53 protein-coding genes (1 of these 53 running past the window's edge) are annotated in these 56,805 nt (G+C 70.7%); 29 read left to right on the plus strand and 24 right to left on the minus strand.

Annotation, left to right across the window (positions count from 1 at the left end):
* Positions 1-119 precede the first annotated feature (119 nt).
* Positions 120-1,895, minus strand: a complete 1,776-nt coding sequence (locus AQI70_RS04160) for a SulP family inorganic anion transporter (protein WP_062144219.1) — start codon at positions 1,893-1,895, stop codon at positions 120-122.
* On the minus strand, positions 1,892-2,497 hold the full coding sequence (locus AQI70_RS04165; RefSeq protein ID WP_062144222.1) for a carbonic anhydrase: 606 nt from the start codon (positions 2,495-2,497) through the stop codon (positions 1,892-1,894). The genes AQI70_RS04160 and AQI70_RS04165 overlap by 4 nt, the downstream gene beginning before the upstream one ends.
* A gap of 191 nt (positions 2,498-2,688) precedes the next feature.
* On the opposite strand from AQI70_RS04165, the gene AQI70_RS04170 reads away from it, so the two are divergent.
* The 4 genes from AQI70_RS04170 to AQI70_RS04185 all read left to right on the plus strand — a co-directional run bounded on the left by AQI70_RS04170 (position 2,689) and on the right by AQI70_RS04185 (position 6,789).
* Positions 2,689-3,435 (plus strand): response regulator transcription factor, encoded by a 747-nt coding sequence (locus tag AQI70_RS04170; RefSeq protein ID WP_062144226.1) that lies wholly within the window; start codon positions 2,689-2,691, stop codon positions 3,433-3,435.
* The gene (locus AQI70_RS04175) at positions 3,432-4,916 is read left to right on the plus strand and encodes a sensor histidine kinase (protein ID WP_062144229.1); all 1,485 of its coding nucleotides are present in this window, start codon (positions 3,432-3,434) and stop codon (positions 4,914-4,916) included. Before AQI70_RS04170 ends, AQI70_RS04175 begins: the two co-directional genes overlap by 4 nt.
* A gap of 162 nt (positions 4,917-5,078) precedes the next feature.
* Positions 5,079-6,239: an alkaline phosphatase PhoX gene (locus AQI70_RS04180; RefSeq protein ID WP_062144232.1), complete on the plus strand. Its 1,161-nt coding sequence runs from the start codon at positions 5,079-5,081 to the stop codon at positions 6,237-6,239.
* A gap of 85 nt (positions 6,240-6,324) precedes the next feature.
* Positions 6,325-6,789 (plus strand): excalibur calcium-binding domain-containing protein, encoded by a 465-nt coding sequence (locus AQI70_RS04185; protein ID WP_062144235.1) that lies wholly within the window; start codon positions 6,325-6,327, stop codon positions 6,787-6,789.
* 142 nt (positions 6,790-6,931) lie between these two features.
* On the opposite strand, the gene ppdK is transcribed toward AQI70_RS04185, so the two are convergent.
* A complete protein-coding gene (ppdK, locus tag AQI70_RS04190; RefSeq protein ID WP_062144238.1) occupies positions 6,932-9,652 on the minus strand; it encodes a pyruvate, phosphate dikinase in 2,721 nt (906 codons plus the stop codon).
* A 406-nt stretch (positions 9,653-10,058) separates the two neighbouring features.
* The gene (locus AQI70_RS04195) at positions 10,059-11,288 is read right to left on the minus strand and encodes an ROK family transcriptional regulator (protein ID WP_208607275.1); all 1,230 of its coding nucleotides are present in this window, start codon (positions 11,286-11,288) and stop codon (positions 10,059-10,061) included.
* A 121-nt stretch (positions 11,289-11,409) separates the two neighbouring features.
* Here AQI70_RS04195 and AQI70_RS04200 point away from each other — a divergent pair, with 121 nt between their 5' ends.
* The 3 genes from AQI70_RS04200 (at position 11,410) to AQI70_RS04210 (ending at position 16,703) form a co-directional block, all read left to right on the plus strand.
* Positions 11,410-12,849: an MGH1-like glycoside hydrolase domain-containing protein gene (locus tag AQI70_RS04200; RefSeq protein WP_062144244.1), complete on the plus strand. Its 1,440-nt coding sequence runs from the start codon at positions 11,410-11,412 to the stop codon at positions 12,847-12,849.
* On the plus strand, positions 12,846-14,786 hold the full coding sequence (locus AQI70_RS04205; RefSeq protein ID WP_062144247.1) for an amylo-alpha-1,6-glucosidase: 1,941 nt from the start codon (positions 12,846-12,848) through the stop codon (positions 14,784-14,786). Before AQI70_RS04200 ends, AQI70_RS04205 begins: the two co-directional genes overlap by 4 nt.
* A 201-nt stretch (positions 14,787-14,987) precedes the next feature.
* On the plus strand, positions 14,988-16,703 hold the full coding sequence (locus AQI70_RS04210) for an alkaline phosphatase family protein (RefSeq protein WP_208607276.1): 1,716 nt from the start codon (positions 14,988-14,990) through the stop codon (positions 16,701-16,703).
* A 15-nt stretch (positions 16,704-16,718) separates the two neighbouring features.
* On the opposite strand, the gene dusB is transcribed toward AQI70_RS04210, so the two are convergent.
* Entirely contained in the window at positions 16,719-17,861 is a 1,143-nt protein-coding gene (dusB, locus tag AQI70_RS04215; protein WP_062144251.1) for a tRNA dihydrouridine synthase DusB, read from the minus strand.
* Positions 17,862-17,940: 79 nt separating this feature from the next.
* Between dusB and AQI70_RS04220 the strand changes: the two genes are divergently transcribed.
* Positions 17,941-19,386 (plus strand): MFS transporter, encoded by a 1,446-nt coding sequence (locus tag AQI70_RS04220; RefSeq protein WP_062144254.1) that lies wholly within the window; start codon positions 17,941-17,943, stop codon positions 19,384-19,386.
* A gap of 53 nt (positions 19,387-19,439) precedes the next feature.
* On the opposite strand, the gene AQI70_RS04225 is transcribed toward AQI70_RS04220, so the two are convergent.
* A complete protein-coding gene (locus AQI70_RS04225) occupies positions 19,440-20,321 on the minus strand; it encodes a helix-turn-helix transcriptional regulator (protein ID WP_062144257.1) in 882 nt (293 codons plus the stop codon).
* A gap of 101 nt (positions 20,322-20,422) precedes the next feature.
* Here AQI70_RS04225 and AQI70_RS04230 point away from each other — a divergent pair, with 101 nt between their 5' ends.
* The 5 genes from AQI70_RS04230 (at position 20,423) to AQI70_RS04245 (ending at position 24,490) form a co-directional block, all read left to right on the plus strand.
* Complete coding sequence (locus tag AQI70_RS04230; protein WP_062144260.1) at positions 20,423-21,853, plus strand: MFS transporter; 1,431 nt, start codon at positions 20,423-20,425, stop codon at positions 21,851-21,853.
* A 125-nt stretch (positions 21,854-21,978) separates the two neighbouring features.
* The gene (locus AQI70_RS04235; protein WP_062144263.1) at positions 21,979-22,185 is read left to right on the plus strand and encodes a hypothetical protein; all 207 of its coding nucleotides are present in this window, start codon (positions 21,979-21,981) and stop codon (positions 22,183-22,185) included.
* 57 nt (positions 22,186-22,242) lie between these two features.
* On the plus strand, positions 22,243-22,380 hold the full coding sequence (locus tag AQI70_RS38950; RefSeq protein ID WP_159042606.1) for a hypothetical protein: 138 nt from the start codon (positions 22,243-22,245) through the stop codon (positions 22,378-22,380).
* Positions 22,381-22,766: 386 nt separating this feature from the next.
* Positions 22,767-23,606 carry a hypothetical protein gene (locus AQI70_RS04240; protein WP_159042607.1) on the plus strand — a complete coding sequence of 280 codons (840 nt, stop codon included), beginning with the start codon at positions 22,767-22,769 and terminating at the stop codon, positions 23,604-23,606.
* Positions 23,606-24,490, plus strand: coding sequence for a hypothetical protein (locus tag AQI70_RS04245; protein WP_244181440.1), 885 nt, complete (start codon positions 23,606-23,608; stop codon positions 24,488-24,490). Before AQI70_RS04240 ends, AQI70_RS04245 begins: the two co-directional genes overlap by 1 nt.
* 3 nt (positions 24,491-24,493) lie before the next feature.
* Here the strand turns inward: AQI70_RS04245 and AQI70_RS04250 are convergent, their stop codons facing one another.
* Positions 24,494-25,084 carry a TetR/AcrR family transcriptional regulator gene (locus AQI70_RS04250; protein WP_062144272.1) on the minus strand — a complete coding sequence of 197 codons (591 nt, stop codon included), beginning with the start codon at positions 25,082-25,084 and terminating at the stop codon, positions 24,494-24,496.
* 25 nt (positions 25,085-25,109) lie between these two features.
* The gene (locus tag AQI70_RS04255) at positions 25,110-26,120 is read right to left on the minus strand and encodes an aldo/keto reductase (protein ID WP_062145068.1); all 1,011 of its coding nucleotides are present in this window, start codon (positions 26,118-26,120) and stop codon (positions 25,110-25,112) included.
* Between the two features lie 184 nt (positions 26,121-26,304).
* Between AQI70_RS04255 and AQI70_RS04260 the strand changes: the two genes are divergently transcribed.
* Entirely contained in the window at positions 26,305-27,357 is a 1,053-nt protein-coding gene (locus tag AQI70_RS04260; protein ID WP_062144275.1) for a chitinase, read from the plus strand.
* 13 nt (positions 27,358-27,370) lie between these two features.
* Here AQI70_RS04260 and AQI70_RS04265 read toward each other — a convergent pair whose 3' ends face one another.
* A complete protein-coding gene (locus AQI70_RS04265) occupies positions 27,371-27,982 on the minus strand; it encodes a LysE family translocator (RefSeq protein ID WP_062144278.1) in 612 nt (203 codons plus the stop codon).
* Positions 27,983-28,166: 184 nt separating this feature from the next.
* Here AQI70_RS04265 and AQI70_RS04270 point away from each other — a divergent pair, with 184 nt between their 5' ends.
* Positions 28,167-29,288 carry an endonuclease/exonuclease/phosphatase family protein gene (locus AQI70_RS04270; RefSeq protein WP_062144281.1) on the plus strand — a complete coding sequence of 374 codons (1,122 nt, stop codon included), beginning with the start codon at positions 28,167-28,169 and terminating at the stop codon, positions 29,286-29,288.
* A gap of 114 nt (positions 29,289-29,402) precedes the next feature.
* On the opposite strand, the gene AQI70_RS04275 is transcribed toward AQI70_RS04270, so the two are convergent.
* Complete coding sequence (locus tag AQI70_RS04275) at positions 29,403-30,785, minus strand: glycine--tRNA ligase (RefSeq protein ID WP_004001437.1); 1,383 nt, start codon at positions 30,783-30,785, stop codon at positions 29,403-29,405.
* Positions 30,786-30,934: 149 nt separating this feature from the next.
* Here AQI70_RS04275 and AQI70_RS04280 point away from each other — a divergent pair, with 149 nt between their 5' ends.
* The 4 genes from AQI70_RS04280 to AQI70_RS04295 are packed head-to-tail and all read left to right on the plus strand — an operon-like array spanning position 30,935 to position 34,091.
* Positions 30,935-31,930: a zinc ABC transporter substrate-binding protein gene (locus AQI70_RS04280; RefSeq protein WP_062144285.1), complete on the plus strand. Its 996-nt coding sequence runs from the start codon at positions 30,935-30,937 to the stop codon at positions 31,928-31,930.
* A 20-nt stretch (positions 31,931-31,950) separates the two neighbouring features.
* Entirely contained in the window at positions 31,951-32,718 is a 768-nt protein-coding gene (locus AQI70_RS04285) for a metal ABC transporter ATP-binding protein (RefSeq protein WP_062145069.1), read from the plus strand.
* Complete coding sequence (locus AQI70_RS04290; protein WP_062144289.1) at positions 32,718-33,620, plus strand: metal ABC transporter permease; 903 nt, start codon at positions 32,718-32,720, stop codon at positions 33,618-33,620. Before AQI70_RS04285 ends, AQI70_RS04290 begins: the two co-directional genes overlap by 1 nt.
* A 60-nt stretch (positions 33,621-33,680) precedes the next feature.
* A complete protein-coding gene (locus tag AQI70_RS04295) occupies positions 33,681-34,091 on the plus strand; it encodes a Fur family transcriptional regulator (protein ID WP_062144292.1) in 411 nt (136 codons plus the stop codon).
* Between the two features lie 158 nt (positions 34,092-34,249).
* On the opposite strand, the gene AQI70_RS04300 is transcribed toward AQI70_RS04295, so the two are convergent.
* From AQI70_RS04300 to AQI70_RS37010, 5 genes are all read right to left on the minus strand, one after another.
* Positions 34,250-34,786, minus strand: a complete 537-nt coding sequence (locus AQI70_RS04300) for a hypothetical protein (RefSeq protein WP_062144294.1) — start codon at positions 34,784-34,786, stop codon at positions 34,250-34,252.
* 59 nt (positions 34,787-34,845) lie between these two features.
* Positions 34,846-35,679, minus strand: a complete 834-nt coding sequence (locus tag AQI70_RS04305; RefSeq protein WP_062144297.1) for an isoprenyl transferase — start codon at positions 35,677-35,679, stop codon at positions 34,846-34,848.
* Positions 35,680-35,695: 16 nt separating this feature from the next.
* Entirely contained in the window at positions 35,696-36,442 is a 747-nt protein-coding gene (gene recO / locus AQI70_RS04310) for a DNA repair protein RecO (RefSeq protein ID WP_004001430.1), read from the minus strand.
* A 126-nt stretch (positions 36,443-36,568) separates the two neighbouring features.
* Positions 36,569-36,784 (minus strand): hypothetical protein, encoded by a 216-nt coding sequence (locus AQI70_RS37005; protein WP_004001422.1) that lies wholly within the window; start codon positions 36,782-36,784, stop codon positions 36,569-36,571.
* Entirely contained in the window at positions 36,781-36,987 is a 207-nt protein-coding gene (locus tag AQI70_RS37010) for a hypothetical protein (protein ID WP_078504263.1), read from the minus strand. The genes AQI70_RS37005 and AQI70_RS37010 overlap by 4 nt, the downstream gene beginning before the upstream one ends.
* A gap of 125 nt (positions 36,988-37,112) precedes the next feature.
* On the opposite strand from AQI70_RS37010, the gene AQI70_RS04315 reads away from it, so the two are divergent.
* Positions 37,113-37,946 (plus strand): helix-turn-helix domain-containing protein, encoded by an 834-nt coding sequence (locus AQI70_RS04315; RefSeq protein WP_062145072.1) that lies wholly within the window; start codon positions 37,113-37,115, stop codon positions 37,944-37,946.
* The gene (locus AQI70_RS04320) at positions 37,928-38,200 is read left to right on the plus strand and encodes a DUF397 domain-containing protein (protein ID WP_062144300.1); all 273 of its coding nucleotides are present in this window, start codon (positions 37,928-37,930) and stop codon (positions 38,198-38,200) included. Before AQI70_RS04315 ends, AQI70_RS04320 begins: the two co-directional genes overlap by 19 nt.
* On the opposite strand, the gene AQI70_RS04325 is transcribed toward AQI70_RS04320, so the two are convergent.
* From AQI70_RS04325 to AQI70_RS04350, 6 genes are all read right to left on the minus strand, one after another.
* Entirely contained in the window at positions 38,184-39,059 is an 876-nt protein-coding gene (locus tag AQI70_RS04325) for a DUF6879 family protein (RefSeq protein ID WP_244181441.1), read from the minus strand. The genes AQI70_RS04320 and AQI70_RS04325 overlap by 17 nt on opposite strands.
* Before the next feature lie 103 nt (positions 39,060-39,162).
* Positions 39,163-40,134: an SCO2521 family protein gene (locus AQI70_RS04330; protein ID WP_062144308.1), complete on the minus strand. Its 972-nt coding sequence runs from the start codon at positions 40,132-40,134 to the stop codon at positions 39,163-39,165.
* A 1-nt stretch (position 40,135) separates the two neighbouring features.
* Positions 40,136-41,119 (minus strand): SCO2522 family protein, encoded by a 984-nt coding sequence (locus AQI70_RS04335; RefSeq protein WP_062144311.1) that lies wholly within the window; start codon positions 41,117-41,119, stop codon positions 40,136-40,138.
* Positions 41,116-42,033, minus strand: a complete 918-nt coding sequence (locus tag AQI70_RS04340) for an SCO2523 family variant P-loop protein (protein ID WP_004001416.1) — start codon at positions 42,031-42,033, stop codon at positions 41,116-41,118. The genes AQI70_RS04335 and AQI70_RS04340 overlap by 4 nt, the downstream gene beginning before the upstream one ends.
* 4 nt (positions 42,034-42,037) lie before the next feature.
* Positions 42,038-43,885: an SCO2524 family protein gene (locus AQI70_RS04345; protein ID WP_062144314.1), complete on the minus strand. Its 1,848-nt coding sequence runs from the start codon at positions 43,883-43,885 to the stop codon at positions 42,038-42,040.
* A gap of 71 nt (positions 43,886-43,956) precedes the next feature.
* The gene (locus tag AQI70_RS04350) at positions 43,957-44,757 is read right to left on the minus strand and encodes an SCO2525 family SAM-dependent methyltransferase (RefSeq protein WP_062144317.1); all 801 of its coding nucleotides are present in this window, start codon (positions 44,755-44,757) and stop codon (positions 43,957-43,959) included.
* A gap of 277 nt (positions 44,758-45,034) precedes the next feature.
* Here AQI70_RS04350 and AQI70_RS04355 point away from each other — a divergent pair, with 277 nt between their 5' ends.
* A complete protein-coding gene (locus tag AQI70_RS04355; protein WP_244181443.1) occupies positions 45,035-45,514 on the plus strand; it encodes a GNAT family N-acetyltransferase in 480 nt (159 codons plus the stop codon).
* A 66-nt stretch (positions 45,515-45,580) separates the two neighbouring features.
* Positions 45,581-47,062, plus strand: a complete 1,482-nt coding sequence (locus AQI70_RS04360) for an alpha/beta hydrolase (RefSeq protein WP_062144323.1) — start codon at positions 45,581-45,583, stop codon at positions 47,060-47,062.
* Positions 47,063-47,103: 41 nt separating this feature from the next.
* Here AQI70_RS04360 and AQI70_RS04365 read toward each other — a convergent pair whose 3' ends face one another.
* Positions 47,104-48,222 carry a hypothetical protein gene (locus tag AQI70_RS04365; RefSeq protein WP_062144326.1) on the minus strand — a complete coding sequence of 373 codons (1,119 nt, stop codon included), beginning with the start codon at positions 48,220-48,222 and terminating at the stop codon, positions 47,104-47,106.
* Between the two features lie 131 nt (positions 48,223-48,353).
* Positions 48,354-48,839, minus strand: a complete 486-nt coding sequence (locus AQI70_RS04370) for a hypothetical protein (RefSeq protein ID WP_062144329.1) — start codon at positions 48,837-48,839, stop codon at positions 48,354-48,356.
* Positions 48,840-48,912: 73 nt separating this feature from the next.
* On the opposite strand from AQI70_RS04370, the gene AQI70_RS04375 reads away from it, so the two are divergent.
* Positions 48,913-49,434, plus strand: a complete 522-nt coding sequence (locus tag AQI70_RS04375) for a SigE family RNA polymerase sigma factor (RefSeq protein WP_004001407.1) — start codon at positions 48,913-48,915, stop codon at positions 49,432-49,434.
* Positions 49,431-50,387 carry a hypothetical protein gene (locus AQI70_RS04380; RefSeq protein ID WP_062144331.1) on the plus strand — a complete coding sequence of 319 codons (957 nt, stop codon included), beginning with the start codon at positions 49,431-49,433 and terminating at the stop codon, positions 50,385-50,387. Before AQI70_RS04375 ends, AQI70_RS04380 begins: the two co-directional genes overlap by 4 nt.
* Before the next feature lie 75 nt (positions 50,388-50,462).
* On the opposite strand, the gene AQI70_RS04385 is transcribed toward AQI70_RS04380, so the two are convergent.
* Positions 50,463-51,176 carry a FadR/GntR family transcriptional regulator gene (locus AQI70_RS04385; protein WP_062144333.1) on the minus strand — a complete coding sequence of 238 codons (714 nt, stop codon included), beginning with the start codon at positions 51,174-51,176 and terminating at the stop codon, positions 50,463-50,465.
* A gap of 214 nt (positions 51,177-51,390) precedes the next feature.
* Here AQI70_RS04385 and AQI70_RS04390 point away from each other — a divergent pair, with 214 nt between their 5' ends.
* The 4 genes in view from AQI70_RS04390 to AQI70_RS04405 are tightly spaced (at most 29 nt apart) and all read left to right on the plus strand, a layout consistent with a single transcriptional unit that may run on beyond the window.
* The gene (locus AQI70_RS04390) at positions 51,391-53,019 is read left to right on the plus strand and encodes an ABC transporter substrate-binding protein (RefSeq protein ID WP_062144336.1); all 1,629 of its coding nucleotides are present in this window, start codon (positions 51,391-51,393) and stop codon (positions 53,017-53,019) included.
* Between the two features lie 18 nt (positions 53,020-53,037).
* Positions 53,038-53,997, plus strand: a complete 960-nt coding sequence (locus tag AQI70_RS04395; protein WP_062144339.1) for an ABC transporter permease — start codon at positions 53,038-53,040, stop codon at positions 53,995-53,997.
* Positions 53,994-55,985 (plus strand): dipeptide/oligopeptide/nickel ABC transporter permease/ATP-binding protein, encoded by a 1,992-nt coding sequence (locus tag AQI70_RS04400; protein WP_062144341.1) that lies wholly within the window; start codon positions 53,994-53,996, stop codon positions 55,983-55,985. Before AQI70_RS04395 ends, AQI70_RS04400 begins: the two co-directional genes overlap by 4 nt.
* A gap of 29 nt (positions 55,986-56,014) precedes the next feature.
* A protein-coding gene (locus AQI70_RS04405; protein ID WP_208607277.1) for an oligopeptide/dipeptide ABC transporter ATP-binding protein crosses the window boundary here: on the plus strand, positions 56,015-56,805 show its 5' portion. It continues 220 nt past the right edge of the window; only the first 791 of its 1,011 coding nucleotides appear in the window; it begins with the start codon at positions 56,015-56,017; the stop codon falls past the right edge of the window.

A 56,805-nucleotide genomic window follows, 5' to 3' on the forward strand; every position in this document is an offset into this window, starting at 1 on the left:
CGGTATCCGGCTTTCCCGGATCGGCGGGCGGGCCTGCGACCCGCCAGCCGGGCCGACGGGCTCGCAGACCGCGGCGATCGCACCAACGGGCGGGGCTCAGCACACCGGCGGCCGAGCGCTCAGCGCACCAGCGGCGGGCCCTGCGCGTAGTCGCCGTGGCCTCGGCCGAAGTCCCCGGGCAGGGGCCGAGTGTCCAGATAGAACCACTCGGCGCCAGGGCCGGGCTCCGGCCGCTCGGGCGCGGCAGCGGCAGGCGCGTCCGTCGGCCCGGGCGCGGCAGCGGCAGGCACAGTCGGTCGGGCGGGCGCGGTGACGGCAGGGACCTCCGTCCTCGCCGGTCCCGGCATCAGCAACTCCACCCGCAGCCCCAGCCCCCGCTGCTGCGCCGTGAACTCCTCCACCTGGCTGCGGCAGGCGTGGTCCAGGTGCGTCACGCCGGTCAGGTCCAGGCGGATGCGCGGCTTGCCCGACGCCGCCGCGCTCTCCAGCGCCTCGATGAGCTGCGGCAGTCGCAGGAACGTCGCGTTGCCGGCCATGACGACCTTGGCGGTGTCCTCCTCGATGTGCTGCCGGATCACCGTCTGGGACATGCGCAGGGCGGCCAGCACGATCCCGGCCGCGAGGCCGATCAGGACGCCTTCCAGCAGTGCCGTCGCCACGATGACCAGGGTCGTCACCGTCATCACCACGAACTCGCCCCGGTCCTGCCGCCACATCTTCGGGAACTCCGTGGGCGCGAACAGCTTCCAGCCGCTGTGCACGAGGACGCCCGCCAGCACCGAGATCGGGATCAGGGCCAGCACCTGTGGCAGCAGCAGGGCGAAGGCCAGCAGCCACAGGCCGTGCAGGGTGCGGGAGATACGGGTCTTCGCACCGGCCTGGACGTTCGCCGAGCTGCGGGCCACGACCGCCGTGATCGGGAGGGCGCCGAGGATGCCCGCGACCGTGTTGCCGGCGCCCTGCGCGATGAGTTCGGTGTTGTAGCGGGTGCGGGGGCCGCTGTGCATACGGTCCACGGCGGCCGCGGTGAACAGGCTCTCCGCGGAGGCGATGACCGTGAAGGTGAGGATGGAGGTGAGGACCGCGGCATCGGCGAGCCCCGCGAACTGCTCGGCCCCCGGCACCTGCACCGACGCCAGCAGATTGCCGACCTGGAGGGTCTTCACCTCCACGCCGGGCAGCGCGGCGACCGCGATGCCGATGCCGACCGCGACCAGCGCGGCCGGGATCTTCCGCGCCGGGCCCGGCACCTTCTTCCACACGAAGCTGAGCACGATCGTGGCGGCGCCGAGCAGGGTGGCGATCATCGCCTGCGGGTCGGTGAGGATGTCGGCGAACAGGCCCGGTATTCCGGCCATGTTCTCGATCGGCGTGCCGGGGGCCTTGGCGTCGGCCATCGGGTAGGCCTGGCTGAACATCAGCGGCAGCCCGATGCCGGCCAGCATCCCCTGGACGACCGCGAGGGAGATCGCCTGGAACATCCGGCCGAGGCGTACGACGCCCAGGACGACCTGCAGGATGCCCGAGAACAGGACGATCACGCCGAGCATCGCCACGCCGTGCTCCAGCACCGTCTCCGCGACCAGCGCGGCGAGTCCGGCGGCGGGCCCGCTGACCTGGAGCGTGCTGCCCCGGACTGCGCCCACCACCAGGCCGCCGATCACACCGGAGATGATGCCGAGCTCGGCGGGGACGCCGGAGGCGACGGCGACGCCGATGCACAGGGGCAGGGCGACCAGGAAGACGACCAGGGACGCGGTGATTTCATTGGCGAGGTCGGGCTTCGCGCCCCTCTCCTTCGGCGCCCCCGCCTTCCCCGCCCTCTCCTTCAGTGCTCCCGCCTTCCCCGCCCTCTCCTTGGTGCGCGTACGCCCGCGCGCATGCGCCCCGCTCATCCGGCATGCACCCGGAACCGGCCGTCGTCCTCCAGCTCGTACACCTGCCCGGTGTCGACCTCGTAGTACCAGCCGTGCAGCCGCAGCCGCCCCGCGTCCAGCCGCTGCCGCACGACGGGGTAGGTCCGCAGCACCGCGATCTGGTTGACGACATTGCGCTGTACGACGTCGGACAGGGACAGCTCGCCGGAGCCCGGGGTGAGAACCGGCGCCAGTTCGGGGCGGGCCAGTTGCAGCCAGGCGTCCACGCCGGGCAGCGCGGACAGGTCGTCGCCGGACTTCAGCGCACCCATCGCTCCGCAGTGTGAGTGACCGCACACGACGATGTCCTGAACCCCGAGCACCTCCAGTGCGTACTCGATGGTGGCGGCCTCCCCGGACGCTCCGGGGCTGCCGTACGGCGGCACGATATTGCCCGCGTTGCGCAGCTCGAATATTTCTCCGGGCCGCGCGCCGGTAATCAGGGCGGGTATGACCCGCGAGTCCGAGCAGGTAATGAAGAGTGCCTCGGGATATTGCCCCTCGGCCAGTTTCCGGTATTCGCCGCTCTCGAAATCAACCCGCCGCTTGAACGACCGGGCACGGTCCAGCAACGCCTTCAACGATGCCTCCTCGACTGGAAGTTCGGCCAGTTCACAGCACCGTAGAGGAGCGCACACCAGACGAAGGCCAAGCCAGGGCCAGAGCGCGTCCAGTAATTGGACATTCTTTGTCGCAAGACCCCGCAGGCGCTTGTTTCTTGTAGCGTGTCGACACCAGGGCAGAGAATGTTCAATTCGGAGAGACAGGGGCAATGGGCATACAAGTGCTGTTGATCGAGGACGACGAGACGATCGCCGAACCGCTCACCGAGGGACTGGGCCACTTCGGGCTGACGGTCGATCACGTGACCACCGGTGCGGAGGGGTTGCGGAGTCCGTACGGCGATGTCGTCCTGCTCGACCTCGGCCTGCCGGACATGGACGGCATCGACGTCTGCCGAGGTATCCGGCAGGTCTCGGACGTGCCGGTCATCATCCTGAGTGCGCGGGGTGAGGAGGCCGACCGGGTGCTGGGGCTGGAGCTCGGCGCCGACGACTATCTGGCGAAACCGTTCAGCGTGCGGGAGCTGGTGGCCCGGGTGCGGGCGGTGACCCGGCGGACCCAGCGCACGGAGGCGGTGGCCGACCCGGTGGTCACAGCCCCGCCCCCGGCGTACGAGGAAGCCGCACCCCAGCCCTCGTACGGGCCCGGCCCCCTCGTCGTCGACCGCCGCACCCGCCAGGTCTGGGTCGGCGAGGCCCCCCTGACCCTCACCCCCAAGGAGTTCGAGCTGCTGGCGCTGCTCACCGAGGATCCGGGCGCGGTCTACTCCCGGCAGCAGATCCTGGACCGGGTGTGGGATCCGCACTACGAGGGCCCGACCAAGACCCTGGACGTCCATGTCGCCTCGCTGCGGCGGAAGCTGGGCGACCCGGCGTGGATCCAGACCCTGCGCGGGGTCGGCTTCCGGCTGGCGGTGCAGACCGAGCCGGGCGGGCAGCGGGTGTCCTCGCCGTGACCCGTCGGCTGCTGCTCAGCTACCTCAGCCTCGCCGCGCTCGTCCTGCTGTGCCTGGAGATCCCGCTGGGCTTCGTCTACTCCCGCAGCGAGCGGGAGCGGGTGGTGAACGCGGCGAAGGACGAGGCCGAGTCGGTCGCCGCGTACGCCTCGCTGTCCCTCAGCGCGGGGCGTGCCGAGCGGGACCTGCCCCGCCGGGTGGTCCACTGTGCCGAGCGCATCGGCGGGAAGGTGGTGGTCGTGGACGCCTCGGGCGCGCTGCTCGCCACCTCGCATCCGCTGGCCGCCGTGATGTCGTCCGACCTCGCCTCCCGCCCCGGCATCGCGGCCGCCCTCCACGGCACCTCCACGGTGGACGTCCGTACGTCGACCATCGGCGGGGTCGAGTACCTTTCGGTGGCCGCGCCGGTCATGTCCGGTGCGCGGCTGCAGGGTGCCGCGTGGCTGACGCTGCCGACCCGGACGGTGCACGAACGCGTCCACCACGTCTGGCTGCTGCTCGGCCTCGGCGGGCTCGCGGTCCTCACGGCGGTCGCCGTGGTCGGGTTCGCCATCGCCTGCTGGACCGGCCGGCCCATCCGTGAACTGGAGCGGGCCACCGACGAGCTGGCCGACGGCGGCCTGGCCACGCCGGTCACCATCACGAAGGGGCCGCCCGAGGTGCGCCGGCTGGCCGCCGCGTTCAACCGTACGGCGGCCCGGCTCGCCCATCTGCTCGCCGCCCAGCGGGCCTTCGCGGGTGAGGCCTCCCACCAGCTCAGGACGCCGCTCGCGGCGCTGCGGCTGCGCCTGGAGAACCTGGAGCCGAACGTGTCCGTCCGCGGCCGGGGCAGCCTCGCCGCCGCGGTGACCGAGACGGACCGGCTCGCCCGGATGGTCGAGGGGCTGCTGGCGATGGCCCGCCTGGAGGAGACGGCGGCGACACCCGTGCCGGTCGACGTGGGCGCCGTCTGCGCGGAGCGCCACCGCACCTGGGCGCCGCTCTTCGCACAGGAGCGGGTCTCCCTGGTGCTGTTCGCCGGCAGCGTGGGGCCGGTGCTGGCGGTGCCCGGCGGGGTCGAGCAGATCGTGGACAACCTGCTCTCCAACGCCCTGCGGGCCTCGCCGCGCGGCAGCACGGTGACCATGGAACTGCGGCTGCACGTCCCGGCCCGCCGCGCCCTGCGCGACGCCCGCCCCGCCTGGGTCGACCTGCACATCACCGACGAGGGCCCCGGCATGACCCCGGACCAGCGCGCCCGTGCCTTCGACCGCTTCTGGCGGGCGCCGGGCGCCCCCAAGGGCGGTACGGGACTGGGCCTGTCGCTGGTCCAACGGCTCGCTCACGCGAGCGGCGGCGAGGCGAGCCTGCATGCGGCGGCCGCGGGCGGGCTGGACGCGGTGATCCGCCTGCCGTCGGCGGAGGCACCGCGCGAGGGGCACGGGCCGGGGCCCGACAGGCCCGGGCAGCGCAAGCGGGTGGTGCCGGCGTTGCGCGGGTGAGCGCGCACAGGCAGCTCTCGGCCACGCCGTCCGGCGGCCATGCACTGGCCACGGCCCGTCAACCATGCTCCCTTAGGTTCCATGCCATCCCGTCCCCAACCCCCCACGCACAACCCCGCCGTCGACCGGCGGCGGGGCGGTACGGCATCTCTTGGAGTGAGAGTGGAACGTCGTAGCCTCCTGCGTGCGGCCGTCCTCGGCGGGTCTGCCGCCGTGTTCGGCGGAACCCTGTGGCGCGGCGCCGCCCACGCGGCCCCGGCCCAGCCCGGCACCGGCCCCTACGGGCCGCTCGGCTCGCCCGACGCCAACGGCATCAGACTCCCCGCCGGCTTCACCAGCCGCGTCATCGCCCGCTCCGGGCAGACGGTCCCCGGCACGTCGTACACCTGGCACAACGCCCCGGACGGCGGCGCCTGCTACGCCGACGGCACGGGCTGGATCTACGTCTCCAACTCGGAGATCAACCCCGGCGGCGGGGTGAGCGCGGTCAGGTTCTCGTCGACCGGTGCGATCACGTCGGCGTACCGCATCCTGTCGAACACCCGCACCAACTGCGCGGGTGGCAAGACCCCGTGGAACACCTGGCTGTCCTGCGAGGAGGTCTCGCTCGGCTACGTCTACGAGACCGACCCCTGGGGCACGAGGGCGGCGGTCCGCCGGGACGCGATGGGCCGCTTCAAGCACGAGGCGGCGGCGGCCGACCCGGTGCGCAGGGTGGTCTACCTGACCGAGGACGAGACGAACGGCCGCTTCTACCGCTTCGTCCCGACGACCTGGGGCGACCTGTCCTCCGGCACCCTCCAGGTCATGGTCGCGGGCAGCGCCACCTCCGGCTCCTTCACCTGGGCGAACGTCCCCGACCCGGACGGCTCCCCCACGGCCACCCGCGGTCAGGTCTCGGGCTCCAAGTCCTTCAACGGCGGCGAGGGCTGCCACTACGCCGACGACAAGGTGTGGTTCACGACCAAGGGCGACAACCGCGTCTGGCAGCTCGACCTCACGTCGAACACCTACGGGCTGGCGTACGACGACTCCCTCGTCACCTCCGGCACGGCCCCCCTCACCGGCGTCGACAACATCACCGGCTCCTCCTCCGGCGACCTCTTCGTCGCCGAGGACGGCGGCACCATGGACATCTGCGTGATCACCCCGGACGACGTCGTCGCCCCGTTCCTGAGGATCGACGGCCAGTCGGGCTCGGAGATCACGGGCCCGGCCTTCTCCCCGGACGGGAGGCGGCTGTACTTCTCCAGCCAGCGGGGGACCACGGGGAGCTCGTCGGGCGGGATCACCTATGAGGTGACGGGACCCTTCCGCGCGTAACGGTCACGAAACAGACACACTTCCTCCACATCTGATCACTGGGCATTACGGTCATCCCCTCACGCACCAACAGTGGGGGGATGACATGACCAATCCGTACAGCTCGGCAACCGTGCCGCCGCCCTTGCGACCCGCCCCCAAGTGGGCGCGCAAGCGCTACGTACTCCCGGCGCTCGCCCTCGCCTTCTTCCTCGGCATCGGCGCGGGCGGCGCGTCCGGCGAAGGCTCGAAGAACACCGCGGCGAAGCCCGCGGCGGCCTCGCCGCGGCCCACGGTCACCGTCACCATGACGGCCCGGGCGCGCGAGCCCGAGCCCGCCCCCACGGTGACGGCCACCAAGACGGTCAAGGTCACCGCGACCGTCACCGCCCCACCCGCAGCGGACAGCGGCACGTCCCCCGACGACAGGGGCGACTCGTCCGGCGACGACGTCTACTACGCCAACTGCGCCGCGGCCCGGGCAGCCGGCGCGGCCCCCGTCCACCGCGGCGAGCCCGGCTACGCCTCCCACCTGGACCGCGACAACGACGGGGTGGGCTGCGACAGCTGACGCGGCGGCACGAGTCCCGGAAGCGGGAGAGGGCGGCACCCTCCGCACAGGGTGCCGCCCTCTTTCGTGCACCGGAGCCGCCGCCCATCGGTCTTGAGGGTCGGGGACGGGCGACGGCTCCGGAGTCCGGTGGCCGTATGGCCTATCGGTGGTCGCTGCCCTCCGACTGGGTCGCCGCCCGGCCGGCCTCAAGACGCGCCACCGGAATCCGGAACGGCGAGCAGGAGACGTAGTCCAGACCGACCTCGTGGAAGAAGTGCACCGACTCGGGGTCGCCGCCGTGCTCGCCGCACACGCCGAGCTTCAGGTCGGGGCGGGTCTCGCGGCCCGCCTTCGCCGCGGCGGCGACCAGGGAACCCACGCCGTCCTTGTCGATCGTCTCGAACGGGGAGACGCCGAAGATGCCCTTCTCCAGGTACGCCGTGAAGAACGAGGCCTCCACGTCGTCCCGGCTGAAGCCCCACACCGTCTGGGTGAGGTCGTTCGTGCCGAAGGAGAAGAACTCGGCCGCCTCCGCGATCTGACCGGCCGTGAGGGCCGCGCGCGGGAGCTCGATCATCGTGCCGATCGACAGCTTGAGCTGCGTGCCCGTCGCCGCCTCGACCTCCGCGATGACCTGGTCGGCCTCCTCGCGGACGATCTCCAGCTCCTGGACGGTGCCGACGAGCGGGATCATGATCTCGGCGCGCGGGTCGCCCTTGGCGTTCTTGCGCTCGGCCGCGGCCTCGGCGATGGCCCGGACCTGCATGGTGAACAGGCCGGGGATGACCAGGCCGAGGCGGACGCCGCGCAGGCCCAGCATCGGGTTCTGCTCGTGCAGGCGGTGGACCGCCTGGAGCAGCCGCAGGTCGTTCTCGTGGGACTCCTGGCGGGACTCGGCGAGGGCGACGCGGACCGACAGCTCGGTGATGTCCGGCAGGAACTCGTGCAGCGGCGGGTCGAGGAGACGGATCGTCACCGGGAGGCCGTCCATCGCGGAGAACAGCTCCACGAAGTCCTTCTTCTGGAGCGGCAGCAGTGCCTTCAGGCTCTCCTCGCGCTCCTCCTCCGTGTCGGCCAGGATGAGGCGCTCGACCAGCTCACGGCGGTCACCGAGGAACATGTGCTCGGTGCGGCACAGGCCGATGCCCTGGGCGCCGAAGCGACGGGCGCGCAGCGCGTCCTCGGCGTTGTCCGCGTTGGCGCGCACCCGCAGCCGGCGCTTGCGGTCGGCGAACGCCATGATCCGGTGCACGGCCTCGACCAGCTCGTCGGCGTCGTTTGCGCCCGCGTGCATCCGGCCCTCGAAGTACTCCACGACCGGGGACGGGACGACCGGCACCTCGCCGAGGTACACCTTGCCGGACGAACCGTCGATGGAGATCACGTCGCCCTCCTCGACGACATGACCGCCCGGCACCGTCATCCGGCGCCGCTTGGTGTCGACCTCCAGCTCCTCGGCGCCGCAGACACAGGTCTTGCCCATGCCGCGCGCGACCACGGCCGCGTGCGAGGTCTTGCCGCCGCGCGAGGTCAGGATGCCCTCGGCCGCGATCATGCCGTCCAGGTCGTCGGGGTTGGTCTCCCGGCGGACCAGGATGACCTTCTCGCCGGAGCGCGACCACTTCACGGCGGTGTACGAGTCGAAGACCGCCTTGCCGACCGCCGCACCCGGCGACGCGGCGATGCCCCGGCCGACCTGCTCGACCTTCGCGCTCTCGTCGAAGCGCGGGAACATCAGCTGGGCGAGCTGGGCGCCGTTGACGCGCTGGAGCGCCTCGGCCTCGTCGATGAGGCCCTGGTCCACGAGCTGGGTCGCGATCCGGAAGGCGGCGCCCGCCGTGCGCTTGCCGACGCGGGTCTGGAGCATCCACAGCTGGCCGCGCTCGATGGTGAACTCGATGTCGCAGAGATCCTTGTAGTGGTTCTCCAGGGTCTCCATGATCTGCATCAGCTGGTCGTACGACTTCTTGTCGATCGACTCCAGCTCCGCCAGCGGGACGGTGTTGCGGATGCCCGCCACGACGTCCTCGCCCTGGGCGTTCTGCAGGTAGTCGCCGTACACGCCCTGGTGGCCGGAGGCGGGGTCACGGGTGAAGGCGACGCCGGTGCCGGAGTCGGGGCCCAGGTTGCCGAAGACCATGGAGCAGACGTTGACGGCCGTGCCGAGGTCGTGCGGGATGCGCTCCTGACGGCGGTAGAGCTTCGCGCGGTCGCCGTTCCAGGAGTCGAAGACCGCCTTGATGGCGAGGTCCATCTGCTCGCGCGGGTCCTGCGGGAAGTCCCGGCCGGCCTCCTTCTTGACGATCTTCTTGAAGGCGGTGACCAGCTTCTTGAGGTCGGCGGCCTCCAGGTCGGTGTCGACCGTGACCTTCTTGGCCTCCTTGGCCTTGTCGAGGGCCTCCTCGAAGAGGTCGCCGTCGACGCCGAGGACGGTCTTGCCGAACATCTGGATGAGGCGCCGGTAGGAGTCCCAGGCGAACCGCTCGTCGCCGGCCTGCTCGGCGAGGCCCTTCACCGACTTGTCGGAGAGGCCGATGTTGAGGACGGTGTCCATCATTCCGGGCATCGAGAACTTCGCGCCGGAGCGGACGGAGACGAGCAGAGGGTTGTCGGCCTGCCCGAGCTTCTTGCCCATCTTCGCTTCGAGGGCCTCAAGGTGCGCACTCACCTCGTCACGCAGTGCCGCCGGCTCCTCGCCGCTGTCGAGGTAGACCTTGCAGGCTTCCGTCGTGATCGTGAAGCCGGGGGGAACGGGGAGCCCCAGGTTGGTCATCTCGGCGAGGTTCGCGCCCTTGCCACCCAGGAGGTCCTTGAGGTCCTTGTTTCCCTCGGTGAAGTCGTAAACGAACTTCGCTACGTGGGGTTCTTTGTTTTCCGACACGGTCTCGACTCCCTCGAGGACGTGGTGGCTGCCCTGACGGCGAGGAACATACCCAGATCGAAGGCGCCTGGGTATGTCTACTCACGCGTCATACGCCTGTAACCACCCGTCCGCCAGTGGATCGAAAGTCAAGGCTTGGCAAGCGGTGACGCGTGGATGTTTTCACTTCTTGAACGCAAGACGGCACACGAGTGCGGTTTCCCGCTCAGATGAGCATCTCTCCCGCACGTCTGTTTTCGATCGATGAACGATCAAGGGGTGGCACCGAGTGCCACCCTTTGGAGAAGTGCAGCCGCTCAAGATCCGCTCATCTGAGCGCAACCCTTATCAAGGGTGGCGAGAATCACGCTGCCACAGGGAGCCGGATTTCACCATGCGGACGCGCCTCAAGACAGAAATCCGGACGTCACACACCCATGGCCAGCAGCCGTTCCTCCACCCGCTCCGGCGCGTACAGGTACTCCACGACGAGCGCCCCGGCCCCCACCAGCCCGGCCCGCTCCCCCAGCCGCGAGGTCACGACGTCCAGATGAGCGGTGGAGCGCGGCAGCGCCCGCTGGTACAGCAGCTCCCGCACCCCGGTGAGGAAGGGCGTCCCGGCCAGATCCCCGGCGATCATCAGCACCCCGGGGTTGAGCAGCGTCACGACGGTCGCCAGCACGTCCCCGACCTGCCGCCCGGCCTCCCGGGCCAGCGCCGCCGCCCCCGGATGCCCGGACGCCAGCAGATCCCGCACATCCGAGCCCGAGGCCGCCGGCACCCCGGTCTCGGCCAGCCGCCGGGCCACGGCGCCGCCACTGGCGACGGCGGCCAGACAGCCGTACGAACCGCACCGGCACAGCGCGTCGGCGCCCACCCGGATATGCCCGATGTCGCCCGCGCCCCCGTCGACGCCCCGGTAGACCGAGCCGTCCACCACGACCCCGGCGCCGATCCCGGTCGACACCTTGACCAGCACGAACGCCGAGCAGTCCGGGTAGCCGGTGCGCTGTTCGCCGTACGCCATGAGGTTGGCGTCGTTGTCGACGAGGACCGGCACCCGCCCGGCCCCCGTGTGCTCGCTGAAGGCTCTGGCCAGCCGGCCTCTTATGTCGCGGCCGTCCCAGCCCGGCATGATCGGCGGCTGGACGACCCGGCCGGTCTCGCTGTCCACCGGCCCCGGCACCGCGAGCCCGATGCCGCAGACCTCCTCGGCCCGGTGCCCGGCCTTCTCCAGCAGTTCGGCGAACCAGCGCCCCAGCTCGCCCAGCACCGCGTCCGGCCCGTCCTCGACGACCAGCGTGCCGCTGTGCTCGGCGAGCATCTCGCCGGTCAGGGAGAGCACGGCGGCGCGCGCGTGCCGGGTGTCGAGGTCGGCGGCGAGGACGACCGCGTGCGCGTCGTCGAACTCCAGGGTGATGGAGGGGCGCCCGCCCAGCGGGGACTCCACCGGACCCCCCGCACCCTCGCGCAGCCATCCCGCCCGGAACAGGCGGTCGAGGCGCTGGCCGACGGTGGCCCGGGAGAGGCCGGTGGCCTGCTGAAGGGCGCCGCGTGTGGTGGCGCGCCCGCTGCGCACGAGTTCGAGCAGATCCCCGGCGCCGGCCTGACCGCCGCTCCTGGTCGTCCTGCCCGTACGTCCCGGTCGACCGGTCATGCGCACCCCCTTGTGTTTCTCAAGCCTGCATTACATATTGGGTTTTGCGTGTTAAATAGACGTAACCCTACGGTGGCCATGGCCGAACCGGTCGGGCCGGACGTCTTTCGGGGAGCCCCGAGTGGATCGCAGTGCCCAACTCACAGCCCGTCCGACGGAGCGTGACATCGCATACGATCCGCCTCCCGCGGCGGACGCACTGCACTTCAGGGCCGCGAACGTGCTGGAGGGCAACTGGACCGGCGCCTCCACCGTCCCCTCGCGCGGCCTGTATCCGCACCAGTGGTCCTGGGACTCGGCGTTCATCGCGATCGGCCTGCGGCACCTGTCGCCGCTGCGGGCGCAGACGGAGCTGGAGACGCTGCTCGACGCCCAGTGGGGTGACGGGCGGATCCCGCACATCGTCTTCAACCCCTCCGTACCGCTCGACGCCTATTTCCCGAGCCCCGACTTCTGGCGCTCCTCGACCGCGGGGCGCGCTGCGGGCGCCCCGCGCACCGTACAGACCTCAGGGATCGTGCAGCCACCGGTGCACGCGCTGGCGGCCTGGCTGGTGCACCGCGCCGACCCGGGACTGTCCCGGGCGCGCGGCTTCCTCACCCGGGTGTATCCGCGCCTGGCCGCCTGGCACCGCTATCTGCTGCACCGGCGCGACCTCGGCGGGGGCGGCCTCGCGTCCGTCGTGCACCCCTGGGAACAGGGTATGGACAACAGCCCCTGCTGGGACGCCCCGCTCTCCCGCATCACCCCGGCCCCGGCCCGCTCCTTCCGCCGCGCCGACCTCGACCACGGGGCGGCCGAGGACCGGCCGACGGATCTGGACTACGGGCGGTATGTGCGGCTGGCGACGGAGTACCGGGATCGGGGCTACGCCGACGGAGGCGGCGACTTCGCGGTCGAGGACCCGGCGTTCAACGCCCTCCTCATCGCCTCCGAGCACGCGCTGGCCCGGATCGCGCGGGAGCTGGGGGCGCCGGGCACGGCCCGGCACGCGCGCGCCGAGCGGCTGACGGCGGCGCTGATCGAGCGGCTGTGGGACCCGGCGGAGGGGATGTTCTTCTGCCGCGACACAAGGGGCGGCGGCCCGGACGGGGAGCTGATCCCCGAGCGCAGTGTCTCCGGCCTGCTCCCCCTGCTGCTCCCCGCGCTCCCCCGCGACATCACCGCCGCCCTGGTGCGGACGGCCCACGGCCCGCACTTCGGCCTCGGTGACACGACCCGCCTCGCCCCCTCGTACGACCTCCTCGGCGAGGCCTTCGACCCGCACCGCTACTGGCGGGGCCCGGCCTGGTTCAACACGAGCTGGCTGCTGGAGCGCGGGCTGCGGACACACGGCGAGCGGGCGCGGGCCGACGCCCTGCGCGCGGCGGTGCTGCACCTCGCCGGCACGTCCGACTTCGCCGAGTACGTCGACCCGTACAGCGGCGAGGCCTGCGGAGCCACCGGCTTCAGCTGGACCGCCGCGCTCGCACTCGACCTGCTGCACGACGAGCACGCCCGGGACACCGACGGCGTCACCGAACTCGCTGTCAAGGAACTCAAGGGAGGGGACCGGGGATGACGGACCGGCATCATCTGCTCGTGTACGGGGGGACGTTCGCCGCCGTGGGCGACGGCGGGGACATCAGCGGCGTGCGGGGCGTCGGCTCCCCGGACGGGTTATTCGTACGGGACGCCCGGCACCTGAGCCGCTGGCAGCTCACCGTGGACGGGGCCGTGCCCGAGGCGCTCTCCCCCGTCGCCGACGGGGACACCGCCCGCTGTGTCCTCGTCCCGCGCGGCGGCCGCAACGAGCCACCGGCCTACACCCTCTTCCGCGAACAGGCCGTCGGGGACGGCTCGTTCATCGAGTCGCTGCGCGTCACCAGCAACCGCCCGGTGCCGACGACCGTCCGCCTCGCGATCACCGCGGACGCCGACTTCACCGACCAGTTCGAACTGCGCTCCGACCACCGCACCTACGCCAAGACCGGCGCCACCCGCTCCCGGCAGGTCCTGGACCACGGCGTGGAGTTCACCTACCGGCGAGGCGAATGGCGATCGGTCACGACGGTGACGGCCGCCCCGGCCCCCGACGGCGTCGAGGAGACGGGCACCGGCGCCCGGCGCCTGGTGTGGACCCTGGACCTGGAGCCGCACGGCACGACGGAGCTGACCCTGCGGGTGATGGCCCGCCCGCACGGCGACAAACGGGCGCTGCGCGTACCGCGTTCCCCCGCCGCCCTGAACCGGCAACTCCTCTCCCTGGAGGGCGAGTTCGTGGAGGGCGTGGCCTTCCCGACCGGCTGGCCGGAGCTGGCCGCCGCCTGTGCCCGCGGCCTCGCCGACCTGGCCTCGCTCCAGGTCCAGGCGACCGGCCCGGACGGCGAGGACCTGCGCGTTCCGGCCGCCGGAGCCCCCTGGTTCCTGACCCTGCTGGGCCGCGACGCCCTCCTGACCTCCCTCTTCGCCCTCCCCTACCGCCCCCGGCTGGCCGCCGCCACCCTCCCCGCGCTCGCCGCGACCCAGGCGACGCAGAGCGGCGCCGACGACGCCGTCTGCCAGCCCGGCAAGATCGTGCACGAGGTACGGCACGGCGAACTGGCCCACTTCGGCCAGGTCCCGTACGGCCGCTACTACGGCTCGGTCGACGCCACACCCCTCTTCCTGGTCCTGCTCGGCGCGTACGTGGAGCAGACCGGCGACCCGGCCCTGGCCCGCCGCCTCGAACCGCACGCCCGCGCGGCGGTCGGCTGGATGCTGGACCACGGCGGCCTCACCTCCCGCGGCTACCTGGTCTACCGCGCCGACCAGGGCGGCCTGGCCAACCAGAACTGGAAGGACTCCCCCGGCGCCATCTGCTCGGCCGACGGCACCCGCCCCGGCGGTCCGGTGATGGCGGCAGGCGCCCAGGGCTACGCGTACGACGCCCTGCGGCGCACCGCGTGGCTGGCCCGCACGGTGTGGCAGGACGAGACGTACGCGGCGCTCCTTGCACAGGCGGCCGGCGACCTCCGCGACCGTTTCCAGCGGGACTTCTGGATGCCGGAGCACTCATTCCCCGCCCTGGCGCTGGACGGCCGAGGCCGCCAGGTCGACGCGCTGGCGTCGGACGCGGGCCATCTGCTCTGGTCCGGCCTGCTGGACAAGGAGTACGGCGAGCAGGTGGGCCGCCGCCTGCTCGAACCCGACTTCTTCTCGGGCTGGGGCGTGCGCACACTTGCGTCCGGACAACCGGCGTACCACCCCCTCTCCTACCACCGGGGCTCGGTCTGGCCGCACGACAACGCGCTGATCACCCTGGGCCTGGCCCGCTACGGCCTGCACGACGAGGCCCGCACGGTCGCCCACGCCCTGGTCGACGCGGCGACCGCGACCGGCCACCGCCTGCCGGAGGTCCTGGCGGGCTACGGCCGCGACACCCACCCGGAACCGGTGCCGTATCCGCACGCGTGCGTGCGCGAATCCCGCTCGGCGGCGGCTCCGTTGGCGCTGCTGACGGCGGTGGGCGGGGCATAGGCAGGTGGCGCTGCTGACGGCGGTGGGCGGGGCGTAGCCCGGCTGCCGCGAGGCTGTTGGCCCGGTGTTTGCCGAGCGTTTGCCGAGCGCTGGGGCGGGACGGCTGAACACGGGCCGGGGCCCGGCCGTACGGGATGGTGGCGGGCCCGGCGGGTCCGCCGCACCACTCCACCAGGAGCCTCGCACGGAAGGGACCTTCGGGTGCCGGTCTTCACGCGCCTACGTCAACCGCCTACGACGAACGACGAACCGGCAGCCGCCGACGGCGAGGAAGCCCCCCGAAAGCGCACCACCCCCTACCTCCGCTGGACCCTGACCGCCCTCGCCGCCGCCCTCGTCCACGTCTGCCTGCAGATGCCGAACACCCTCGGCAACCTCAGCCCCCGCGAGTTCGTACGCCTCCCCGCCGAGGCCGTCATCGGAGCCGCCGTACTCCTGACCCTCCCCCGCCGCCCCCGCAGGGCCCTCGCGGCCTTCTCCGGTGCCGCCCTGGGCGCCCTCACCGCCCTGAACATCCTCGACATCGGCTACAACGAGTACCTGGGCCGCCACTTCAACGTCATCCTCGACTGGGAACTCCTGGACGACGCCCAGGCGTACCTGGAGGACTCCCTCGGCGCCACGACCACGACCCTGCTCACGATCGGCGTCATCCTCCTCGCCGCCCTCCTGATCGCCCTCGTCGCCCTGGCCACGGTCCACATCGCCGACCTCCTGGCCCGCCACAGGCCGGCCGCGTCCCAGGGCGCCCTGATCGCCGGCACCGTCTGGATCACCTGCACCGCACTGGGCCTCCAGGTCGCCGGCGTACCGATCGCCGCCGACCACACCGCCGGCGTCATCAAGGTCCACGCACGCCGGGCGATGGACACCCTGCGCGACGAGTCGGCGTTCGCGCGGGACGCGAAGTCCGACACCTTCGGCAACACACCGCCCGACCAGCTCGTGCCCGATCTGCGCGGCAAGGACGTCATCTTCACGTTCATCGAGAGCTACGGCCGCAGCGCGCTGGAGGACCCCGAGATCGCCCCGGGCGTGACCAGCACCCTGGACACCAGCACCAAGGCCCTGGCAAACGCCGGCTTCCACGCCAGGAGCGGCTGGCTGACCTCGGCGACCTTCGGCGGCAGCAGCTGGCTGGGCCACTCCACCACCCTGTCGGGCCTGTGGATCGACAACCAGCAGCGCTACCGCACCGTCATGGCCAGCGACCACCTCAGCCTCACCGAGGCCTTCCGGAAGACCGGCGACTGGGACACGGTCGGCGTGATGCCCGGCGTGCAGAAGGGCTGGCCGGAGCAGAAGTACTACGGCCTCGACAAGGTCTACAACGCCTTCCGACTCGGCTACCGGGGGCCGAAGTTCAGCTGGTCGACGATGCCCGACCAGTACGCCCTCGAAGCCTTCCAGCGCCAGGTCCACGGCAAGAAGCGCGACAGGCCCCTGATGGCGGAGATCATCCTGACCTCCAGCCACCAGCCCTGGGCGCCGATCCCGAAGATGGTCGACTGGGACGACCTCGGCGACGGCTCGGTCTTCAGGGCCATCCAGAAGGCCGGCACCAAGCCGTCGGACATCATCTCCGACTCCACGCGCTCCAAGCGGGAGTACGGCAAGTCGATCGCGTACTCGGTCACCAGCCTCACGCAGTGGCTTCAGCGCTACGGCACCGACGACACCGTCCTCGTCTTCCTCGGCGACCACCAGCCGATCTCCAGGGTCAGCGGTGCCAAGGCGAGCCGCGACGTCCCGGTCTCGATCGTCGCCAAGGACCCGGAGGTGCTGGACAAGATCGCCGACTGGCACTGGACGGACGGCCTCCAGCCCGCCCCCAAGGCTCCCGTCTGGAAGATGAGCTCCTTCCGGGACCGCTTCCTGACGGCGTACGGCTCGACACCGCACGCGAAGAAGGACTGACCGTCGTCAGGGCACTCAGCCCCCGGAGGTGTCCAGCTCCGCGTCCTCGCTCACGCCCGCGCAGTCGTACGGGTCCTTCAGCCAGCCGTCCGGCAGCACCACCCGGTTGTTGCCGGACGTACGGCCGCGGGGGCCGTCGGCGCCCGCCGGCCACGGCTGGTCGAGGTCCAACTCGTCCAGTCCGGAGCGGAGTTCCTCCAGCGACGACGTGATCGCCAGCCGCTTGCGCATCTCCGAGCCGACCGCGAAGCCCTTCAGATACCAGGCGACGTGCTTGCGGAAGTCGATGACGCCGCGCGCCTCGTCGCCGATCCACTCGCCGAGGAGGGTGGCGTGCCGGACCATGACCTCGGCGACCTCGCGCAGCGTGGGCCGCGCGATGTCGTGATCCCGCCCCTCGAAGGCCGCCACCAGGTCCGCGAACAGCCACGGCCGCCCCAGGCACCCGCGCCCGACCACGACCCCGTCACAGCCGGTCTCCCGGACCATCCGCACGGCGTCCTCGGCCGACCAGATGTCGCCGTTGCCGAGCACGGGAATCTCCGGCACATGCTCCTTGAGCCGCGCGATGGCGTCCCAGTCGGCGGTACCGCCGTAGTGCTGGGCGGCCGTACGGCCGTGCAGCGCGATGGCCGTCACGCCCTCCTCGACGGCGATCCGGCCGGCGTCGAGGTAGGTGATGTGGTCGTCGTCGATGCCCTTGCGCATCTTCATCGTGACCGGCAGGTCGCCCGCCCCGCTGACCGCCTCGCGGAGGATCGCCCGCAGCAGGTTCCGCTTGAACGGCAGCGCGGAGCCGCCGCCCTTCCGGGTCACCTTCGGCACCGGGCACCCGAAGTTCAGGTCGATGTGATCGGCCAGCCCCTCCTCCGCGATCATGCGGACGGCCTTGCCGACGGTGGCCGGGTCCACGCCGTACAGCTGGATCGAGCGCGGCTTCTCGGTCGCGTCGAAGTGGATCAGCTGCATGGTCTTCTCGTTGCGTTCGACCAGCGCCCGAGTCGTGATCATCTCGCTGACGAACAGCCCCTTGCCGCCGCTGGACTCCCTGCACAGGGTGCGGAAGGGCGCGTTGGTGATCCCGGCCATGGGGGCCAGGACGACGGGCGGCTGGACGGTGTGCGGGCCGATCTGCAGGGGCGAGGCGGTCGTGGACATTCCCCCATTGTCGCGCACGGAGACGCATGGGCAGGTCATTAGTTAGACGCACTATCGAAGCGGGCGTACCCCTGGCCCCATGCCCGAGCTCACCCCTCGCCGACGCCTGCTGGTCCTCGCGATCTGCTGCATGAGTCTGCTGATCGTGAGCCTCGACAACACCGTGCTGAACGTCGCCCTGCCCGCCCTCCAGCGCGACCTCGACGCGAGCACGTCCGGCCTCCAGTGGACGATCGACGCCTACACCCTCGTCCTCGCCTCGCTGCTGATGCCGGCCGGCTCCACCGCGGACCGAATCGGCCGCAAGCGCGTCTTCATGGCGGGCCTGGTCGTCTTCACCATCGGCTCGGCCCTGTGCTCGATCGCACCGAACCTCGACGCGCTCGTCGCCTTCCGCATGGTGCAGGCGGTGGGCGGGTCGATGCTCAACCCGGTCGCCATGTCGATCATCACCAACGCCTTCACGGACCCCCGCGAACGGGCGCGGGCGATCGGGGTGTGGGGCGCGGTGGTCGGCATCTCCATGGCCGCGGGCCCGCTGGTCGGCGGACTGCTGGTGGAGTCGGTCGGCTGGCGCTCGATCTTCTGGGTCAACCTGCCGGTGGGACTGGCGGCGCTGCTGCTGACCCTGCGCCACGTCCCCGAGTCCCGTGCCGCGAAGGCGCGCCGCGCCGACCCGATCGGGCAGGTGCTGGTCATCGCGCTGTTCGGCTCGTTGACGTACGCGATCATCGAGGCGCCGACCGCGCCCGCCGCCGAGCTCCTGCTCTTCGGCGGCATCGCTCTGGCCGCCCTCGTCGCCCTCCTCGCCTACGAACCCCGCCGCGCCGAGCCCCTCATCGACCTGCGGTTCTTCCGTTCGGCGCCGTTCAGTGGGGCCACGGTGACAGCGATCAGCGCGTTTGCGGCGCTGGGCGGCTTCCTCTTCCTGTCGACGCTGTACCTGCAGAACGTACGCGGGCTGGACGCGCTGCACGCCGGGGTGTGGATGCTGCCGATGGCCGCGCTGTGCTTCGTCTGCGCGCCGGTGGCGGGGCGGGTGGTCGGCAACCGGGGGCCTCGGGTGCCGTTGCTGATCGCGGGGGTGGCGATGACGGCGTGCGGGGTGCTGTTCGCCGCGTTCGAGGCGGAGACCGCGAACGTCACGCTGGTCCTCGGGTACGTGCTGTTCGGGCTGGGCTTCGGGTTCGTCAACGCGCCCATCACCAACACGGCGGTGTCCGGGATGCCGCGGGCGCAGGCCGGGGTCGCGGCGGCGGTCGCTTCCACGAGCCGGCAGTTGGGGCAGACGCTCGGGGTGGCGGTCGTGGGGGCGGTGCTGGCCTCCGGGGTGGGGGCTTCGTCGTACCGTGCCGCGTTCGTCGACGCGGCTCGGCCGGCGTGGTGGATCGTGGCCGGGTGCGGGCTCGTGGTGCTGGTCGTGGGGTTGGTGACCAGTGGGGCTTGGGCACGGAGGACTGCTGAGCGGACGGCCGAGCGGTTGGAGTCGGGTGAGGTGCGCGAAGCGTCGGGGGTGGTCGCGTAGTTCGGGGATTGTCGCCTAGTTCGGGGGTTGTCGCGCAGTTCGGCGGCTGGCCCTCAGGGCACTGCCCTTGCCAGCGTTATTTCGTGCAGTCTCCTCAGCTTCTCCGTCGACTCCTCGTCCGCCGGCACATACGTCACCATCCTCGGCCCCACCTCCGGGCTCAGCCACAGGTCCGTGTGGTCGAGCACCAGCCGCCCCACCTGCCGGTTGAGGAACTCCTTCCTCTTGCTGCGGTGGGCCACCACCTCATGGCGGTCCCAGGCCTCGCGGAACTCGGGGGACTCCGTGCGCAGACGTGTGAGCAGCATCTTCCAGGCGGGCTCGGCGAGATGGCCGGCCATCGCGGCGCGGAAGCGGGCGGCCATCAGGCGTTGCGTCTCCGTCAGGTGCACGATCGACGAGCGCCACTCCTCGTGCGTGTAGGAGAGGACCAGGCAGTTGCGATCCTCGGGCGGTACGGCGTCCAGGTCGCACAGCAGCAGCCCGTATGTGCGGTTGTAGGCGAGAATGTCGTACCGGCTGTTCTGCAGGCAGGCCGGATACGGCTCCAGTTGCTCCAGCACGGCCCGCATCGCGGGGGTCACCGACGGGCAGGTCATCGCGGGCGTCGGATCCACCGCGCCGGCCAGCTGGAAGAGGTGGGAGCGCTCGCTGGGGTCCAGCATCAGGGTGCGGGCGAGCGCGTCGAGGACCTGGACCGAGACCTGGATGTCGCGGGCCTGTTCGAGCCAGGTGTACCAGGTGACGCCGACCGCGGAGAGCTGGGCGACCTCCTCGCGGCGCAGGCCCGGGGTGCGGCGTCGGCGGCCACGGGGCAGGCCGACCTGCTCGGGGGTGATGTGCTCGCGGCGGTGGCGCAGGAAGGCGGCGAGTTCGTGGCGCCGGACGGCACCGTCGGGCCGTGCCTCCGTCGTCTCCTGGGCCAAGGTCGTCATGCCTCCAGCGTGCCGTCGCGCGCACCCTGTTTCCAGGTAGTGCTTGTACCAGGATAAGAAGACTCTGGTACCTGTCTGAGGCCGGGCGCAGCCTCGTCCTCGTGACCGAAACAACCCTTCCACGTCAGGTCCGTTCGACCGGCTCAGCGTCACCCGCGCTGGGCGGCCTCGGGCTCTTCACGGTGCTGCTGGCCGCGGCACTGCCCCTCATCGACTTCTTCATCGTCAACGTCGCCCTGCCCACCATCGGCCACGACCTCGCGGCGGGCGAGGCCGTGCTCGAACTCGTCGTCGCGGGCTACGGGTTGGCGTACGCCGTGCTGCTGGTCCTGGGCGGGCGGCTCGGTGATCTGTTCGGCCGGCGGCGGCTCTTCCTGGGCGGCATGGCGGCCTTCGGGCTCACCTCGCTGGCCTGCGGGCTCGCGCCCAGCGCGTGGACGCTGGTCGCGGCGCGGGTCGCGCAGGGCGCGGCGTCGGCGGCGATGCTGCCGCAGGTGCTGGCGACGATCCAGGCGGCCACGAGTGGAGCGCGGCGAGCCAGGGCCATGGGGCTGTACGGCGCGACGGCCGGGCTGTCCATGGTGGCCGGGCAGATCCTCGGCGGGGTCCTGGTGGCCGCGGACGTCGCCGGTACCGGCTGGCGCTCGGTGTTCCTGGTCAACGTCCCCGTCGTCCTCGTCGGCCTCTTCCTGGCCGCCCGCGCGGTCCCGGAGACCCGCTCGCAGCACCCTGAACCGGTGGACGGACCCGGCACGGTCCTGCTCGCCGTCTCCCTCCTCACGCTCCTGGCCCCGCTCACCGAGGGCCGGGCGGCGGGCTGGCCGCTGTGGACGTGGTTGTCGCTGGCGGCGTTCCCGTTCGTGGCGGGGGCGTTCTACGCGGTGGAGCGCAGGGCGGACCGGCGGGGCCGTACGCCGCTGGTGCCGCCGAGTCTGTTCCGGTTGCCGTCCCTGCGTCGCGGGCTGGTGCTGATCGTGCCGTTCTCGATCGGCTTCAGCGGGTTCATGTTCGTCATCGCGGTGGCCCTGCAGCGGGGTGCGGGCCTCGGACCGGTACCGGCCGGGCTGGCCCTCGCGCCCATGGCGGTCGTGTTCTTCTTCGTCTCGCTGGCCGGCCCCCGGCTGGTGGCCCGGTACGGCACCCGTGTGGTGACCGCCGGGGCGGCGATACAGGCGGTCGGCGTGGCCCTGATGGCCCTCGCGGCCTGGCGTTCCTGGCCGGACCTCGGCGTCGTCGAGCTCCTCCCGGGCGCGGCGATCGCCGGTGCGGGCCAGGCCCTTCAACTCCCCGTCGTCTTCCGGATCGTCCTGTCGGAGGTGCCGTCGGCCCGGGCGGGCGTGGGCAGCGGGGTGATGATCACGACCCAGCAGTCGTCCCTGGCGCTGGGCGTGGCGACCCTCGGCACCCTCTTCCTCTCCCTGATCCCGGCGCTGGGCATGCGGGACGCCCTGGTCACCACGCTGCTGGTGCAGTTGGCCGGGGTGGCGCTGACGGGGCTGCTGAGTCTGCGGCTGCCGCGGACGGTCGGCTGAGCGACTTGTGAGGGTGTGGCCACAGGTTGGTCAACTCGCGGGGCCGGATCCCCTGTTGATGTTGGTCTTGCTGCACACTCCTTGCTGCGCAGGCAGACTCGATGTCCTCGGACGCTGGAGGCGTCATGCTGGAGATCAACACGAGCAAGGTGAGCCGCTGGGACCAACACGGCCGGGAGCACGTCGTACGGGTGCAACGCAAAGGCGCGCAGCGCACGGTCAGATGCGACACCTGCGGCTGGCGCAAGGGCGCGCAGTTCCTGCCGTGGCTGAAGGCGGAGGAACATCTGGCGGAGGCACATCAGGCGACGGTGAACCCCACCGAGGCTTAGCGACCGACGGAGGCGCAGGGCATACGACCACTTCGCACAAGGCCGCACGCGGCCGGGGTGCCGACGCCGGCGGAGGACGGCCTGGTCGGGCTGGACTCGCCGGCCGAGGAGCGGCTCCCGGAGCCGACGAAGCCGACGGTCGCGCGCACTCCCCTCAGCCCCGCCGACGACGTGACCCGGCAGCCCGCCCGATGACCACCGGCGGACCCGCCCGATGACCGCGGCGGACCCGCTCGACTCCCGCCCGGGCTGGGGCTTCCTCCCGTCCGACCAGTCGCTCCGGCCGTCGGGGCCATGTTGGAGGTGCAACGGACGGCCCCGCCCTGCGGCCCTGGCCCGACCGCCCCGGCCACCTGGCAGGCCAGGCTCGCCCCGGTGCCGCTGCTGTACCACCCGGGCGCGGCATGGCTGTACCACACGGCCTCCGACCCCCAGGGCCTCCTCACAGGATGCCGGCACTCCATTCGGGCGGCCGTGGGCCGGTCTCCAGGGCCGACGACTGGCTGTCCTTCGCCCGGTGTTCGTACCGCCGTGGAGTAACCCAGGAGGAAAGTACTGAAACGCGCCCTTATCGTCCGAATATGCCCCCTTCACGTACCCGCCTCGGTGTGATGGCCACGATCCTCGGTCTGGTCGCGGTGCTCGGGGTCGTGTGGCTGGTCAGGTCCGCGACCACCGGGGGCGACCAGGCGGGGGACGGGGACACGCGGACGACCGGTACCGCGGCGACTTCAGGTGCCACGGACGGAGCGACGACGGGATCCGGGGAGACGTCGGGGAGCGCGACCGGGGACGGGGGCCGTACGCCGGGCGATGGCAGGACGCCGGGCGATGGCAGGACGCCCGGAGGGGGTGAGCGGTCGATTCATGTGAACGGTCCACGCCTCGACGGCTCCGACGACGGCAACGGCTGTGTGCGGTTCATGAACACCTACGGCACTGTCGCACAGATCCAGAGCGTGTCCTTCACCGTGACCCACGGACCGGAAAAGCCGGCGCTCAGCTCCAACAACGCGGCGCACTGCCCCAAGACCGTCTCCTGCGACGGCGCCCGGCTGGTCCAGGACGGGGAGTGCGAGGCGGGCACGGTCTTCCCGACGGACGTCCAGCAGGGGGACTACACGATCAAGGCGGAGGCCACCTTCAGCTTCCTCTGCGACAACGCCACGACCGACCCCTGCAAGTACGCCCTGCAGGCGGGCGGTCCGCCACCGACGCCCGAGAACCCCGTGCGGATCAGCGCCAACTCCTCCGTCGAGGCCAACATCTTCGTCGAGGGCACCAAGACCACCACCACACCTACGACCGACACCCCCGACCCCGACAACCCGCCCCAGCCCGACGACCCCGACGATCCGCCCCAGCCCGACAACCCGCCGGACCCCGAAACCACAACCACCTCCGCCGCTCCGGAGGAGTGATGACGGCCGAGCCCCCTGGCCAGCCCGTCTCCGCCCGGGTCCGGCGCATCGCGGAGGCACTAGGTCCGACGACGCTGGCGACCGCGCTGCTGATCTACTTCGGCTACGTCGCCACGCGCGCGCGATACGACTACTTCGGCGTCCACGTGGACATGACCGGCCGGTCCAACCAGGGCCTGATGCTGGACGGCATGGAAGTCGTCTTCGTGCCGGCGGCGATGATCTTCCTCGGCGTTCTGGCGCTCGCCGCCATCCACGTCCTCGTCAGCTGGGTGTTGTCCCGCGACGCGGGGGACAACACGTCCGCCGCCGCCTTCCTCGCGTACGGCTTCGCGCTCGTCGGCCTCCTCCTGATCGGCGAGGCGCTCATCGGCATGTTCGTCCACAGCTCCGAGACGAGCGTGAGATTCGGCATCGTGCCCCTGGCCCTGGCCTTCGGCCCGGCGGCGGTCGCGTACGGGGTCTGGATCTACGGCCGCCAGCGCGGACGCCCACTGCTGTCGCAGCACATGGCCAGGAACGCGGTGATGTGCGTGCTCGCGCTGGCCGTGGCCGGGCTGTTCTGGGCGTCGACGCAGCTGGCGTGGGCGTACGGCAGGGGCCGGGGCGAGGAGGACGTGACCGCCCTCCAGCGCCGCCCCGAGGTCGTCGTCGACACCAAGGAACCGCTGGAGGGACTGCCGACGGGCGTGACCGCGACCCCTCTCGGGAAGCCCGGGGAGAGCGGGCGGGTGTACCGCCACCGCTACCGGGGCTTCAGGCTGCTGCTGGCGTCCGGCGGACGGCTGTTCCTGGTCACCCCGCAGTGGCAACTCGGCCGGGACCAGACCATCGTCCTGCCGTACGCGGACGACATCCGGGTGCAGCTCGTGCCGCAGCGCTGAGAGCTACTGCCGCAGGCCCCGCACCAGCAGATCCACCACGGCCTCGAACTCCTCCTGCACACCCGGCTGTTCCCACGCCCGGGCGTAACCCGGGTCGTGGAAGCGCCCCGTGGCCTGGAACAGGGCGCGGGCCGTCGCTTCCGGGGACGCGGCATGGAAGGCGCCGGCGTCGACGCCCGCGCGGACGATCAGGGTCAGCTGGCCGGTCAGGTCGGCGATATGGGCGCCCACCACGTCGCCGTTCTCGTCGGTCAGCACCGTGTAGGTGGCGAACAGCTCGGGGTCGTCGCCCGCCTTGTGCCGCTTGGCGTCGAACAGGGCCGTGAACCAGTCGCGCAGCCGGGTCTCCGGGTCCCGGTCCTCGGCGGCGACGATCCCGGACAGCGCCTCGGACGTCCGGTCCAGCCACCTCTTCGTGACCGCCTCCCGCAGCGCCGCCTTCGTGCGGAAGTGCCGGTAGACACTGCCATGGCTGACGCCGAGCGCGCGGGCCACGTCCACCACGGTGGCCTTGGCCGGGCCGTGGCGGCGCAGCACCTCCTCGGTCGCTTCGAGGATGCGCTCGGCGGTCAGGGTCTCGGAGGTCGGTGACATGCCTAGACGGTACCTGGCACGGTGTTCATCGTTCGCTGTCGAGCATGGCCATCTGCTCCGCCGCATACCGCTCGCCGGCCACCGCGTCCGCCGGTACGGCGTCCTCGATGGCGGCGAGGTCGGCCGCGTCCAGGGTCACGTCCAGCGCGCCCAGCGCCTCGCCGAGCCGCTCACGGGTGCGCGCGCCGACCAGCGGCACGATGTCCTCACCCCGCGAGAGCACCCAGGCGATGGCGATCTGAGCGACGGTGACGTCCTTCTGTTCGGCGATCTTGCGCAGGGACTCGACCAGCGTGAGGTTGTGCTGGAGGTTCTCGCCCTGGAAGCGGGGCGAGTGGGCCCGGAAGTCGTTCGTGGCGAACTGCCGGCTGCCCGTGAGGTGGCCGGAGATCAGCCCCCGTGACAGTACGCCGTACGCGGTGACGGCGATGCCCAGCTCACGGAGGGTGGGCAGGATCTCCCGCTCGGGGCCGCGGGAGATGAGCGAGTACTCGATCTGCAGGTCGGCGATCGGAGCGGTGGCGGCGGCCCGGCGGATGGTGTCGGCGCCGACCTCGCTGAGCCCGATGTGCCGGACCCAGCCCTTCTCGACCAGTTCGGCGATCGCACCGACGGTCTCCTCGATCGGCACGTCCGGGTCGAGCCGGGAGGGGCGGTAGACGTCGATGTGGTCGACGCCGAGGCGCTGGAGGGAGTACGCGGCGAAGTTCTTCACGGCGGCCGGGCGGCCGTCGAAGCCGGACCAGCCGCCGTCCGGGTCGCGCAGGGCGCCGAACTTCACGCTGAGCAGCGCGTTCTCGCGCAGGGCGGCGGGGGCGGTGCGCAGCGCCCGGCCGATCAGCAGTTCGTTGTGGCCCATGCCGTAGAAGTCGCCGGTGTCGAGCAGGGTCACCCCGGCTTCCAGGGCCGCGTGGATGGTGGCGATCGACTCGGCGGCGTCCGACTCACCGTACATGCCGGACATACCCATGCAGCCGAGGCCCAGAGCGGAGACGTGGGGGCCGGTGGTTCCGAGAGTGCGTGTGTGCATCGTCATGGCATCCACCATGACATGACAGCTGACAGATTTCAATATCTGTCAGCTGTCATTTGTCAGACGGACCCCCGCATCGAGGCGCTGAAGCGAGCACAGCAATTGGTCCAGACCTATTGACTAAAGGTCTGGACCGCGCAACTGTCATGCCTACGACACCTCACCGACCCCCACCGGGAGGCCCCGCATGATCCGCAGGAGACTGCGCCTGCTCGCCGCCGCCCTCGCGGCCGTCTGCCTCGCCCCGCTGTCGATCGCCCTCGCCCCCACCGCCTCCGCCGCCGACACCTGCGCCGTGAAGTCCCGGCCCGCCGGCAAGGTGCTCCAGGGCTACTGGGAGAACTGGGACGGCGCGGCCAACGGCGTCCACCCGCCCTTCGGCTGGACCCCGATCACCGACTCCCGCATCGGCGCGCACGGCTACAACGTGATCAACGCGGCGTTCCCGGTCATCCGCTCCGACGGCACCGCGCTGTGGGAGGACGGCATGGACACGGGCGTGAAGGTGGCCACGCCCGCGGAGATGTGCGCGGCGAAGGCGGCGGGCCGGACGATCCTGCTCTCCATCGGCGGCGCGACGGCCGGCATCGACCTCAGCTCGACGGCCGTGGCGGACCGGTTCGTCGCGACGATCGTCCCGATCCTGAAGAAGTACAACTTCGACGGCATCGACATAGACATCGAGACGGGCCTGGTCGGCAGCGGCAACATCGGCCGGCTGTCCACGTCCCAGGCCAACCTGGTCCGCATCATCGACGGCGTACTGGCGCAGATGCCCTCGAACTTCGGCCTCACCATGGCCCCGGAGACGGCGTACGTCACCGGCGGCAGCGTCGTCTACGGCTCGATCTGGGGCGCCTACCTGCCGATCATCAAGAAGTACGCCGACAACGGCCGCCTGTGGTGGCTCAACATGCAGTACTACAACGGCAGCATGTACGGCTGCTCCGGCGACTCCTACTCCGCCGGCACCGTCGAGGGCTTCGTCGCCCAGACCGACTGCCTCAACAAGGGCCTGGTCGTGCAGGGCACCACGATCAAGGTGCCGTACGACAAGCAGGTGCCGGGCCTGCCCGCGCAGCCGGGCGCGGGCGGCGGCCATATGTCACCGCCCCTCGTCGCCCAGGCCTGGCGGCACTACGGCACCGCACTCAAGGGCCTGATGACCTGGTCGATCAACTGGGACGGCTCGAAGAACTGGACGTTCGGCGACAACCTCAAGGCCCTGCAGGGCCGTTGAGACCGCTCACCCGCTAACGGGCGGTGAACGCCAGCTTCGCTCCCAGCGCCACGAACGACCCCGCGAAACTCCGCCGCAGCCATGTCATCACCCTCGGCCGGGAGGTGACGTGGCTGCGCACGGACGCGGCCAGGATGCCGTACGCCGCGAAGACCACGAACGTCGCCAGCATGAACACCCCGCTCAGGGCCAGCATGCGTGGCAGCGCGTGTGGCTCGCCCGGGCTCACGAACTGCGGCAGGAAAGCGAAGAAGAAGATCGTCAGCTTGGGGTTGAGGAGGTTGATCAGCACGCCCTGGACGATGACCCGCCCCGCGGACAGGGGCGCGCTCTCCTGCTCGACGGTGATCGCCTCCCGGTCCTTCAGCGTCGCCCACGCCATGTAGAGGAGGTAGGCGACACCGGCGTACTTGAGGATCTGGAACGCGGCGGCACTGGCGTTCAGCAGCGCGGCCACGCCGGTGATGGTGGCCAGCATGTGCGGCACGATCCCGAGCGTGCAGGCGAAGGCCGCGACGACGCTCGCGCGCCGGCCGCGGGACAGTCCGGCGGCCAGTGTGTAGACGACGCCCGTGCCGGGGGTGGCGACCACGACGAGGGTGGTGAGGAGGAAGGCGATGCTCATGCCCGTCACCCTGGCGCCACCGCGCCCTCGGCCACAGGGCCAATCGGCCACCGGGCAAGGGGACCAATCACCGCTCCGTTCGACACGGGTGCGCGGCGCCCCGAGAATCGAAGTGTCGGCGAGCAGCCCCCGGTGGCGCCTGCCCCGGCCGCGGACGCCCCTGCGCCACCGCAGAGGAGGCGCCATGACCATCCGTATCGCCACCTTCAACACGGAGAACCTCTTCCGCCGCCCCAAAGCCCTCGTTCTCCCGGACGTCGAGCGGCGCCGCCGGATCCTGGCCGACTTCGCCGAGCTGGTGTCCCTGCTCGACCTGACGACCTATCAGAGGGACGAGAAGCTCCGGATCGCCGAGCTCATCGCCAAGCACGAGGCCTACCGGACGGACCCCGAGGACCCTCCGCCGATCTTCATCAACCAGACCCGCGGGGGCGGCGCCAGGCTCTTCCAGACGTCCGGGCGGCCGGGGTCGGCCGACTTCGAGGTGCGGATCCTCGCCAACGGCCGCAAGAACTGGGCCGGTTGGGCGGAACTCGTGCGGGAGGACCTCGACGGGGACGCCGTACGCAACACCGGCAAGGTGGTCGTCGAGGTCGACGCCGCCATCCTGCTCGCGGTCGAGGTCGAGGACCGCCTCACCCTCCAGCGCTTCAACGAGCAGATCGTGGGCGGCTCGGCCGGCGGGAAGCCGTATCCCTACAGCATGCTGATCGACGGCAACGACATCCGTGGCATCGACATCGGCGTCCTGAGCCGCTACCCGATCAGGTCCGTACGGCCGCACATCTTCGACCCCCACCCCGACGGATCCGGGAATCCGCTGTTCAGCCGCGACTGCCCCGAGTTCGAGATCGAGATCGACGCCGGCAAGAACCCCCTGTGGCTCCTGGGCAACCACCTCAAGAGCAAGAGCAACGACAACCCAAAGCTGCGGGAGGCCCAGGCCGAGCGGGTCGCGGCGATCTACGAGGCCGCCCTGGAACGCTCCCCGCACGTGGTGGTCGCCGGAGACCTCAACGACTCCCCCGGCAGCAAACCCATCGACGCTCTCCTGGCCACCGGCCTGCAGGACGTGATGAGCCACCCCGGTTACAAGGGGCTGCCCGGCACTTTCGGGGAGTGCGACTCGCCGCGGCAGAAGATCGACTATCTGATGCTGTCCCCGCAGTTGTGGAGCAAGGTGCAGCACGTGGGCCTGGAGACCCGCGGAATCCGCGCCGACGGCATCAAGTCCTTCAACAGCGTGACGTCGAAGACCAACGCGGCCTCCGACCACGCGGCCCTCTACGCCGACCTGGACCTGTGAAACGCAGATTCCCCGCAACCCCCTCAGGGGCGCGGGGAACTGCACGACCAGCCACAGAGAACCCGCACTCGGCCGACCACACGAGCCAGGCAGACGCCGACCCGGCACAACCGCCTAGCAGCCGATGAGACGCCCGGCCAGGTAACCCTCGATCTGGTCCAGCGACACGCGCTCCTGCTTCATGGAGTCCCGCTCACGCACGGTCACCGCGTTGTCGTCCAGCGTGTCGAAGTCCACCGTCACGCAGTACGGCGTACCGATCTCGTCCTGGCGGCGGTAGCGGCGCCCGATCGCACCGGCGTCGTCGAACTCGATGTTCCAGTGCTGGCGCAGCGCCTGCGCGAGCCCCTTGGCCTTCGGGGACAGCTCCGGGTTGCGGGACAGCGGGAGCACCGCGACCTTCACCGGGGCGAGGCGGTGGTCCAGGCGCAGCACGGTGCGCTTCTCCATCTTGCCCTTGGCGTTGGGCGCCTCGTCCTCGACGTAGGCGTCGAGGAGGAAGGCCAGCATGGTGCGGCCGACACCGGCCGCGGGCTCGATGACGTACGGGGTCCAGCGCTCGCCGGCCTCCTGGTCGAAGTACGACAGGTCCTGGCCCGAAGCCTTCGAGTGGGCGCCCAGGTCGTAGTCGGTGCGGTTGGCGACACCCTCCAGCTCGCCCCACTCGCTGCCGCCGAACTGGAAGCGGTACTCGATGTCAGCGGTGCGCTTGGAGTAGTGGGAGAGCTTCTCCTGCGGGTGCTCGTACCACCGCATGTTCTCCTCGCGCAGGCCGAGACCGGTGTACCAGTTCCAGCGCTGCTCCATCCAGTACTCCTGCCACTTCTCGTCCTCGCCCGGCTTGACGAAGAACTCCATCTCCATCTGCTCGAACTCGCGGGTGCGGAAGATGAAGTTGCCGGGAGTGATCTCGTTGCGGAAGGACTTGCCCATCTGCGCGATGCCGAACGGCGGCTTGCGGCGCGAGGTGGTCTGCACCTGGGCGAAGTTGGTGAAGATGCCCTGCGCGGTCTCCGGACGCAGGTACGCGATCGATCCGCTGTCCTGCGTCGGGCCGAGGTGGGTGGAGAGCAGACCCGAGAACTGCTTGGGCTCGGTGAACTGGCCCTTGGTGCCGCAGTTGGGGCAGTTGATGTCCGCCAGGCCGTTCTCCGGGGCGCGGCCCTTCTTCTCCTCGTACGCCTCCTCCAGGTGGTCGGCCCGGAAGCGCTTGTGGCAGGAGGTGCACTCGGTCAGCGGGTCCGTGAAGGTGGCGACGTGACCGGAGGCGACCCACACCTCGGGGGCCAGGATGACGGACGAGTCGATACCGACGACGTCCTCGCGCGACGTCACCATGTAGCGCCACCACTGGCGCTTGATGTTCTCCTTGAACTCGACACCCAGCGGCCCGTAGTCCCAGGCGGCACGCTGGCCGCCGTAGATCTCACTGCAGGGGAATACGAAGCCACGGCGCTTGCTCAGGCTGACGATGGTGTCGATCTTGTCGGCGGCCACGGTGCTCTCTTCATTACGACGACGGGCGACGAAGCGAGGCGCTTCACAGCGAATGCTTCAGGGTACCGGCGGGGGCTCCCCCTCAACCAAATCGGTGCACCTGATCGCTTTGTTGACAATGGTTTCCATCTTTGCTGAAAATGAGTGTCATGAACGTACGACGACAGCACATATCCGGGATCGCCGTCGCGGCCGCCGCCACCCTCGGTCTCGGGACCCTCTCCGCCTGCTCCTCCGACAGCGCGGCCGCGGGCAACACGGAGAAGTTCGACGTCGTCGCGTCGTTCTATCCGATGCAGTTCCTCGCCGAGCAGATCGGCGGCGACCATGTGAAGGTCGCCACCCTGACCGAGCCCGGCCAGGAGCCGCACGACCTGGAGGTCAGCGCCCAGCAGCGGGCGCAGATCGAGGAGTCCGACGCGGCGCTCTACCTCAAGGGCCTGCAGCCGGCCGTCGACGAGGCCGTCACGCAGTCCGGCGTCAAGACCAAGATCGACGCCGCCACGCTCACCAAGCTGGAGGACCACGGCAGCCTTGAGGACAGCCACGAGCACGGGGGCGAGGAGGCGCACGCCGAGGAGGGCCACGCCGCGGAGGAGGGGCACTCCGAAGAGGAGGAGCACGCCCTCGACCCGCACGTCTGGCTCGACCCGGTGAAGTACGCCGAGGTCGCCAAGGGCGTCGGCGCGGCCTTCGAGAAGGCCGACCCGGACCACGCCGCCGACTACAAGAAGAACACCGACGCGCTGGTCAAGAAGCTCAACGGCCTCAACACCGAGTTCGAGGACGGCCTGCGGAACACCAAGAGCAAGGTCTTCTTCACCAACCACGCCGCCTTCGGCTACCTCGCCGAGCGCTACGGCCTGACCCAGGAGGCCATCTCCGGCCTCGACCCGGAGAGCGAGCCCAGCCCGGCCCGGATCAAGGAGCTCCAGCAGGAGGCCAAGGCCGACGGCGTCACCACCGTCTTCTACGAGACACTGGTGTCCGACAAGACCGCGAAGACCCTCGCCGACGACGCTGGCCTGAAGACGGACGTCCTCGACCCGCTTGAGGGCATCACCGACAAGTCCAAGGGCGACGACTACTTCGAGGTCATGGAGGCCAACCTCACGGCCCTGAAGACGGCCCTGGGAGCCAAGTGACCAACCCTATGGAGGGCGGCATGACCGAGCCCGTCATTTCCCTGCGCGGCATACGCGCCGAGCTGGGCTCGCGCCCCGTCCTGAGGGGCATCGACCTCACCGTGCACCGCGGTGAGGTCGTCGCGCTGCTCGGCGCCAACGGCTCGGGCAAGTCGACCGCCGTGCGCAGCGTCATCGGCCAGGTGCCGGTCAGCTCCGGCGAGATCGAGCTGTTCGGCACGGACCGGCGCCGGTTCCGGGACTGGCACCGCGTGGGCTACGTCCCGCAGCGCACGACGGCCGCGGGCGGTGTGCCCGCCACGGTCGGCGAGGTCGTCTCCTCGGGCCGGCTGTCCCGCACCCGCTTCGGCCTCTTCCGCAAGGCCGACCACGAGGCCGTACGACGTGCTCTCGACCTGGTCGGCATGGCGGACCGGGCGAAGGACTCGGTGGGCGCCCTGTCCGGCGGCCAGCACCAGCGGGTGCTCATCGCCCGCGCGCTGGCTCCCGAGCCGGATCTGCTGATCATGGACGAGCCGATGGCGGGCGTGGACCTGGCCAGCCAGGAGGTGCTCGCACAGACGCTCAGGGAGCAGGTCTCCCAGGGCTCGACCGTCCTGCTCGTCCTGCATGAACTGGGCCCTCTGGAGCCCTTGATCGACCGGGCGGTCGTCCTGCGCGACGGCTGTGTGGTGCACGACGGCCCGCCCCCGAAGGCGGTCGGCCAGCACGCCCTGCCCGGCCACGACCATGTACACCCGCACGCGGCCCACGACGCCGAGCCGATCCGAACAGGGCTGCTGAGCTGATGGACTTCCTGAACTACGACTTCATGCAGCGGGCGCTGCTGGCCGCGGTGCTGGTCGGCATCACGGCCCCGGCCGTCGGCATCTACCTCGTCCAGCGCCGCCAGGCCCTGATGGGCGACGGAATCGGCCATGTCGCGATGACCGGCGTCGGCCTCGGCTTCCTCCTCTCCTGGTCGCCGGTGTGGATGGCGACGCTGGTCTCCGTCCTCGGCGCGGTCCTGATGGAGCTGATCCGCTGGTACGGCAGGACCCGCGGCGACATCGCCCTCGCGATGCTCTTCTACGGCGGTATGGCCGGCGGCGTGATGTTCATCAACCTCGCGCCGACCGGGTCGAACGCCAACCTGACCTCGTACCTCTTCGGCTCCCTGTCGACGGTGAGCGAGTCGGACGTGACGGCGATCGTCCTGCTCGCCGCCTTCGTGGTGCTGGTCACCCTCGGCCTGCGCCGCCAGCTGTTCGCGGTGAGCCAGGACGAGGAGTTCGCGAGGGTCACCGGCCTTCCGGTCCGCGCCCTGAACCTGCTGACGGCGATCACGGCGGCGGTGACGGTGACGGTCGCCATGCGCGTGGTCGGCCTGCTGCTGGTCAGCGCGCTGATGGTGGTGCCGGTGGCGGCGGCTCAGCAGCTCAGCCGCAGCTTCGCGGCGACGTTCGCGATCGCCGTCGGGATCGGCGTCACGGTGACCATCGGCGGCACGGTGACCTCGTACTACCAGGACGTTCCGCCCGGCGCGACGATCGTGCTGCTGACCATCGGCGCGTTCATCGCGCTGACCGCCCTGGCGGCCCCGCTGGCCCGGCGCAGGGCCCGCGCCCTGGCCGCGGCGCACCCCACGGGAGACCCCGCGGAGTGTGCGATTCCGGCCAGCCGGGAGACCGGGGGCAAGGTCGGCGTCTGACCGCGCACAGTCCGGGCTGGCACAATGGCCCGGCAAGGCGCAGACGTTTGGAGGCAACCGGTGACGACCGCTGGACCGCCCGTTAAGGGCCGAGCCACCCGGCAGCGGGCCGCCGTGGCGGCGGCGCTCGACGAGGTCGACGAGTTCCGCAGCGCGCAGGAACTCCACGACATGCTCAAGCACAAGGGCGACTCGGTCGGGCTGACGACGGTCTACCGCACCCTCCAGTCCCTCGCCGAGGCGGGCGAGGTCGACGTGCTGCGCACCTCCGACGGCGAGTCCGTCTACCGCCGCTGCTCGACCGGCGAACACCACCACCACCTCGTCTGCCGCGTCTGCGGCAAGGCGGTCGAGGTCGAGGGACCCGCGGTGGAGAAGTGGGCGGACGCCATCGCGGCCGAGCACGGGTACGTCAACGTGGCGCACACGGTGGAGATCTTCGGCACGTGCGCGGAGTGCGCCGCGGGCTGAGCCGACTTCGGTGCGGGTGAGTGAGGGTGCGCGCCCCTGGGGGCTGCGCCCCCAGACCCCGCTTCTGCCCTGAAGGGGCCTTGTCCTCAAACGCCGGACGGGCTGAAATGCCCGGCCCGGCGTTGAGCGGTGACCGCCGGGCTGACCAGCCCGGAACGTCACACGCGCCGCAGATGGCCGTCGAGCAGGGCGCGCAGTCGGTCGATGTCCGCCGGGTCGGCCGCCCCTCGCTTGACGAGCACCATCGCGCACCGCCCGGCCCGGTCAGGGCTGCGCAGGATGAAGACGCGGTCGGACTCGGCGTAGCTGCCGTAGTTGGCCCAGGCGGTACGCATGTCGGCATGGGCGCCGCGGAGCCGTACTCCGTCAGCGTCCACCGTCACCCGGATCAGCCCCTGGTGCTGGTTGGCCTTCAGGGACGCGCGGGCGAAGAGATGCGGTGCGAAGGACATCAGCACTGCCCACAGCACGACGATCACCCCGACAACGGGGTTCTCGCCGTCGCTCACCTTCAGTGCCAGGAGGGCCACACCCAGGAGCCCGAAAGCGACGAGAAAGGCCGGGCGGTAGACGAGACCGGACACCCCCCGCTTGCGCACGAGCGTCCTGAAGCCGTCCGCCATGTCCGCATGCTGGTACTCGAACTCCAGCGCGACCTGCTCCGCTCGCGGCTCCACAGCCTGTTCCTCGATCACGGCCCCTCCCCTGCTCCTTCGGTGCGAGCCGTGATCGTAGCGGCAGGCTCTGACAGGGCCTACTCCTGCCTGCCCTCCATCGCCAGCAGCTCCTCGTTCGGGATGGCCCCGCCGAACCGCCGGTCGCGCGAGGCGAACTCCACGCAGGCCCGCCACAGGTCGCGCCGGTCGAAGTCCGGCCACAGCACGTCCTGGAAGACCATCTCGGCGTAAGCGCTCTGCCAGAGCAGGTAGTTGGAGGTGCGCTGCTCGCCGCTCGGGCGCAGGAACAGGTCGACGTCCGGCATGTCCGGGTAGTACATGTACTTGGCGAAGGTCTTCTCGTTGACCTTGGACGGGTCGAGCCGCCCGGACCTCACGTCCTGCGCGAGGGCCTTCGCGGCGTCCGCGATCTCGGCCCGCCCGCCGTAGTTCATGCAGAAGTACAGCGTCAGCCGGTCATTGCCCTTGGTCTGCTCCTGCGCGATCTGCAGCTCCTTGGCGACGGACTTCCACAGCTTGGGCATCCGGCCGACCCACCGCACCCGTACCCCCAGCTCGTCGAGCTGGTCACGGGTCTTGCGGATGAAGTCACGGTTGAAGTTCATCAGGAAGCGCACCTCGTCCGGCGACCGCTTCCAGTTCTCGGTGGAGAAGGCGTACAGGGAGATCGCGCCCACGCCCATCTCGATCGCGCCCTGCAGGACGTCCAGCACCCGCTCGGCGCCGACCTTGTGCCCCTCGGTGCGCGGCAGCCCCCGCTCCTTCGCCCAGCGGCCGTTCCCGTCCATGACGATCGCCACATGGTTGGGGACCAGCTCACCGGGGAGCTTCGGTGGGCGGGCACCGGACGGGTGCGGCTCCGGCGTCCTGTACTCGCGGCGCCGGCGGCCCAGCATCCCACTCACGACCATGTGCTTCTCGTCTCCCTTACTTTTCCACGTACCGAAGTGAGCGCAGCCCGCGCTCCAGGTGCCAGTGCAGGTAGGCGGACACCAGCCCGCTCCCCTCCCGGACGTACCGCGCCTCGCAGGCGTCCGCGGTCTCCCAGTCTCCCGTAAGCAGCGCGGCGAGCAGTTCCAGGGTCTGCGGCGACGGTACGACGCTGCCGGGCACCCGGCAGTCGACGCAGACCGAGCCCCCGGAGGCCACCGAGAAGAAGCGGTTCGGTCCCGGCATGCCGCACTTCGCGCAGTCGCTGAAGCTCGGGGCATAGCCGTTGACGGCGAGGGAGCGGAGCAGGAACGCGTCGAGGACGAGATGCGGCGCGTGCTCGCCGCGGGAGAGCGTCCGGAGGGCGCCCACGAGGAGCAGGTACTGCTGGACCGCGGGCTCCCCCTCGTGGTCGGTGAACCGCTCGGCGGTCTCCAGCATGGCCGTCCCGGCGGTGTACCGCGCGTAGTCGGTGACGATCCCGCCGCCGTACGGCGCGATGGTCTCGCTCTGCGTGCACAGCGGCAGCCCGCGCCCGACCAGCTCACTCCCCCGCGCGAAGAACTGCACGTCGACATGGGAGAAGGGTTCGAGCCGGGCGCCGAACTTCGACTTGGTCCGCCGCACCCCCCGGGCCACGGCCCGCACCCGCCCATGCCCACGAGTGAGCAGCGTGATGATCCGGTCCGCCTCACCCAGCTTCTGGGTGCGCAGCACGATGCCGTCGTCGCGGAACAGACTCATGGCTTCATTGTCGCGTACGCCCGGAGCCGGCGGGCTCAGTCGGGGTGGCCGACCAGTCGCTCACACGAGGTGATCTGTCACCGGTCGGCCCACCAGCGCACTGCGTGACACCGGCCACACGCTACGTCAAGGAACCTCACCCCTGCTGCGTGCGTTCGCGTACGCCGTCGCCGCGCGCAGCCGCTCGGCAGGGGTGGCCCTGCGTACGGCCGCCGGCTCGGCGTCCCACTCCTTGCCGCCCCCGTACGGTCTCAGTTGTACATACGGCCCCTCATGTCCCATCACGATGCCGATTCTCCCCGTGCGGGTGTCCACGACGTACGACCCGATCGGCGGCTTCATCGCAGCACCGCCGCCAGGCGCTGCGCGGTCGCTACGGAACAGCGACCCAATTCGACGAGCGGGCAAGGGGCTTCGCGCGCAAGACTCGCCGGGTCGATCCGGAGTGTCGGGAGCGTAATTCCTGCCTTCTCCAGCACCGCCCGCAATTCCTTCACTGCTTCCTCCGCTTCTTCGACGCAGAGCGCCGAGTGTCGTGCCGTCACGTTGCTCCCCTCCCTTTTGGGTTTCACTCTTTTCATCTCCATCCTGACCTGCGACGCCTACACTCGGCAGGAGTCTGTGCCCCAAAAGGGCGCTACAAGTGCGGGGCAGCGCAAGGGGGTTGGTCATGGCCAATGGTTCACGGCAGGCGGCCTGGGAGTTCTTCGGCACGGAGCTCAAACGACGCCGGGAGGACGCGGGGATCAGCCAGGTGGAACTGGGGTCCCGGGTGTTCGTCTCCGGCGGGTATATCGGCCAGTTCGAGCAGGCAATTCGAAAGCCTCAGCTGGATATCGCCCAGAGGATTGATGAGGTGCTACAAACCGACGGTATTTTCGAGCGGTTGTGGCAGAAGCTCATCAGGGATCAGCGGTACGCGGATTACTTCGCGGCGGTCGTGGAGCTGGAGCGGCTGGCGACGAGGATCTGCGAGTTCGCGCCCACGGTGGTGCCGGGTCTGTTGCAGACAGCCGCGTACGCGCGGGCGGTCACCATCGCGGCGAACCCGTTCGTCACCGACGAGTACGTCGAGGAGAAGGTTACGGCCCGCCTGGAACGAGCGCACATCCTCAAGGACGCTACAAGGCCGGAGTATTGGGTGGCCCTGCACGAGAACGTGCTGCGCATCCCTGTGGGTGGCCCGGAGACGATGGCTGAGCAACTGGAGCACATCGCGAGGCTGATGCGCGAGCGCACGGTGTGGGTGACGGTGATCCCGTACGCGGCTGGGGCGCACGCGTCGATGACCGGGGACCTGCGGCTCATGGACTTCGACGACGCACCGCCGGTCGCCTATACAGAGACGTCGTTTTCGGGGACGCTGATTGACGATCCGGCTGTGGTGAAGCGGGCACAGCGCGCATACGATCTGCTCAGGGTCGCCGCGCTGTCGCCGAAGGCGTCCCTGGCCCTGATCGAGTCGGCGGCTGAGGATTACAGACGATGCCCGAGTACGACCTGAGCAACGCCAGCTGGTTCAAGAGCAGCTACAGCAACGGCGAGGGCGGCAACTGCGTCGAGGTCGCGTACGACTTCCCAGGCGCCGCCCGCTGGCGTAAGAGCACCTACAGCGACGGTAACGGCGGCAACTGCGTCGAGGTAGCCGACGGAGTCCCCGGCGCAGTCCCCGTCCGAGACTCCAAGCTCGCCTCGGACAGCCCCGTCCTCGTCTTCCCCGCTCACGCGTGGAGCGGTTTCGTCAGCTCTCTGAAGTAAGGACGCTCGGCACCGCTTCCGGCTCCCGCGCCTCCGCCCACAGTTCGTTGAACTGGTTGACGCGGTCCTCGACGTGCTCGGGCTCGCACCTCAGCCAGGTGCCGTCCGGGTTGGACTCCTGGTCCGGCGCGGTCTCGTAGCACAGCTCGCCGTCGAAGACGATGAAGTCGTCCACCTTGCGGCTCGACGTCATCTGCGACCGCACCGCGATCCGGGCGTCGATGCCGCGCCTGCGGTGCCGCTCGCAGAGGTCTCTGAGGCTGGCGGTGACGTCGTGCGGTTCCTTCACGAGGAACAGCCGCCGTATCTCCACGCCCCGCCGCTTGATCGCCTTCTCCTGCGCGTCGAGATACCGCTCCGCGGGCCCGCTGTACCAGAAGTCCCGGTCCACGGACGTGCTGGTGGCGTCGAGGGTCATCTTGACGCAGTCGGTGATGTTGATCAGCCACTCGTGGTTCTCGCCCGCGCGGTCCTCGCTGCCCTTGGCGAGGCCCTCCATCAGCTTGGCGAGGTCGGCCAGCTCCTTCTCGGCGAAGGCCTGCACGATGTCGCTGCCCTGTTCACGGACCTTGGTGTAGCCGAGGACCAGCCGGGTCACCTCTTCGGAGCGGAGCACCGAGCCGTCCACCTGGCTGAACAGCTCCGTCGCGGCGAGGATCTCGTTGAAGCGCCGGTCGACCTTCTCGAACCGCTCCGCGAAGTCCAGCAGGTACTGCACGATCAGCGCCGCGCTGCCGATGACGATGGACGCCACCCACTGCCAGATGTTCCCGTCGTCCTGGTTCAGGATGCTGGTCAGCAGAAAGGCGCCGCCCGCCGCCCCGGCGGTGATCAGGATCCGCCAGAACATCTTGGGCATGCGCTGTCCCTGGTGCGGGACCGCCTGCCCGTTGCTTCCCGTTCCTAATGCCGCTCCACTCATGTCTCATCCCCCGTCGGGTTTCTGGTTCGGGTGCCGCCCCTCAGCGCGTGCTGAGCGCCTGGTTCGGCATCGCTACGGCCTGGAGGGCCAGTCGGTCCCTGATGCGCCGGCTCAGGTTCTCCCATTGGCGGGAGAACCCCGGTTTCTGTTCCAGTACGTCCCACAGGTGACCCAGCGCCGGGTCCACGTGCGCGCGCGGCATCCACAGATGCAGCAGATGTACGACGACCGGGTGCAGTGCCTCGACCACCGAGGGTCCGTCTATGGCACCGATCCGGCTGTTGTCCAGCATGTGCTGAACGGTCGTCAAAAGCCAGTCGTGCAGGGCGAGATCCTCGCACAGACCGGCCGCGGCGGCGACCGGTACGTCCTGCGGCAGCCGCAGTTCCATGGTCCGCAGTCCGCCCTCGGTGAGCGTGAAGTTCGCCAGGGACGCCCGCTCGCCTGCCGGGATGCGACGTGCGACCCAACGCAGCCGGGTGGGGCTCGACTTGAAGGGGACCCGGCGATCGAGGAGGGCGTGGCGGCGGAGTTGGGCCAGCAGGCTCTCGGCGATCATCCCCAGGTCGAGTTCCCCGCGCTCGGCCCCGCGCAACGCGCCCTCGGCGGCGGCCTGTTGGGGCAGCTTGCCGAAGGGCTCGACCAGGCCCGGCCGTACGAGGTACTGCCCCCAGGGGCGCCGCAGGTCCGGGCCGGCCGCCGGGACGCTGAAGTAGGCGGTCGACTGGAGCAGGCGGCCCTCGGTCAGCGCCGCGCGGGAGACGACCGTACCGACGCCCCGGACCTTGGTGCCGTTGGAGGTGGGCAGCCGGCAGTCCACGCCGGTCAGGGTCTCGGGGGAGAGGGCGTACATGGTGGGCCGCTCGGAGACCCGGACGTGTTCGTCGGCGCGCAGCCTGAGCAGCTGGGTGGCGGCCCGGCCGTCCAGCGCCGGGAGGGACGGCAGCAGACAGGTGCGCACCTCGCCGCAGGCGAGGACCGAACGCGTGGGCTGTCCGTGGGCCGCCGTCATCTCAGGCCCCCTCGGCCTCAAAGGAGTCGCCGGGCTCCTCGTAGAAGACGTAGGTGGCGCGCTGGGCGACCGCCGCCGGTACCGCCATGCCCTCGCGGGCCGACCGCTCGGCGACCTGCCGCAGCGCCCCGGCGTCGACGTCTGTCTGGTCGAGGATGAGCCGGACGGCGTCCTCGACGGCCAGGAACCGGTTCGGCATCAGGGTGCAGGTGCGGTACGCGCTGAAGGGGGCCGCCGCCGATCCGGTGAGCCTGGTCAGCGGTGGCAGCCGGTCCCAGTCCTGCGGGAAGTCCCCGCCGTTCCAGTCCGCCGGCACCAGCACGGGCTCGCCCAGGTGCCGTAACAGCCCCAGCCGGGCCAGCTGCCATACGGCGGCCAGGAACGGGCAGGACCACAGCCGCCGTCCGTCCTTCTCCGACCACAGCTCAACGTCCATGAAGACCGAGTGGTTGCGGGCCGCGGTCTCCCGGGGCGGCTCCCAGCCCTTGACCTGGCCCAGGGCGCTGCGGGACGCCGTGGGTGTGCGCTGGCCGTTGGCGAGCCAGCCGGTCTGGCTGACGGACGGGCGGGAGCCGTAGCTGCCGGGGGGAGGCGACTCGACGAGCCGGTGCATGACCGATTCCGCGAGCTCGACGCGGTCGGCGACCGCGCAGGCCGACTCGCGGGCCAGGTAGTCGATGACCAGACCGGCCTTCTCGGCCTCCTTCAGCACCATCGGGATCAGCTCGGCCGGGGTGGAGAAGCGGCTGAAGTAGTCGTCGATCAGGAAGCAGGTGCTGATACGCGGGCGCTTGCCGCGGCGGGCGACGGAGGCGCGGGCGGCGTCCACCCAGATCCGCACCTCGGCGAAGTGCTCGCGCAGCCGCCCCGGCCCGGCCTCGAAGTCCTCCATGTAGAGGTGGCCCAGCTCCAGGGAGAGGTGGGCGAGCGGCACGGACTGGGTGCGGGGCTCCGCGGTGGTCTCCTGGAACACGGCTTCGCTCACGCCTGCTCCCAGTACTTGTCGTCGGTGAGCCGTCCGGCGAGCCGGCTCAGCGCCTGCCAGGTCTCCTGGTTGGCGATCTGGCTGTCGAGCACGTCCTCGTCGGTGATGAGCTGCTCACGCCACTGCAGGACCGGCTCCAGGGGCACCGAACCGAGGACCTGGCTGTAGCCGATGCCGTGGGTTGAGGCGAGCTGCTTGAGGTCGCCGTCGGTCTTGCGCATCCACGCCGACTGGGTGGGCGAGACCTGGGACCACAGCGGCGACTCGGGATCGGGCACGGCGGCCCGTACGAAGCGGATGGCGCCCCGCAGCGCCTCCTCGTCATGGCCGCGGTCGACGCCGCCGGCGACGATGCCGCGCTTGCCGAAGACCAGGCTCGCGGCGGCCGCCACATGCTGGCGGGTCCAGCGGTGGAAGACCAGCCAGCGGGCGGTGACCTCGCTCATCTCGGGCTGTGCGGTGGCCTCCAGGACCATGTCGACGGCGTAGGAGCGGCCGGCGCTGAGGTCGACGACGACCAGGTCGAACTCGTAGTAGAGCGTCATCAGCAGGTCGACGCACCGGCGCAGATTGTCGTCGCTGGTGGCGAACTCGCCGCCGCTGACATCGCCGGGCATCAGCACCAGCCGGCCGCAGCCGGGCGGCGGGAAGCGCAGCACCTGGTGCTCGGTGTCGGCCCAGACGTCGATCCTGGCCGGTTCGCTGACCTCCCCTATGAGGTAGGCGTGCAGGCCGCGGTCCTCGGTGGCCTGCCGGGCGTCGGCCACGTCGAAGACGGCCGCCGCGGTGGGTGAGCCGAAGTCGAAGTCCAGGTAGCAGACGTCGTCCCCGGCCAGCGCCCGGTGGTAGGCGAGGTTGGCACTGGTGACGGAGCGGCCCGTGCCTCCCTTGTCGGAGGCGGCGAAGATCAGCACGGTGTCACACTCCCCGGTCCGCGGCTTCGCGGGCCCGGGCGAGCGCGTCGAGCTGTCCCAGCACGTCGAGCGTCAACGCGTAGGCCGTACCCGGCTGTTCGTCCACGAGGCTGCGGGCGCGGCGCAACTTGACCTCGATGTTTCTGAGTTGCATCCCGTGCCGGCCGGCGTCGGTGGGCGCGGGTTCCATCTGTTCGTTGCCCAGCAGATGGGCGGACTCGCTGAGCAACGCCCTTGCCAGCTCGGTGAGTTCGAGGCTGCGGATCGGCGGCTGCCGGTACATCGCGTAGGCCTGGACCATGACCTCGGTGACGCGCTCGGTGATGCTCCAGGACACCGGCACCCGGCGCCGGTGGATCTCCGCCTCGGGGTAGGCGTGGTGGACGCTGTCCCACAGGCCGACGCCCTCGCCGTCCCGGATGCGGCGGCGCCACATGTGGTCGAAGACGTCCTCGGCGAGTCTGAGCAGCCGGTCGTGCGAGGCGAGGTTGCGCGAGAGCGTGCACAGCTGGACGGTCCGCTTCAGCAGCTGGGCCGAGAAGTCGGTCATGGACCACGTCATCTGCGGGCCGAGCCGCTCACTGCCCTGCAGCGGCAGGCTGACGCCCACGTTGTGCAGTTCGTGGACCATGGGGTCGTCGCGGGTCATCCGGCTGGTGATGCGGCCGCGTTCGGCGAGGCGTTCCATGATGCCGACGGTGCGGGTCAGGTCGTCGTCGGTGGCGCGGCGCCGCATCAGGTCGTGGACGAGGATGGCTGCGACGGAGAGGGAGAAGTACTCCGACTCCAGCTTCTGCACCGTCGTACGCCAGGGAATGTCCTCCAGGGGCCAGCGGTCGGCGTCGAAGCGGGCGATGCCGGACCAGAACTGCTGGGTCAGCTCCCACCGCAGCCTGAGCGCCTCGGCCAGCTTCTGCTGTTCGGGGTTGAGCAGGCCCAGGGTGAGGGTGCGGTCGGAGAACAGGTCCTGGATACCGTCGAGGGCGACCACGGTGAAGTACAGATACGGCACCGGGCTGGCGATGCCCTCGGGCTGCGGCCCGACGGCTTCGCCGGTCTCGATCTCGGGGGCGTCCTTCACCATGCTCCACGCCCAGCCGCATTCGAAGAGCTGGTTCTCGTCCTTGAGCCCTTCCTCGACGTCGATGCCGAGGGTCACGCTCTCGACGATCGCGGCGCGCAGTGCGCGGAAGCGGTTCTGGAACTTGTTGAGCACCTGCCGCTGCGACAGCCGTCCCTGGCCGAGGAGCTGGCAGAGGGTCTCGCCCTGGGAGGAGTCGATGTCGTAGACGTTGACGGTGAAGGAGCGCAGCAGGCTCACCATGGCGGCGGTGAGCCGGTTGCTGGTGGCCGAGCGCAGTTCGGCGATCGTCTCTCTGACGTCGCTGCGCCTGGTCCTGGTCTCGTAGATCTTGAGGAAGCCGAGCGTGGCCAGGCAGAGGGTGATCGACATGGAAAAGGAGTCGACCACGCCGACCCGGCGCTGTTCCTCGGTGAGTTCCTCGGTCTTGTCCCGGGCACCGAAGTAGTAACCCCCGGCGAACGTGGGCCTCTTGTCCTCGGTGTGCGTCCGCATGAACTCGGCCAGGGCCGTGACGAGGTTGGCCGGGATGTCCAGCCGCCCGCCGGCCTTCTTCAGGACCTGCTGGACGTCCTCCTGTGTGGTGTCCGGGTCGTCCAGCCGGAAGGCGGGGATCTCCGTGGCCGGGTACAGCAGGCAGAGCAGCCGCTCCGCGTCGGCGACGCTGCTGGCTCCACCCCACTCCCCCCACTGCCACTCTCCCCCGTCGAAAGAGTGGCGGCCGATCGCCTGCCAGATGTCCAGCAGATGCTGGCGTGGCTTGATCTGCATCCCATGCCCCTCACACAGGCCGCCCTGCCATTGGTCGAGGAATATCCCTCTTCTGTTGTGAAGATTCCCGATCAGTCGATCGGGGTCAGCGCATCCGAATTCCGCCAGCCGTAGGCGACGATCATTCCGGAATATCCGTCGCGCAGCTGGGCCGCGGATTCGAGCCGCTGCACCTTGAAGTCCCCCGCGAATCCCTCAAGACTGGCGCGTACCTCGGATTCTCCCACGTCACAGGCCGGGAAGAAATGCTCGCCGGCGTGATAGCCCTTCGAATGTTCCATGAAGGCGGCGGCGAACGGGGCGCCGGGACTCAGAGCGCGCATGAAGCGCTCGACGCCGAGCATGAACTCCTGGTAGGACGTGGTCATCGACTCGGCGACGAAGAACATGGTCCCCATCGACCACCGGCGCTCGTACCGCGCCAGGTCGAAGAGGTCGCCCTGCTCGACCCAGACGACCTTGCCGAACCGCTCACGCGGGTCCGTGCCAAGGGAGTTGTACGCCTCGTGCGCGCACAGGGCGTCCCAGAACTGGTCCCAGTTCGCGTCGTAGGAGTCGACCTGACTCTTGAGGTACCGGACGTTCGCGGGCGAGCGCTCGAAGAGGGTGATCTCCTCGCACCACGGCATCATGGCGAGTGCGGGATAGAGATTGGCGCCGGCGCCCACGTCGATACCGGAAACCGGGCCGCCGCCCTGCTTCCGGAAATGATCGCCGAAATGATCCCGGACCAGGTGCAGGATCTCCGCGTCCTCTGCCTGTAAGTCGCGGTAGTTATGATCGACGTAGGCGATCGGGTCGAATGCGGCCCAGGACACATCAGCATTCCTCAGCTGGGTCAACTGGGCATCCCCCGACGGTCTCAAGGTCATTCACTCACGGTACCAAAACCAGGCGCACTGGGGGCGCATCGTGGCGTATGGATTCCTGGACTCGATCAGGTCTTGAACGGCCGGATCGCCCAGCTCAAGATGGGCGGATCTCGGCCGAGCACCTGAAACAGCGGGGCAACAGGCACCCACTCACATGAGTGACTCCAATCCATCACATAGGGGGCGGGCGATGGCGCTACCGGAGGAACGTTTCCCTTTTCCCGGCGGCCGCTCTGACCAGGCGTTCTTCGCCGACCATGGCGAGCGGCCTCTCACCATGAGAGGAGTCACCGAGGCCGATCTGCCCGAGCTCCTGCGGGTGGACAGAGAGGTCTTCCCGGACGACCCCTACCCCTACTTCGTGCTCCGCCAGCACTTCGACGTGCACGGCGACCGCATCCTCGTCCTCGACGACGGCGAGTGCCTGCATGGCTATGTCCTCTTCGTCACCACCTCGGACGGCTATGTGTGCTGGGTCCTGAGCCTGGCCGTCAGCCCCGACCAGCGGGGCCGGGGACTGGGCCGGCGGCTGATGCTGGAGGTGCTGCGGCAACTGCGCCGGGAGCGGGTCCACGAGGTGCGGCTGACCGTGGAGCCGGCCAACGCGGCGGCGATCATGCTGTACCGGTCGCTGGGGTTCTCCGCCGAGGGAGGGGTGCGCAGGGACTACCTGGGGCCCGGGGAGGACCGGCTCATCATGACGCTGGGGACGGGCCCGGGGTTGACCCCTGGGCCATCAGGCCTTCGGCGGGGGTAATCCCCCGTACCCATACGGGAGTTACCGGGATGTGACGCTTCGTCAAGGCCCGTCAGGCTGCTGTGCATGAAGCAGATCACCAAGAGCGCCGCCCTGATCGCCGCCGCCTCCGGAGTCGTCTTCGGGATCGTCACCCCGCTCACCGCGGCCGCGACCGGCACGCCCGCGCCGCTGAAGTGGACCAAGTGCGCGGGGGAGGGACTCGATCCGCGGCAGGAGTGCGCCACCGTCTCCGTGCCGATGAACTACGCCGACCCCGGCGGCCCGAAGATCGACATCGCCGTCTCCCGAATCCCCAGCGAGAAGCCGTCCGCCCGCCGTGGCGTGCTCCTGCTGATCGCGGGCGGGCCCGGTGGCGACAGCCTCGACGACCCTTCGGGCAAGGGGCAGAAGCTGCCGCAGAAGGTGCGGGACGCCTACGACCTGGTCGGGTTCGCGCCCCGCGGCAACGCGCCCTCCACCTCGGTCGGTTGCGATGCCGAGCCCGGCGACACGGCCCGCACGAAGCTGCTGCCCTGGCCCGCGGCCGACGGCTCGATCGACGAGAACATGGCCACCGCCCGGCGCCTGTCGGACGCCTGCGCCCGCAACGGCGGGGAGCTGGTGAAGCACATCAGCACCAAGAACAACGCCCGCGACATCGACCGCATCCGGGCCGCCCTCGGGGAGCGCAAGCTGGCCGCGTGGGGCGTCTCGTACGGCACCTACATCGGCGCCACCTACAGCGAGATGTTCCGGCACCGCACCGACCGCATCGTGCTGGACAGCAACGACCACCCCGACCCCGTGCGGGCGGAGCGCGCCTGGCTGGAGGCGTTCGAGATTGGCGTCGAGGACAACTTCCCCGAGTTCGCCAAGTGGGCGTCCGCACCCGGCAACCCGCACCGCCTCGCCGACACGGCGGCCGAGGTGCGCCCGCTGTTCCTCCGCCTCGCCGCCCGCCTGGACCGCGAGCCCCTCCCCTGGCCCGGCGCCGACCCGGCCCGGCTGAACGGCAACGTGCTGCGCCAGGCCATGCTGGACAGCCTGTACGACCCCGACGACTACCCGGTCCTGGCCAAGCTGATGCTGGCCGCGCGCAAGGGCGAGGTGCCGCCCGCGCCGCCGAGCCCGCCGGAGTCGGCGGTGCAGAACTACACCGCGGTCAGTGCCGCCACCATCTGCAACGACGCGGCCTGGCCGAGGTCGGCCGCCGCGTACGAGAAGGGCGTCGTCGAGAGCCGGGCGAAGCACCCGCTCACCGCGGGCATGCCGAGGAACGCGATGGTGTGCGCCGCGTGGCCGTGGCAGCCGAAGGAGGCGCCGCCGCGGGTCACCGACCGCGGCCCCTCCAACATGCTGCTCGTCCAGAACGCACGGGACGTGGCGACCCCGCTGAGCGGCGCCCTGAAGCTGCGCGAGGCCCTGGGCAGGCGGGCCGTCATGGTCACCGTCGACGCCACCGGCCATGACTCCTACCTCGACAACGGCAACGCCTGCGGCGACGCCGCGGTCTCCCGCTTCCTGGCGACCGGGGAACGGCCGGCCGAGGACCTCCACTGCGACTGAGCGAGCGGCAGTTCAGCCCGTCCGGGGGCTCCCCCCTCCTCCTACCGGCACCGCGCATACCGGCGTGCCAAGGCGTGAAACGCCTCCTTCGGTTCCCAGTGCCAGTCCGAGGCCGGGTCATCGGGACGGTCCTTGATCACCCTGGTGATGCCGTAGCTCGCCAGGTCCAGGTCGTGGCGCCGGTCGTCGGGACGGTGCGGGGCGTCCGGGGTGACGAACTCGAAGGCCATCGCCGCGTACAGGCCCATCGTCTCGAAGACCTCCAGCAGATCGACCAGACAGGCGGCCTGGACGCGCTCACTGCGCACCAGGTCGCCCTTGATCTCCTCGGGCTCCTTGCTGTGGTCGACGACGTCCCAGGCCATGCCGCCCGCCTCGGGGGCACCGACGTAGGCGCACGTGCCGAACTCGGTGATCGCCAGAGGCTTGCCCCAGCGCAGGTAGCGGCGCAACTCCCGGACGTACTCGGCCGGTTCCCGGTGGTACGAGTAGTAGTCGATGCCGACGACGTCGAAGAGGTTCCAGTCGACCGGCTCGAACTCCTCGTCCTGCGCGGCGGCGTAGCTCAGCCGGCCGTGGAAGACGGAGCGTCCGACGGCCGCCGCCTTCGCGGTGAAGCGGGTCAGGCGGCGCCGCATCTGCTCCCAGTCGACGTTGCCCTTCAGGAGGTTCTCGACGCGCTCCAGGACGGTCTCGCCGGGCACGATCCCCGGCACGAACAGCCAGAACTCGCACCCCACACTGAAGTCGACGCTCGCGCCCTGGCGCCGCAGCCGCTCCGCGAACCGGCCGGTCTCGGCGATGCTGTCCAGGATCTCCCGCTCCGGCACGTCCCCCAGGGTCGGCTGGAGCCACACGTGCAGCCCGCGTTCGGCGGCCTCGACGGCCGTGGCGGTGAGGCGCTCGACGCCGTCGCCGGTGACGTCGAGGGTGTCGGCGTGCAGTTCGTCGCGGATCACCCGGACGTCCTCGCGCATCCGGGCGGCGCTCCACGCGGTCCCGGGCGTCGCGCCCGCCCCGACGGTGTAGACGACGCCCCGGCGGGTGAGCCCGCCCTTGGCCGCCGCGGCCGAACGGGCCGGCAGTACGGCTGCCGCAAGCCCGAGGGCCGCTCCCGCGGACAGGAACCGCGCCCTGTTGATCCCCTTCGTTTTCTCCATGCCCTCACTGTGCGGACCGGGACCGCGCCCGCGCTGTCCTCCGATGGTCTACTCGGCCGCAACCAAGGGATGACATCCCGCATCGGTCACTGGAGAGATCGTCGAGACGGCGGCGCCCCTGGCCGAAACGCTCACCTGAAGCGCCGTACGTAGCCGCGCTGCCACGGGGTCTCCACGGCGTGCCGGTCGTAGTTCCGCCGTACGAAGTCCACGGCCTCCTCGGCCGGTACGCCGTCCAGCACCGCCAGACACGCCAGCGCCGTCCCCGTACGGCCGCGCCCGCCGCCGCACGCGAGCTCCACTCTCCCCCAAGCTCTCGGCTTCGCTCGAGCAGGGGGGACCCCCATGTCGGCGGCCCGCTCCCAGGCCTCGGCGAGGAGGGTGCGGGCCTGCGCGCGGTCCGCGGGGAGCCGGAAGTCCGGCCAGCGGAGCCAGCGGGACTCCCAGGGGACCTCGGGGGGCCTGCGGCCCAGCAGGTAGAGGGCGTACGTGGGGGCCGGTGCCGTCGGGTCCAGGGGGCGGCGCAGGCCGCGGCCGCGCACCAGGCGTCCGGACGGCAGCCGGAGGACTCCGGCGTCGCTCTCGTTCCACTGCTTCTCGGTCTCCACACCCCCCATTCGAAACGAGTAGCGACGGACGGGCAACCGAATCCGTCGACTCGGTGGTCTGGGGGGCGAGGGAGGGTGCTTGATGCAGGCCGAACAAGAGGCCCAGTTCCAGGAATTCGTCAGGGCGCGGTGGTCCCATCTGGTGCGGACCGCCTATCTGCTCACGGGCGACGCGCACCACGCCGAGGACCTGACGCAGACGGCGCTGGCCAAGGCGTACCGGTCGTGGCGGCGGGTGGCGCGCACCGACAACCCGGAGGCGTACGTCCGGCGGATGCTGGTCAGCTGCAACAGCGACCGGTTCCGCAAGCGGCGCGTGGCGGAGTCGCTGACCGCGGCGCCGCCGGAGGTGGCCGGGCGCGACGAGGCCTACTCGCTGGCGGACGAACGCGGCGCGCTGCTCGGCGCGCTGGCCCAACTGCCGCCGAGGCAGCGGGCGGTGGTCGTGATGCGCTACTGGGAGGACCTGTCCGAGGCGGAGGTCGCCGAGGTGCTCGGCTGCTCCCCCGGCACGGTCAAGAGCCAGGCGTCCAAGGGGCTGGCGAAGTTGCGGACGTATCCGGGGCTCGCCCGGGTCGCGGAGGGGCAGGGAGGCAACAGGTGAGCGACGAGCAGCGGCACGGCGAAGAGGCCGTCGGCCGGGACGGCGAGGGGGACTTCGAGGAGCACCTGCGGGAGCTGCTCGCCGAGGACGCGTACACGATCCGGCCGTCGCCGGCGCCGTATCCGGCGATCCGCCGCCGGGGGCTGGTCGAGCGGCGGCGCCGGGTCGCCGCGGCGGGGGCGGTGCTGGTGACGTTGGCGGCGATGCCGGTCGGGGCGTACGCGCTGGGCGGTGGGGGGTGGGGGCAGACCACGGCGACGGCAGCGACGCCCTCGGTCAGCGCCACTCGGGACACGACCCCCACGCCCTCGCCGACGCCGAGTGGGCCCGGGCGGCCGGCCTCGAAGGGGCAGCTCCTCGACGGGATCACCTTCGAGCAGGCCGCCGAGGGGCTGGAGAAGTGCCTCGCCTTCGACCGGTCGCACTCGGACCCCGCCGGGTTCGACAACGACCTGGGCACGGCCGACAGCTACCGGATCATCCTGGCGATGAACAGCACCGGTGACTCCAACGCGCCCGGCGACGGCATGTACGTCGTCGCCGTGCAGGGCAAGCCGGCGCAGACCCGGCTGATCTGCCGCGTCTCGGACGGCGAGGCCGCGGGCCTCAACGTCAGCTCCGGCAACGACGCCGACACCATCGCGGACGAGGGCCCGGTGTTCGTCGACCCCAACAACGGCAAGCTCTACCAGCAGTCGGTCATCGACCGCGGCAACTGGAAGCTGCCGTTCCGCTGGGGCGTGGTCGGCACGGTCAGGCCGTCGGTGGCCAAGGTGACCGTCTCCTACGGCGACAGCAGTGCCGAAGCCGCCCTCGACCACGGCTGGTTCGTGGCGTCCGGCGTGCTGAACGAGCAGGTCACCCTGGCGCCGCACATCAAGGGCTACGACGCCGACGGCAAGCTGGTCTACGACTCCGACAAGGACAAGTACTACCAGCGGACCCTTCCGTAGCAGGCGCCGGCCGGGGGCGCCGCACAGGGGACGGCGCCCCCGGCCGAGCGCTGAGCCGGGCCTCCTGCCGAGCGCTCAGCCGAGCGCCCTAGACTCCCGCACCGCCCGCGCCTCGATCCCGCGGAAGTGGACGGCCATGGCCCGCTGCGCGCCCTCGACGTCGCGGGCGCGCAGAGCCGTCACGATGTCGCGGTGCCGGCGCGCGGTGAGTTCGGGGGAAGGGTCGTCCGGCCGGCCGCGGGCGCCGCAGACGCGCCGGAAGACCGTCCAGAAGGCGCCCAGCAGCTGCGGCACGAGGGCGTTGCCGAGCGAGGCGTAGAGCAACTCGTGGAACTGCCGGTCGAGTTCGGGGAAGGGGCGCCCGGCGCGGCCGGCCGCCTCCATCCTCACCACCACGCCCTCCAGCCGGTCCAGCTCCGCCGCGGTGAGCGTCGCCGTCACCCGGCGGATCAGCCCCTCCTCCAGCACCTCCCGCACCTGGAGGATCTCGGCCAGGGCACCCGCGTCCCGGTCGTCCCGGGCGAGCGCGCGGAAGGTCAGGCCGTCGACCAGCGGGGTGAGCGAGGCCTGGCCGACATAGGTGCCGTAACCGTGCCGGATGTCCACGATGTCGAGGGCCTGGAGCGCCTTGAGTGCCTCGCGGACGGAGTTGCGGCTGACCCCGAGGTCCTCCATCAGCTCGGACTCGGTGGGCAGCGGCGCGCCGGCCCGGAGCCCGCGGTCGAGGATCAGCTGCATGACCTGGCGTTGGATCCGGCTGTTCCTGGGCTCCTCGGACATGCCCGGCATCGTATGCACGCCGGAGGTCCCACATCCCATGTCCGGCGGGAAACGGCCGCGGCACGGGGTCAACTCGCGCCATTTCAAAGCGTCATTGGTCCGACCTGTGGCAGATGCGCCATTCGCGTGAGATCCCTTGACCGCCCCCTGTGTCCCACCTATGGTCGCGCTGACCGTCAGGACGTAGGACGTCGTATCTCCTCACCCATCTGCTGGAGGACCCGTGCGCGACGTGACCCACGACGTGCCGGCGCTGCACCGCCGGTCGTTCCTGAAGTACACCGGCGCGCTGGGCGCTGCCGCCGCCGTCTCCGCGTCGCTGTCGGCCTGTTCGTCGGGGCCCGAGTCCACGAACGAGACCGGCGGGGGCGGCGGCCGGGACCGGACGCTCACCGCGGTGATCGGCTACGGCAACGACGGCAGCTGGGACCCCACCCAGACGGCGTCCGCCTTCTGCATGGCCGCCAACAACCACATCTACGAGGGCCTCCTCGACACCGACCCGATCTCCCGGGAGCCCTACGCGGCCCTCGCCACCCAGGTCCCGGCCGACCCGAACAGCACGTCCTGGAAGTTCACCCTGCGCGCGGGCGCCAAGTTCCACGACGGCAAGCCGGTCACGGCCGACGACGTGGTCTTCGTCTTCGACCGGATCCTCGACCCGAAGACGCAGACCCTCGCCAAGGGCTTCTTCGCGAGCTGGCTGAAGGAAGTCCGCAGGATCGACGCGCGGAACGTCGAGCTGGTGCTCAAGTTCCCCTTCCCGGACGGCCTCGCACGGCTCACCCTCGCCAAGATCATGCCGAAGCACGTCTTCTCCCGGCCGGGCGCCTGGGAGGACGCCATCAAGGGCAAGGCGATCGGCTCGGGGCCGTACCGGCAGACCGCGCACCACCCGAAGTCCAACACCACCTTCGAGGCGTTCGCCGACTACAACGGCCCGCGCAAGCCCGCCTTCAAGAAGATGAACTGGCTGACCATCGTGGACGCGGCGCCGCGCGTCGCCAGGATCTCGGGCGCCAGCGCCGGTGCGCAGATCGCCGACAACATCCCGTACGCCAACATCAAGCAGCTGGAGAGCGGCGGGCTGACGGTCGCGGGCGGGGCCGGGATGAACAACCTGTTCCTGATGTTCAACACCCGGCACAAGCCCTTCGACGACGTCCGCGTCCGCCAGGCGCTGCACTACGCCATCGACACCGAGAAGATGGTCGAGGTGGCGCTGAAGGGGCACGGGAAGCCGTCGAGCTCCTTCCTGAACGAGTCCAACCCCAGCTACCGGCGCGCGAAGACCGTCTACGACCACGACCCCGACAAGGCGAAGGCGCTGCTGAAGGAGGCCGGGGTCAGCGGGCTGGAGATCGAGATCCTCGCCGTCAACGTGAGCTGGATCGTCGACTGTCTGCCGACCATCAAGTCCTCCTGGGACGCCATCGGCGTGCGCACGACCCTCGCCCCGCAGGAGACCACGGCCGTCTTCACCAAGATGGACCAGAAGCAGGACTACCAGGTCGTCGCCGCCGCCTCGAACCCCAACCAGTTCGGCCTCGACGCCGACCTGATCATGCACTACAACTACGGCCCCGAGAACCTGTGGATGCAGTACACGCGGTGGGCCGACAACTCCGTGGCCAAGGCGCTCTTCACGGACATGGACCGGGCGACGCGGGAGCCGGACCCGGAGAAGAAGAAGACGATGATCCAGGACTACATCGACGTCGTCGCCGAGCAGGCCGTGCTCTACCCGGTCGTCCACAACGAGCTGATGACGGCCTGGGACCCGAAGCAGCTCGCCGGCATAAGGGCCCAGCCGTACCCCGGCATCAACCTCCTTCAGGCCAAGTGGGCCTAGGGGCCGGGGAGTTCCCCAGTGGTCACCGTCGCCCGGATCCTGGCCCGTCGCGTCGCCCTGCTCGTGCCGCTGATGCTCGGGATCGTGCTGTTCGTGTTCCTGGTCATGCGGTTCTCGGACGTCGACCCGGCGTCCGCGTTCTTCCAGGGCGCGAACCCGACGCCCCAGCAACTGCACGACTTCCGCGAGGAGAACGGCCTGCTGGATCCCCTCCCCGTCCGCTACGTCGCCTTCGTCGGCGACCTGCTCCACGGCGACATGGGCACCAGCGCCCTCACCCGGGCACCGGTCGTCGACCAGGTCACCACCGCGCTGCCGCTCACCCTCCAGCTGACCTTCCTGGGCCTCGGCATCGCGGTGGTGCTGTCGCTGGCCGGCGGTGTGACGGCGGCCATCTACCGGGACCGCCTGCCCGACCAGATCATCCGGGTCGTCTCGCTCACCGGCATCGCCGCCCCCGGCTTCTGGCTGGCGCTGCTGATGATCCAGTACCTCGCGGTCGACCTCGGCTGGTTCCCGACCGGCGGCTACATCAACCCGGCGGACTCCTTCACCGGCTGGCTGAAGACCATGACCCTCCCCGCCTTCGCCCTCTCCCTCCCGGTGGCGGCGCAGCTGACGCGGATCGTACGGACGGCGGTGGTGGAGGAGCTGGACAAGGACTACGTCCGCACGGCCATCGGCAGCGGGCTGCCGCCGAGGGTGGTCGTGGGGCGCAACGTCCTGCGCAACGCGCTCATCAACCCGCTGACCGTTCTCGGCCTGCGCGTCGGCTATCTCCTCGGCGGCGCGGTCGTCATCGAGACGATCTTCTCCCTTCCCGGGATGGGGAAGCTGATGATCGACGCCGTGAAGAACGGTGACCCGGCGGTGGTCCAGGGAGTCGTCCTCACGACGGCCACCGGCTTCGTCGTCGTCAACCTCGTCATCGACATCCTCTATCTGCTGGTCAACCCGCGCCTGCGGGAGGCGACATGACGTCCGGCCGCAAGAAGCTCGCGCAGGCGCTGTCCCGCCCCGGCATCCGGCTGCGCGGCTGGCGCCGGCTGCCGCCGCTGTCGAAGGCCGCCGTCTGCTTCCTGGCCGTCGTGGTCCTGATGGCGCTGCTCGCCCCCGGGCTCGCGCCGCACGACCCGCTCGACCAGCAGCCGCCCGTCGACGGCACCGGGCATCCGTCCGCCGGCCACTGGATGGGCCAGGACAGCCTCGGCCGGGACATCCTCAGCCGGCTGATGTACGGCGCCCGCTGGTCGCTGGCGATCGGGCTCGGCGCGACGGGGCTCGCCCTGGTGGTGGGGGCGCTGCTCGGGGCGATCGCGGCGACCTCCCGCAAGGCGGTCGACGAGACGCTGATGCGCTGCCTGGACGTGGTGATGGCGTTCCCGGGCATCGCGCTGGCCGCCGTGCTCGTCGCGGTCTTCGGCGGCGGCATCACCGTCCTGATCTGCGCGATCGCCTTCCTCTTCACACCCCCGGTGGCGAGGGTCGTCCGGGCGAACGTCCTCGACCAGTACGGCGAGGACTACGTCACGGCGGAACGGGTCATCGGCGCCCGCACCCCGCACATCGTCGTCAAGCACGTGGCCATCAACTGCGCCGCCCCGGTCCTGGTGTTCTGCACGGTCCAGGTGGCGGAGGCGATCGTCTTCGAGGCGTCGCTGTCCTTCATCGGGGCGGGCGTACGGCCACCGGACCCCTCCTGGGGCAGTGTCATCGCGGACGGCAAGAACATGGTGCTGACCGGGGGCTGGTGGGCGACCGTCTTCCCCGGGCTGCTGATGCTGGTGACCGTCCTGTCGCTGAACATCCTCTCCGAGGGCGTGTCGGACGCGTGGGCGGCCCCGTCGGCGCGCGAGGTCGACGTACGGGACGACGACGACCGGCTGGAGGCGCCCGAGCCGGGCAGCGGCGAGGTGCTCCAGCTGCCGGGCCTCGCGCAGGCGGCGGCGCGGCTGCGGGCCCGGGCGCGGCCGTTGCCCGACCCGGGCGGGAGGCCGGTGCTCGCGGTGGAGAACCTGGCGATCGGGTTCGCGGGCCGGCACGGCGGCGTGGACATCATCGACGGCATCAGCTTCGAGGTGCGGCCCGGTGAGGTGCTGGGGCTGGTCGGCGAGTCGGGCTGCGGGAAGTCGCTCACCGCCCTCGCGGTGATGGGGCTGGAGCCCAAGGGCGCCCGGGTACGCGGCCAGGTCCGGTTCGACCGGCGGCAGTTGATCGGCGAGCCGATGCGGGTGCGGCGCAGGCTGCTGGGCCACGAGATGGCGATGATCTACCAGGACGCCCTGTCGTCCCTGAACCCGGCGATGCCGATCCGCGCCCAGCTCAAGCAGGTCGTACGCCGCGGAGGCCGCCGCAGTCCCCACGACCTGCTCACCATGGTCGGCCTCGACCCCGACCGCACCCTGCGCAGCTACCCGCACGAACTCTCCGGCGGCCAGCGCCAGCGCGTCCTGATCGCCATGGCCCTCTCCCGCGACCCGAAGCTGATCGTCGCCGACGAGCCGACGACCGCGCTGGACGTCACCGTGCAGGCGCAGATCATCGAGCTGCTGCTGCGGCTGCGGGAGGAGCTGGGCTTCGCCCTGATCCTGGTCTCGCACGACCTCGCGCTGGTCGCGGACGTCACCGACCGGGTGGTGGTGATGTACGGCGGGCAGATCGTGGAGACCGGCGTGACCGCCGACCTGGTGGAGGCGCCGGCGCACCACTACACGCGGGGCCTGCTCGGCAGCGTCCTCTCGCTGGAGTCGGCGCAGGAGCGGATGACACAGATCAAGGGCGTGGTCCCCTCCCCCGCGGACTTCCCGGCCGGATGCCGTTTCGCGGACCGCTGCCCCCTGGCGAGCGAGGTCTGCCGGACGACGGCACCGGACCTGCTCGGCACACCGACGCACACGGCGGCCTGCCACCACCCGGCGGTGGCGCTGTCGCCGACGGATCGCTCGGAGAGCGGGGTCGTCCAGTGAACGCGCCGGATCGTCCAGGGAACGCGCTGGTGGAGGTGTCGGACGCCCACGTCGTGCACAGGGCACGCAGCGGCGGGCTGTTCACGCGGGACAAGGTGTACGCCCTGACCGGCGCCGATCTCGTCATCGCGCCCGGCGAGACGGTGGGCGTGGTCGGCGAGTCGGGGTGCGGGAAGTCGACGCTTGCGAAGGTGCTGGTGGGAGTGCAGCGGCCGACATCCGGGACGGTGGCCTTCCGGGGGCGTGACCTGTGGACCATGACGCCGGCCGAGCGCAGGACGGCCGTCGGCGCGGGCACGGGGATGATCTTCCAGGACCCGTCGACGGCGCTGAACCGCCGGCTGACGGTCCGGCAGATCCTGCGGGACCCGCTGGACGTGCACGCCCGCGGCACCAAGCCGCAACGCGAGGAGCGAGTCCGGGAGTTGATGTCCCTGGTGGGCCTCCCGCGCGCCCTCACCGACGCCCTGCCCGGCCAGCTGTCGGGCGGCCAGCGCCAACGCGTCGCGATCGCCCGGGCCTTGGCGCTGGACCCCGGCCTGGTGGTGGCGGACGAGCCGACGAGCGCGCTGGACGTGTCGGTCCGCGCCCAGATCCTGAACCTCCTCCTGGACCTGAAGGAGCGGCTGGGTCTCGCCCTGGTCTTCGTCTCGCACGACATCCAGACGGTACGCAGGATGAGCGACCGGGTGATCACGATGTACCTGGGCCGGATCGTCGAGGAGGCCCCCGCGGCCGAGGTCACCGACGGCTCCCGGCACCCGTACACCCGCGCCCTGTTCTCCGCGACCCCCGGCCTGCTGGACCCCATCGACCCGAT

This window comes from Streptomyces curacoi (assembly GCF_001513975.1).
In the GTDB taxonomy this organism is placed as follows: domain Bacteria; phylum Actinomycetota; class Actinomycetes; order Streptomycetales; family Streptomycetaceae; genus Streptomyces; species Streptomyces curacoi.

Coding starts and splice junctions, on each gene's coding strand:
- AQI70_RS04160 (WP_062144219.1), bottom strand. CDS start 1,895: ATGAGCGGGGCGCATGCGCGCGGGCGTACGCGCACCAAGGAGAGGGCG.
- AQI70_RS04170 (WP_062144226.1), top strand. CDS start 2,689: ATGGGCATACAAGTGCTGTTGATCGAGGACGACGAGACGATCGCCGAA.
- AQI70_RS04185 (WP_062144235.1), top strand. CDS start 6,325: ATGACCAATCCGTACAGCTCGGCAACCGTGCCGCCGCCCTTGCGACCC.
- AQI70_RS04195 (WP_208607275.1), bottom strand. CDS start 11,288: ATGACCGGTCGACCGGGACGTACGGGCAGGACGACCAGGAGCGGCGGT.
- AQI70_RS04205 (WP_062144247.1), top strand. CDS start 12,846: ATGACGGACCGGCATCATCTGCTCGTGTACGGGGGGACGTTCGCCGCC.
- dusB (WP_062144251.1), bottom strand. CDS start 17,861: ATGTCCACGACCGCCTCGCCCCTGCAGATCGGCCCGCACACCGTCCAG.
- AQI70_RS04220 (WP_062144254.1), top strand. CDS start 17,941: ATGCCCGAGCTCACCCCTCGCCGACGCCTGCTGGTCCTCGCGATCTGC.
- AQI70_RS04225 (WP_062144257.1), bottom strand. CDS start 20,321: ATGACGACCTTGGCCCAGGAGACGACGGAGGCACGGCCCGACGGTGCC.
- AQI70_RS04235 (WP_062144263.1), top strand. CDS start 21,979: ATGCTGGAGATCAACACGAGCAAGGTGAGCCGCTGGGACCAACACGGC.
- AQI70_RS04240 (WP_159042607.1), top strand. CDS start 22,767: ATGCCCCCTTCACGTACCCGCCTCGGTGTGATGGCCACGATCCTCGGT.
- AQI70_RS04245 (WP_244181440.1), top strand. CDS start 23,606: ATGACGGCCGAGCCCCCTGGCCAGCCCGTCTCCGCCCGGGTCCGGCGC.
- AQI70_RS04250 (WP_062144272.1), bottom strand. CDS start 25,084: ATGTCACCGACCTCCGAGACCCTGACCGCCGAGCGCATCCTCGAAGCG.
- AQI70_RS04255 (WP_062145068.1), bottom strand. CDS start 26,120: ATGACGATGCACACACGCACTCTCGGAACCACCGGCCCCCACGTCTCC.
- AQI70_RS04260 (WP_062144275.1), top strand. CDS start 26,305: ATGATCCGCAGGAGACTGCGCCTGCTCGCCGCCGCCCTCGCGGCCGTC.
- AQI70_RS04265 (WP_062144278.1), bottom strand. CDS start 27,982: ATGAGCATCGCCTTCCTCCTCACCACCCTCGTCGTGGTCGCCACCCCC.
- AQI70_RS04270 (WP_062144281.1), top strand. CDS start 28,167: ATGACCATCCGTATCGCCACCTTCAACACGGAGAACCTCTTCCGCCGC.
- AQI70_RS04280 (WP_062144285.1), top strand. CDS start 30,935: ATGAACGTACGACGACAGCACATATCCGGGATCGCCGTCGCGGCCGCC.
- AQI70_RS04285 (WP_062145069.1), top strand. CDS start 31,951: ATGACCGAGCCCGTCATTTCCCTGCGCGGCATACGCGCCGAGCTGGGC.
- AQI70_RS04290 (WP_062144289.1), top strand. CDS start 32,718: ATGGACTTCCTGAACTACGACTTCATGCAGCGGGCGCTGCTGGCCGCG.
- AQI70_RS04305 (WP_062144297.1), bottom strand. CDS start 35,679: ATGGTCGTGAGTGGGATGCTGGGCCGCCGGCGCCGCGAGTACAGGACG.
- recO (WP_004001430.1), bottom strand. CDS start 36,442: ATGAGTCTGTTCCGCGACGACGGCATCGTGCTGCGCACCCAGAAGCTG.
- AQI70_RS37005 (WP_004001422.1), bottom strand. CDS start 36,784: ATGAAGCCGCCGATCGGGTCGTACGTCGTGGACACCCGCACGGGGAGA.
- AQI70_RS04315 (WP_062145072.1), top strand. CDS start 37,113: ATGGCCAATGGTTCACGGCAGGCGGCCTGGGAGTTCTTCGGCACGGAG.
- AQI70_RS04320 (WP_062144300.1), top strand. CDS start 37,928: ATGCCCGAGTACGACCTGAGCAACGCCAGCTGGTTCAAGAGCAGCTAC.
- AQI70_RS04325 (WP_244181441.1), bottom strand. CDS start 39,059: ATGCCCAAGATGTTCTGGCGGATCCTGATCACCGCCGGGGCGGCGGGC.
- AQI70_RS04330 (WP_062144308.1), bottom strand. CDS start 40,134: ATGACGGCGGCCCACGGACAGCCCACGCGTTCGGTCCTCGCCTGCGGC.
- AQI70_RS04345 (WP_062144314.1), bottom strand. CDS start 43,885: ATGCAGATCAAGCCACGCCAGCATCTGCTGGACATCTGGCAGGCGATC.
- AQI70_RS04350 (WP_062144317.1), bottom strand. CDS start 44,757: ATGACCTTGAGACCGTCGGGGGATGCCCAGTTGACCCAGCTGAGGAAT.
- AQI70_RS04355 (WP_244181443.1), top strand. CDS start 45,035: ATGAGAGGAGTCACCGAGGCCGATCTGCCCGAGCTCCTGCGGGTGGAC.
- AQI70_RS04360 (WP_062144323.1), top strand. CDS start 45,581: ATGAAGCAGATCACCAAGAGCGCCGCCCTGATCGCCGCCGCCTCCGGA.
- AQI70_RS04365 (WP_062144326.1), bottom strand. CDS start 48,222: ATGGAGAAAACGAAGGGGATCAACAGGGCGCGGTTCCTGTCCGCGGGA.
- AQI70_RS04370 (WP_062144329.1), bottom strand. CDS start 48,839: ATGGGGGGTGTGGAGACCGAGAAGCAGTGGAACGAGAGCGACGCCGGA.
- AQI70_RS04375 (WP_004001407.1), top strand. CDS start 48,913: ATGCAGGCCGAACAAGAGGCCCAGTTCCAGGAATTCGTCAGGGCGCGG.
- AQI70_RS04385 (WP_062144333.1), bottom strand. CDS start 51,176: ATGCCGGGCATGTCCGAGGAGCCCAGGAACAGCCGGATCCAACGCCAG.
- AQI70_RS04400 (WP_062144341.1), top strand. CDS start 53,994: ATGACGTCCGGCCGCAAGAAGCTCGCGCAGGCGCTGTCCCGCCCCGGC.